This window comes from Streptomyces sp. NEAU-174 (genome assembly GCF_052665095.1).
This window is the reverse complement of sequence record NZ_JBQTCE010000026.1, coordinates 56,520-112,094: the sequence shown is the minus strand read 5'-3', so window position 1 is coordinate 112,094 and position 55,575 is coordinate 56,520. Positions and strand designations below refer to the sequence as shown.

General features: G+C 69.3%; 55 protein-coding genes and 2 pseudogenes (1 of these 57 cut by a window edge). 19 read left to right on the top strand and 38 right to left on the bottom strand.

What is annotated here, in order from left to right:
* The 6 genes from ACT2CW_RS45720 to ACT2CW_RS45695 form a co-directional block, all read right to left on the bottom strand.
* A protein-coding gene (locus ACT2CW_RS45720) for a transposase (protein ID WP_445520845.1) crosses the window boundary here: on the bottom strand, positions 1–129 show its beginning. The gene continues 951 nt to the left of window position 1, outside the view; 129 of the gene's 1,080 nt are visible here — the first part of the coding sequence; the start codon lies at positions 127–129; its stop codon lies off the left edge, out of view.
* A 517-nt stretch (positions 130–646) separates the two neighbouring features.
* On the bottom strand, positions 647–1,354 hold the full coding sequence (npdG, locus tag ACT2CW_RS45715; protein WP_445520844.1) for an NADPH-dependent F420 reductase: 708 nt from the start codon (positions 1,352–1,354) through the stop codon (positions 647–649).
* Positions 1,355–1,399: 45 nt separating this feature from the next.
* Positions 1,400–2,809, bottom strand: a complete 1,410-nt coding sequence (locus ACT2CW_RS45710) for an NAD-dependent succinate-semialdehyde dehydrogenase (RefSeq protein ID WP_445520843.1) — start codon at positions 2,807–2,809, stop codon at positions 1,400–1,402.
* 94 nt (positions 2,810–2,903) lie between these two features.
* The gene (locus ACT2CW_RS45705; protein ID WP_445520842.1) at positions 2,904–3,647 is read right to left on the bottom strand and encodes a transglutaminase-like domain-containing protein; all 744 of its coding nucleotides are present in this window, start codon (positions 3,645–3,647) and stop codon (positions 2,904–2,906) included.
* Between the two features lie 49 nt (positions 3,648–3,696).
* Positions 3,697–4,758: a TIGR03619 family F420-dependent LLM class oxidoreductase gene (locus ACT2CW_RS45700; RefSeq protein WP_445520841.1), complete on the bottom strand. Its 1,062-nt coding sequence runs from the start codon at positions 4,756–4,758 to the stop codon at positions 3,697–3,699.
* Positions 4,755–5,585 carry a GntR family transcriptional regulator gene (locus ACT2CW_RS45695; RefSeq protein ID WP_445520840.1) on the bottom strand — a complete coding sequence of 277 codons (831 nt, stop codon included), beginning with the start codon at positions 5,583–5,585 and terminating at the stop codon, positions 4,755–4,757. Before ACT2CW_RS45695 ends, ACT2CW_RS45700 begins: the two co-directional genes overlap by 4 nt.
* 161 nt (positions 5,586–5,746) lie before the next feature.
* On the opposite strand from ACT2CW_RS45695, the gene ACT2CW_RS45690 reads away from it, so the two are divergent.
* Together ACT2CW_RS45690 and ACT2CW_RS45685 are read left to right on the top strand one after the other, a co-directional pair.
* Positions 5,747–6,058 carry a putative quinol monooxygenase gene (locus tag ACT2CW_RS45690; RefSeq protein WP_445520839.1) on the top strand — a complete coding sequence of 104 codons (312 nt, stop codon included), beginning with the start codon at positions 5,747–5,749 and terminating at the stop codon, positions 6,056–6,058.
* A 65-nt stretch (positions 6,059–6,123) separates the two neighbouring features.
* Positions 6,124–7,485, top strand: coding sequence for an MFS transporter (locus ACT2CW_RS45685; RefSeq protein WP_445520838.1), 1,362 nt, complete (start codon positions 6,124–6,126; stop codon positions 7,483–7,485).
* A gap of 778 nt (positions 7,486–8,263) precedes the next feature.
* On the opposite strand, the gene ACT2CW_RS45680 is transcribed toward ACT2CW_RS45685, so the two are convergent.
* Positions 8,264–8,560 carry a hypothetical protein gene (locus ACT2CW_RS45680; protein ID WP_445520837.1) on the bottom strand — a complete coding sequence of 99 codons (297 nt, stop codon included), beginning with the start codon at positions 8,558–8,560 and terminating at the stop codon, positions 8,264–8,266.
* Between the two features lie 179 nt (positions 8,561–8,739).
* Between ACT2CW_RS45680 and ACT2CW_RS45675 the strand changes: the two genes are divergently transcribed.
* From ACT2CW_RS45675 to ACT2CW_RS45665, 3 genes are read left to right on the top strand one after another with little or no spacing between them, the layout of a single operon-like run.
* Positions 8,740–9,312 carry a hypothetical protein gene (locus ACT2CW_RS45675; protein WP_445520836.1) on the top strand — a complete coding sequence of 191 codons (573 nt, stop codon included), beginning with the start codon at positions 8,740–8,742 and terminating at the stop codon, positions 9,310–9,312.
* Positions 9,269–9,745: a hypothetical protein gene (locus ACT2CW_RS45670; RefSeq protein WP_445520835.1), complete on the top strand. Its 477-nt coding sequence runs from the start codon at positions 9,269–9,271 to the stop codon at positions 9,743–9,745. Before ACT2CW_RS45675 ends, ACT2CW_RS45670 begins: the two co-directional genes overlap by 44 nt.
* Before the next feature lie 13 nt (positions 9,746–9,758).
* Positions 9,759–10,382: a 2'-5' RNA ligase family protein gene (locus ACT2CW_RS45665; protein WP_445520834.1), complete on the top strand. Its 624-nt coding sequence runs from the start codon at positions 9,759–9,761 to the stop codon at positions 10,380–10,382.
* Positions 10,383–10,804: 422 nt separating this feature from the next.
* On the opposite strand, the gene ACT2CW_RS45660 is transcribed toward ACT2CW_RS45665, so the two are convergent.
* On the bottom strand, positions 10,805–11,113 hold the full coding sequence (locus ACT2CW_RS45660) for a hypothetical protein (RefSeq protein ID WP_445520833.1): 309 nt from the start codon (positions 11,111–11,113) through the stop codon (positions 10,805–10,807).
* A gap of 170 nt (positions 11,114–11,283) precedes the next feature.
* Between ACT2CW_RS45660 and ACT2CW_RS45655 the strand changes: the two genes are divergently transcribed.
* Complete coding sequence (locus tag ACT2CW_RS45655) at positions 11,284–11,910, top strand: hypothetical protein (RefSeq protein ID WP_445520832.1); 627 nt, start codon at positions 11,284–11,286, stop codon at positions 11,908–11,910.
* 200 nt (positions 11,911–12,110) lie between these two features.
* Here the strand turns inward: ACT2CW_RS45655 and ACT2CW_RS45650 are convergent, their stop codons facing one another.
* The 3 genes from ACT2CW_RS45650 to ACT2CW_RS45640 form a co-directional block, all read right to left on the bottom strand.
* Positions 12,111–12,443 (bottom strand): hypothetical protein, encoded by a 333-nt coding sequence (locus tag ACT2CW_RS45650; protein ID WP_445520831.1) that lies wholly within the window; start codon positions 12,441–12,443, stop codon positions 12,111–12,113.
* Positions 12,444–12,531: 88 nt separating this feature from the next.
* On the bottom strand, positions 12,532–13,014 hold the full coding sequence (locus tag ACT2CW_RS45645) for a hypothetical protein (RefSeq protein ID WP_445520854.1): 483 nt from the start codon (positions 13,012–13,014) through the stop codon (positions 12,532–12,534).
* 738 nt (positions 13,015–13,752) lie between these two features.
* A complete protein-coding gene (locus ACT2CW_RS45640) occupies positions 13,753–14,313 on the bottom strand; it encodes a cysteine hydrolase family protein (RefSeq protein WP_445520830.1) in 561 nt (186 codons plus the stop codon).
* 264 nt (positions 14,314–14,577) lie between these two features.
* On the opposite strand from ACT2CW_RS45640, the pseudogene ACT2CW_RS45635 reads away from it, so the two are divergent.
* The 3 genes and pseudogenes from ACT2CW_RS45635 to ACT2CW_RS45625 all read left to right on the top strand — a co-directional run.
* Positions 14,578–14,888: pseudogene (locus ACT2CW_RS45635) on the top strand (hypothetical protein); the annotation flags it as partial.
* Between the two features lie 21 nt (positions 14,889–14,909).
* On the top strand, positions 14,910–15,284 hold the full coding sequence (locus ACT2CW_RS45630; RefSeq protein ID WP_445520853.1) for a DUF6233 domain-containing protein: 375 nt from the start codon (positions 14,910–14,912) through the stop codon (positions 15,282–15,284).
* Between the two features lie 397 nt (positions 15,285–15,681).
* On the top strand, positions 15,682–16,335 hold the full coding sequence (locus ACT2CW_RS45625; RefSeq protein ID WP_445520829.1) for a DUF6193 family natural product biosynthesis protein: 654 nt from the start codon (positions 15,682–15,684) through the stop codon (positions 16,333–16,335).
* Between the two features lie 299 nt (positions 16,336–16,634).
* On the opposite strand, the gene ACT2CW_RS45620 is transcribed toward ACT2CW_RS45625, so the two are convergent.
* On the bottom strand, positions 16,635–16,805 hold the full coding sequence (locus tag ACT2CW_RS45620) for a hypothetical protein (RefSeq protein WP_445520828.1): 171 nt from the start codon (positions 16,803–16,805) through the stop codon (positions 16,635–16,637).
* A 53-nt stretch (positions 16,806–16,858) separates the two neighbouring features.
* Complete coding sequence (locus ACT2CW_RS45615) at positions 16,859–17,941, bottom strand: PLP-dependent cysteine synthase family protein (RefSeq protein ID WP_445520827.1); 1,083 nt, start codon at positions 17,939–17,941, stop codon at positions 16,859–16,861.
* Between the two features lie 557 nt (positions 17,942–18,498).
* Here ACT2CW_RS45615 and ACT2CW_RS45610 point away from each other — a divergent pair.
* Positions 18,499–19,749, top strand: coding sequence for an MFS transporter (locus ACT2CW_RS45610; RefSeq protein WP_445520826.1), 1,251 nt, complete (start codon positions 18,499–18,501; stop codon positions 19,747–19,749).
* A gap of 148 nt (positions 19,750–19,897) precedes the next feature.
* On the opposite strand, the gene ACT2CW_RS45605 is transcribed toward ACT2CW_RS45610, so the two are convergent.
* The gene (locus tag ACT2CW_RS45605; protein ID WP_445520825.1) at positions 19,898–20,542 is read right to left on the bottom strand and encodes an HAD family hydrolase; all 645 of its coding nucleotides are present in this window, start codon (positions 20,540–20,542) and stop codon (positions 19,898–19,900) included.
* Positions 20,543–20,885: 343 nt separating this feature from the next.
* Here ACT2CW_RS45605 and ACT2CW_RS45600 point away from each other — a divergent pair, with 343 nt between their 5' ends.
* Both ACT2CW_RS45600 and ACT2CW_RS45595 read left to right on the top strand, forming a co-directional pair.
* Positions 20,886–21,887 (top strand): MDR family NADP-dependent oxidoreductase, encoded by a 1,002-nt coding sequence (locus tag ACT2CW_RS45600; RefSeq protein WP_445520824.1) that lies wholly within the window; start codon positions 20,886–20,888, stop codon positions 21,885–21,887.
* A gap of 23 nt (positions 21,888–21,910) precedes the next feature.
* Complete coding sequence (locus ACT2CW_RS45595) at positions 21,911–22,339, top strand: MerR family transcriptional regulator (RefSeq protein WP_445520823.1); 429 nt, start codon at positions 21,911–21,913, stop codon at positions 22,337–22,339.
* Between the two features lie 159 nt (positions 22,340–22,498).
* Here the strand turns inward: ACT2CW_RS45595 and ACT2CW_RS45590 are convergent, their stop codons facing one another.
* Positions 22,499–22,672 (bottom strand): hypothetical protein, encoded by a 174-nt coding sequence (locus tag ACT2CW_RS45590; protein WP_445520822.1) that lies wholly within the window; start codon positions 22,670–22,672, stop codon positions 22,499–22,501.
* Between the two features lie 54 nt (positions 22,673–22,726).
* Between ACT2CW_RS45590 and ACT2CW_RS45585 the strand changes: the two genes are divergently transcribed.
* The gene (locus ACT2CW_RS45585) at positions 22,727–22,927 is read left to right on the top strand and encodes a hypothetical protein (protein ID WP_445520821.1); all 201 of its coding nucleotides are present in this window, start codon (positions 22,727–22,729) and stop codon (positions 22,925–22,927) included.
* A 58-nt stretch (positions 22,928–22,985) separates the two neighbouring features.
* Here ACT2CW_RS45585 and ACT2CW_RS45580 read toward each other — a convergent pair whose 3' ends face one another.
* From ACT2CW_RS45580 to ACT2CW_RS45560, 5 genes are all read right to left on the bottom strand, one after another.
* Positions 22,986–23,447 (bottom strand): nucleotidyltransferase domain-containing protein, encoded by a 462-nt coding sequence (locus tag ACT2CW_RS45580; RefSeq protein ID WP_445520820.1) that lies wholly within the window; start codon positions 23,445–23,447, stop codon positions 22,986–22,988.
* 146 nt (positions 23,448–23,593) lie between these two features.
* Positions 23,594–25,771: a hypothetical protein gene (locus ACT2CW_RS45575; protein ID WP_445520819.1), complete on the bottom strand. Its 2,178-nt coding sequence runs from the start codon at positions 25,769–25,771 to the stop codon at positions 23,594–23,596.
* A gap of 288 nt (positions 25,772–26,059) precedes the next feature.
* On the bottom strand, positions 26,060–26,356 hold the full coding sequence (locus ACT2CW_RS45570; protein ID WP_445520818.1) for a hypothetical protein: 297 nt from the start codon (positions 26,354–26,356) through the stop codon (positions 26,060–26,062).
* 246 nt (positions 26,357–26,602) lie between these two features.
* Positions 26,603–26,959, bottom strand: a complete 357-nt coding sequence (locus ACT2CW_RS45565) for a hypothetical protein (protein ID WP_445520817.1) — start codon at positions 26,957–26,959, stop codon at positions 26,603–26,605.
* A gap of 12 nt (positions 26,960–26,971) precedes the next feature.
* Complete coding sequence (locus ACT2CW_RS45560) at positions 26,972–27,436, bottom strand: SPASM domain-containing protein (protein WP_445520816.1); 465 nt, start codon at positions 27,434–27,436, stop codon at positions 26,972–26,974.
* Here ACT2CW_RS45560 and ACT2CW_RS45555 point away from each other — a divergent pair.
* Positions 27,317–28,165 carry a sugar-binding transcriptional regulator gene (locus ACT2CW_RS45555; RefSeq protein WP_445520852.1) on the top strand — a complete coding sequence of 283 codons (849 nt, stop codon included), beginning with the start codon at positions 27,317–27,319 and terminating at the stop codon, positions 28,163–28,165. The two genes, ACT2CW_RS45560 and ACT2CW_RS45555, sit on opposite strands and share 120 nt — an antisense overlap.
* Here ACT2CW_RS45555 and ACT2CW_RS45550 read toward each other — a convergent pair whose 3' ends face one another.
* The 3 genes from ACT2CW_RS45550 to ACT2CW_RS45540 are packed head-to-tail and all read right to left on the bottom strand — an operon-like array spanning position 28,166 to position 32,489.
* On the bottom strand, positions 28,166–30,463 hold the full coding sequence (locus ACT2CW_RS45550; RefSeq protein WP_445520815.1) for an MMPL family transporter: 2,298 nt from the start codon (positions 30,461–30,463) through the stop codon (positions 28,166–28,168).
* On the bottom strand, positions 30,463–31,317 hold the full coding sequence (locus ACT2CW_RS45545; protein ID WP_445520814.1) for an alpha/beta fold hydrolase: 855 nt from the start codon (positions 31,315–31,317) through the stop codon (positions 30,463–30,465). Before ACT2CW_RS45545 ends, ACT2CW_RS45550 begins: the two co-directional genes overlap by 1 nt.
* Complete coding sequence (locus ACT2CW_RS45540) at positions 31,314–32,489, bottom strand: FAD-dependent oxidoreductase (protein WP_445520813.1); 1,176 nt, start codon at positions 32,487–32,489, stop codon at positions 31,314–31,316. The genes ACT2CW_RS45545 and ACT2CW_RS45540 overlap by 4 nt, the downstream gene beginning before the upstream one ends.
* 103 nt (positions 32,490–32,592) lie before the next feature.
* On the opposite strand from ACT2CW_RS45540, the gene fabG reads away from it, so the two are divergent.
* On the top strand, positions 32,593–33,297 hold the full coding sequence (gene fabG, locus ACT2CW_RS45535; protein ID WP_445520812.1) for a 3-oxoacyl-ACP reductase FabG: 705 nt from the start codon (positions 32,593–32,595) through the stop codon (positions 33,295–33,297).
* A gap of 10 nt (positions 33,298–33,307) precedes the next feature.
* Here fabG and ACT2CW_RS45530 read toward each other — a convergent pair whose 3' ends face one another.
* From ACT2CW_RS45530 to ACT2CW_RS45505, 6 genes are all read right to left on the bottom strand, one after another.
* The gene (locus ACT2CW_RS45530) at positions 33,308–34,303 is read right to left on the bottom strand and encodes a 3-oxoacyl-ACP synthase III family protein (RefSeq protein WP_445520811.1); all 996 of its coding nucleotides are present in this window, start codon (positions 34,301–34,303) and stop codon (positions 33,308–33,310) included.
* Positions 34,304–34,441: 138 nt separating this feature from the next.
* Complete coding sequence (locus ACT2CW_RS45525; RefSeq protein ID WP_445520810.1) at positions 34,442–35,335, bottom strand: helix-turn-helix domain-containing protein; 894 nt, start codon at positions 35,333–35,335, stop codon at positions 34,442–34,444.
* A gap of 425 nt (positions 35,336–35,760) precedes the next feature.
* Positions 35,761–38,112 (bottom strand): glycosyl hydrolase family 95 catalytic domain-containing protein, encoded by a 2,352-nt coding sequence (locus ACT2CW_RS45520; RefSeq protein WP_445520809.1) that lies wholly within the window; start codon positions 38,110–38,112, stop codon positions 35,761–35,763.
* Between the two features lie 229 nt (positions 38,113–38,341).
* Positions 38,342–41,371 carry a CHAT domain-containing protein gene (locus ACT2CW_RS45515; protein ID WP_445520808.1) on the bottom strand — a complete coding sequence of 1,010 codons (3,030 nt, stop codon included), beginning with the start codon at positions 41,369–41,371 and terminating at the stop codon, positions 38,342–38,344.
* 24 nt (positions 41,372–41,395) lie between these two features.
* A complete protein-coding gene (locus tag ACT2CW_RS45510; protein WP_138913161.1) occupies positions 41,396–42,241 on the bottom strand; it encodes a hypothetical protein in 846 nt (281 codons plus the stop codon).
* The gene (locus tag ACT2CW_RS45505; protein ID WP_138913160.1) at positions 42,238–42,582 is read right to left on the bottom strand and encodes a hypothetical protein; all 345 of its coding nucleotides are present in this window, start codon (positions 42,580–42,582) and stop codon (positions 42,238–42,240) included. Before ACT2CW_RS45505 ends, ACT2CW_RS45510 begins: the two co-directional genes overlap by 4 nt.
* 216 nt (positions 42,583–42,798) lie before the next feature.
* Between ACT2CW_RS45505 and ACT2CW_RS45500 the strand changes: the two genes are divergently transcribed.
* The gene (locus tag ACT2CW_RS45500; RefSeq protein ID WP_182473162.1) at positions 42,799–43,956 is read left to right on the top strand and encodes an alkaline phosphatase PhoX; all 1,158 of its coding nucleotides are present in this window, start codon (positions 42,799–42,801) and stop codon (positions 43,954–43,956) included.
* 99 nt (positions 43,957–44,055) lie between these two features.
* Here ACT2CW_RS45500 and ACT2CW_RS45495 read toward each other — a convergent pair whose 3' ends face one another.
* Positions 44,056–45,177, bottom strand: coding sequence for an LCP family protein (locus ACT2CW_RS45495; RefSeq protein ID WP_445520807.1), 1,122 nt, complete (start codon positions 45,175–45,177; stop codon positions 44,056–44,058).
* Between the two features lie 657 nt (positions 45,178–45,834).
* Entirely contained in the window at positions 45,835–46,239 is a 405-nt protein-coding gene (locus tag ACT2CW_RS45490; protein WP_445520806.1) for a hypothetical protein, read from the bottom strand.
* 163 nt (positions 46,240–46,402) lie between these two features.
* Between ACT2CW_RS45490 and ACT2CW_RS45485 the strand changes: the two are divergent.
* Positions 46,403–46,534 (top strand): annotated as a pseudogene (locus ACT2CW_RS45485) (LysR family transcriptional regulator); the annotation flags it as partial.
* Between the two features lie 305 nt (positions 46,535–46,839).
* Here ACT2CW_RS45485 and ACT2CW_RS45480 read toward each other — a convergent pair.
* Together ACT2CW_RS45480 and ACT2CW_RS45475 are read right to left on the bottom strand one after the other, a co-directional pair.
* Entirely contained in the window at positions 46,840–48,060 is a 1,221-nt protein-coding gene (locus tag ACT2CW_RS45480; protein WP_445520805.1) for a cytochrome P450, read from the bottom strand.
* Between the two features lie 371 nt (positions 48,061–48,431).
* A complete protein-coding gene (locus ACT2CW_RS45475) occupies positions 48,432–49,262 on the bottom strand; it encodes an alpha/beta fold hydrolase (RefSeq protein WP_445520804.1) in 831 nt (276 codons plus the stop codon).
* Positions 49,263–49,446: 184 nt separating this feature from the next.
* Here ACT2CW_RS45475 and ACT2CW_RS45470 point away from each other — a divergent pair, with 184 nt between their 5' ends.
* Entirely contained in the window at positions 49,447–49,800 is a 354-nt protein-coding gene (locus ACT2CW_RS45470; protein ID WP_182473155.1) for a hypothetical protein, read from the top strand.
* Positions 49,793–50,044, top strand: coding sequence for a hypothetical protein (locus tag ACT2CW_RS45465; protein ID WP_445520803.1), 252 nt, complete (start codon positions 49,793–49,795; stop codon positions 50,042–50,044). Before ACT2CW_RS45470 ends, ACT2CW_RS45465 begins: the two co-directional genes overlap by 8 nt.
* A 49-nt stretch (positions 50,045–50,093) precedes the next feature.
* On the opposite strand, the gene ACT2CW_RS45460 is transcribed toward ACT2CW_RS45465, so the two are convergent.
* The 5 genes from ACT2CW_RS45460 to ACT2CW_RS45440 all read right to left on the bottom strand — a co-directional run bounded on the left by ACT2CW_RS45460 (position 50,094) and on the right by ACT2CW_RS45440 (position 55,509).
* On the bottom strand, positions 50,094–51,833 hold the full coding sequence (locus tag ACT2CW_RS45460; RefSeq protein WP_445520802.1) for a SpoIIE family protein phosphatase: 1,740 nt from the start codon (positions 51,831–51,833) through the stop codon (positions 50,094–50,096).
* Positions 51,830–52,384: an NADPH-dependent FMN reductase gene (ssuE, locus tag ACT2CW_RS45455; protein ID WP_445520801.1), complete on the bottom strand. Its 555-nt coding sequence runs from the start codon at positions 52,382–52,384 to the stop codon at positions 51,830–51,832. The genes ACT2CW_RS45460 and ssuE overlap by 4 nt, the downstream gene beginning before the upstream one ends.
* 28 nt (positions 52,385–52,412) lie before the next feature.
* Positions 52,413–52,874 carry an OsmC family protein gene (locus ACT2CW_RS45450; RefSeq protein WP_164427348.1) on the bottom strand — a complete coding sequence of 154 codons (462 nt, stop codon included), beginning with the start codon at positions 52,872–52,874 and terminating at the stop codon, positions 52,413–52,415.
* 87 nt (positions 52,875–52,961) lie between these two features.
* Positions 52,962–54,326 (bottom strand): LLM class flavin-dependent oxidoreductase, encoded by a 1,365-nt coding sequence (locus ACT2CW_RS45445; RefSeq protein ID WP_445520800.1) that lies wholly within the window; start codon positions 54,324–54,326, stop codon positions 52,962–52,964.
* A gap of 58 nt (positions 54,327–54,384) precedes the next feature.
* The gene (locus ACT2CW_RS45440; protein ID WP_445520799.1) at positions 54,385–55,509 is read right to left on the bottom strand and encodes an NrtA/SsuA/CpmA family ABC transporter substrate-binding protein; all 1,125 of its coding nucleotides are present in this window, start codon (positions 55,507–55,509) and stop codon (positions 54,385–54,387) included.
* Between the last annotated feature and the right edge of the window lie 66 nt (positions 55,510–55,575).

Genomic DNA, 55,575 nt, shown 5'->3' with positions numbered 1-55,575 from the left:
GACCGCGGTCCACGACGTGGCGCCCGGCTCCAGCACAGCCACGAAAGAGCAGGGCCGGCCCGGAATGCACTGCGAGGCCGTCTTCACACGCCCGTAGGGACGTGGCAGAACAGGCACTGCGCCGAGCATGGCGCATCCAGGCGAAACCACGGCGGCACATCGACCGCCAAGACCGCAGGCCCACCGCCGAACCGCGGCAACGACAGCCCGGCCGGCACCGTCCACAGCCCATCGACGTCACCGTCCACAGCCGACCGACGTCGAACCGGCCGTGGATCAAACCCCCGCACATCGCTCCGTGTCCACCTCGATACTCGGGCAACAACGCCAAGTCCACCGGCGACCTCACCACACCCTCCACACACCACACCCTCCACACACAGCACCACGCCCACCCACGCCAACAACTCCCCACACCAAACAGTCACACACTCGGAGAACCCGCCCCGGAAGCGTGACGCTTCCGCCAGCGCTTTCCCTCCGGACAGCATCAGGCAGCCGACTCACCCTCACGGCCTTCGTCATGATCACGTGCACCTTGGCCGGAGCACATGATCAGACGAAGGCCGCCCCCGCGTCTGGCGAACCCCCAGGTCAGCGGCTTTGGTCCGAGACACCGTTCGAGACGGGAGAAGAGAGAACAAGCTCATCGGGCGAGAGGCTCGGGGAGACCTGTGAGCCGGATGCCGGCGTGGGTGTTGTAACGCCTGTTGATCCCGATCAGCAGCGCGGTGATCCGCTCGCAGACACCGCTGATGTCCAGCAGGCCGCAGTCGACGGTGCGCAGCCCGGGGATACGGTCGATGAGATCCGCGGCCAGGACCTTGTCGGCCGTGTGATCGCCGCAGAGCAATACGTCCTCGTCCAGCCGGAGCTCGATGTCCTGCAAGGTGGCGGCGCTGACCGTCTGGAGAGCCGAGACCACGCTTGTGCCGTCCGGCAGCAGGGCCTGGGCCTGTTCGGCGGCAGAACCGGCCCAGGGGACGATGGGACGCAGGCCGCGGGGCCCGGCGGGCAGAAGGGGCGCGGTCGTGTCGATGACCAGTTGTCCGGGCTGGATGGCTTTGGCGATGGAGCGCATCGTCTCGACGTGTGCGCTGAAGGGCACGGCGACGACCACCGCCGCCGCGCCTTCGATCATGGTGGTGTTGTCCCCGCCGACCGCTCCGGGGAGTCTGTCGGCGCAGCCCTGCGCCGCTTGTGCACGGCGGGATCCGATGCGGACGTTGACGCCGCTGTGGGCCCACCGGGTGGCGAGCCCGAGACCGAGGGCGCCGGTGCCGCCGACGATGGCGACGGTGTTCTCGTGGTGCGTTGGTGTGGCGGGGAGCGAGTCCGGCTGAGTGACTGTCATGGGTGATCGCCTTCGGTCGGCTGGTTCGGGGGTGGAGAATGCTGGTCATTCGCTGAGGGGGTGGCTGTGTGCGTTGTGTGCGGGGCCGATCCACACGCTCTTGACGTTGGTGAACTGACGCAGTCCGAAGGCGCCCAGCTCGCGTCCGTAGCCGCTGCGTTTGATGCCGCCGAACGGCAGCCGCGGGTCGGAGGCGACGATCCCGTTGACGAACACCGCGCCGGCCTCGATGCCGGGAATCAGGCGATCGGCGCGCTCGAGGTCGGTTGTCCACAGCGCGGCGCCGAGACCGAATTCGGTGGCGTTGGCGATGTCGACGGCCTGGGCCGGGTCCGTCGCGGAGACGACGGCGGCCACCGGCCCGAACGTCTCTTCCGCTGCGACAGCCATCGTCGGGGTGACCTGGTCCAGGACGGCGGGCACATAGAAGTACCCGGGGCCGTCGGGGACCGTGCCGCCGGTGACGACGCGGGCGCCCGCTGCGGTGCTGCGCTCGACCTGGTCGACGAGGTCGGAGCGAAGACCGGACCGGGCGAGCGGGCCGATCGTTACGTCTGGGCGGAACGGGTCGCCCACGGTCAGGGCGGCGACACCGGCGGTAAACGCGTCGGTGAATTCCTCGACGACCGTTTCCTCGACGATGAACCGTTTGGCGGAGATGCAGCTCTGCCCGGTGTTGTGCATGCGTGCGCTGACCGCCGCCGCGGCGGCGGCCGGGACGTCCGCGTCGGCGAGGACGATGAAGGGGTCCGAGCCGCCGAGTTCGAGGACCTGGGGCTTGAGGTGGTGCGCGGCCATGGCAGCGACGGCAGAGCCCACTTCGGTCGATCCGGTGAGGGTCACGGCGTGGATGCGGGGATCGGCTATGAGGTCCGGCACCGCGTCGGGGCCGACGAGCAGCGTGGTGAACAGACCGGGCGGGCAGCCGGCCCGGTTCCAGATGTCGGCGATGGCCAGGGCACAACGCGGCACGTTCGAGGCGTGTTTGAGCACGGCACCGTTGCCCGCCAGCAGCGCGGGCGGCGCGAAGCGGAACACCTGCCAGAGCGGATAGTTCCAGGGCATGACCGCCAGGACCAGGCCCAGCGGGTCGAAGGCGACGTGGCTGCGGGCGGCCCCGGTTGCCACGGGCTGGTGCCTCAGTAGTTCCGGTCCCTGCCTCGCGTAGTACTCGCAAGCCCGGGCGCACTTGTCGACCTCGGCTTCCGCTTCGGCGATGGGCTTGCCCATCTCCTCGGTGATGAGTGCGGCGAGTTGGTCCCGTTCGGCGCGCAGCAGCGCGGCGGCCCGCTCGAGGTGCTCCGCCCGTGCGGTGACGGGTATCGTCCGCCACCTCCTGGCGGCCAGGGATGCCCGCTCGAGTGCCGCGTCGACAGCAGTCGGCGAGTGGGGGGTGAACTGGGCGATGACTTCCCCGGTGGCCGGGTTGACGGAAGTGATCTGGTGAACGGCCATGGTGGCCTCACTCCTTGGGGGTTGAGGTGATGGTCCGCGAAGGGCGGGCATGTCCGCCGGTGGAGTGTCTCGGGGCGCTCCTCGCGTGGCCCGATCAGGCGAGGGACGTGCGGCCGACCAGCTCCGGGTCGGGGCCGCTCCACAGCACGTCGTCGCCGGCGACCCGCTCGTGCGCGGCGGGCGAGGCAAGCGCCTGGAGGACTTCGCCGGCGACCTGCTCGTACCATCGCGCCACTTCGGCGGGATAGTCGGCGTAGCTGCCGTTCTCCCGCAGCACGGGCCCCTCGACGGTCGGGATGTCCGTGACGCCGTCGTAGGTGACGGTGTAGGGCTTGCCCAGACGGGCCGCGGTGGGCGCGTCGATGGTTGCGTCCAGCTTGATCCACCGGCCGTTGAGGAAGGCTTCGCCGAGCGAGTGCCAGGGCAGTGGCCGTCCGACCGGCCCTCCCCACAGGGTGCGGACCTCCGGTGAGAGGAATTCCATCTTCGGGGCGTGGAGCGCCTGGAACGCGATGCGGGCAGGGATGCGGGCGGCCCTGGACAGGGCGGCGAACGAACTCGCCTTGCCCATGCAGAAGGCGACACCGTGGGCGAGGACGTCGCTGGCCGCCGATTCGCCCTCGGCGAGATAGCGGAACGAGGCGAGGATGTCGTAGGGCAGGTCGCGGACGTAGTGGTAGATGCGGCCCAGTCGTTCGCTGTCGGTGGTGGCACCGTCGGTCAGCTCTCGTGCGGTGGACACCACGAGCGGGTGGTCGGAATCGATGTAGGCGGTCGGCCTCAGGTACGCCTCGTCGATGGTGGTGAGCTCGTTGTGCGCGGTGGTCTCGGAGGTCACGCAGTGGCCCTTCGTTTTAGTCGTTGGCGTCGTGGTCGCGCGGCCGGGGTCAGATGGGTTGCGTGCGGTGTGCGGGCTTGATGTGGGGCAGGATCTGCTCCCCGACGACGTCGAGACAGGTCGAGTCCGCGACGTCGGGGATGGTGAACAGGAAGTGGTCGATGCCGGCATCCTGGTAGGCGCGGATGCGCTCGACACAGGCTTCCGGCGTCCCGGTGATCACTCCGGTGTCGGGAATCGACTGGAAGCGGGTACGCAGCTCCTCCTGCTGTGCCGGGGAGTCGGTCGGTGCGAGCAGGGTGGTGATCGACAGGCGCAGGGTCGCCGGGTCGCGGCCGATCGCCTCGCACTCACGGTCCAGGAACGCGCGGCGCTCCGCGCACTTCTCGGCGGGCCACCACCGGACGTTGATGCCGTTGGCGTGCCGGGCGGCGATGCGGTGGACCCGCAGTCCCTCGCCGCCCACCCACAGGGGCGGATGCGGCTGCTGGAGCGGGGGCGGATCGCAGACCGCCCCCTCGATGCTGTAGAAGTCGCCGTGGAAGGTCGGGTGCGGGTCGGTCCACACCTGGCGCATCACCTGGAGCGACTCGCCGAGCGCGGTGACCCGGTCCCCGGTCGGGGGGAACGGGATGCCGTATGCCTGGTACTCCTGCTGGAACCAGCCCGCTCCCATGCCCAGGTCCAGCCGGCCGCCGGAGATGACATCGAAGGTGGCGGCCATCTTGGCGAGCACGGCGGGGTAGCGGTAGGAGTTGCACAGCACACTGGTGCCCAGGCGCACGGTGGTGGTGTCACGGGACAGGGCCGACAGCGCGGTCCAGCATTCGAGCAGCGGGACCGACGACGAGCGGCTGTGCCGGGCATCGCCGTCGCTCCCGGGTCCGGCGGTGATGCCCGCGTCCCGGACGTAGTCGTCGGGGCTGAGGGTCAGGAAGTGGTCGCACAGCCACACGGAGTCGAATCCCCAGGACTCGGCGGCCTGCGCGGCGCGGACCATGTCGGGATAGTTCCCCACGGCGAGGCCGCGGATGGTCAGGGCCAGGATCAGCCCGATATGCGGCTCGGGCTCGTGGGCGGGACCCGCGCCGCAGGGATCGTCGTCGTTCATGGACGTGGCCTTTCTGTCATGTCGGTCATGCCGGCCGGGGCACCGGAGACGGTGCGGGGAAGCGTTACGGTGAATCCGTAGCGTTCCGGGCGGTAGTGGAAGATCACGACTTCCAGTGGACGGCCGTCGTGGCCGTAGCTGACCCGCTCCAGGACGAGCACGGGTGCGGACTCCTCGATCTCCAGCGCCGCGGCGACGTCCGGAGAAGCCGCGGCCGCGTGGATCTGGTGCCGGGCCTGCGCGATCCGCACTCCCAGGCGCTGCTCCCACATCGTGTACGTGGTCTCGGTGGCGGGTTCGCCGGAGCGCAGCGGCCCGGCCGCCTCCAGCACCCGCGTCGGGAGGTGGATCGTGACGAGCGCGACCGGCTTCTCCCCGTCCCCGTACCGGCGCCGGATCGTCAGCACCTCGGACTCCCCGAGGACCTGCGCGACGTGGGGCGCAGCGGATTCGACCCCGAAGCCCAGGACGTCGATGTGCGGTGTGACGCCCTGTTCGAGCAGGACCTCGGTGATGGTGCGCACGCCGGAGGACAGCTCCTGGTCCACCGGTTCGGAGACGAAGGTGCCCAGTCCTTGCTTGCGTACCACCCAGCCCTGCGACTCCAGTGCACCTACGGCGGCACGGACCGTGATGCGGCTCAGACCGGTCTCAGCCATCAGCTCCCGTTCCGTGGGCAGCCGCGTTCCCGGCGGCAGCTGCTGCTTGAGGATCAGTGCCTTGATCTGCTCCGCCAGCTGCGTCGTCGCCGATGTCCGGCCCCGTTCGATCCGGAATCCGGCGGCCGACAGGTCGAAGCGGGGCTCGTTGCCCATGTCAGATGTCATAAGTCGTATTGAACCCGGCAGCAGGCCCGGACGCGTAACCACCCCTTCGGGTGTCACGGCCGGCGGGGTCACCGAACCCTTGACGCATGTCATAAGACGTTTTATAACGTCTTACATCTGGTGGGCGCAAGTAGCCCCCGCCGGCAATCAAAGGAGTCCCCGTGACAGACCACAACCACGTGACCGTGATCGCCCGCTTCACCCCGGCCCCAGACCGCGCTCCGCAGCTTCAGGCCCTGCTCGAAGGAATGATCGCCCCGACCCGCTCCGAGCCGGGATGCCGCTCCTACGACCTCTACACCACCGGGACGCAAGCCCCGGACTTCGTCCTCCTGGAGCGCTACCAGGACTTTGCGGCCCTGGAGGCGCACCGCACGACGGCCCACTACACGGCGTACCGCGCCCAGCTGTCCGACCTCCTCGCCGAACCGGTCGAGGTTTCCGTCCTCAGGCCGGTCAACGTCATCGGCTGACAACGGGCACGTCGCGACGTCGCGCGACCGCTCAGACGTCGCGCGACCGCTCAAAGGAGAGCACCATGTCCGACCTGCAAAACGACGTGTCGCCCCCCAGAACTCCCGGCCCGTCCCCCGCCGTGCGCCACATCGACAAAAGCAGCCGCCGTGCGCTGTTCGCGTCCTGGCTGGGATGGACCTTCGACGGGTTCGAGACCTACGCCCTCGTCCTCGTCGGCCCCACGGCCGTCGTGGCGGTGGGCACCGAAGCACAGCTGGCAGACCTTCCCGCCTACGTCAGCGGCCTGCTGGCGGCCACCCTCGCCGGCTGGGCGCTCGGCGGGATCCTCGCCGGCTTCGCGGCCGACCGACTCGGCCGACGCCGCACCCTCATCCTCTCCATCCTCTGGTACGCCCTCTTCACCGGTCTGACCGCACTCGCACCCGACTACTGGTGGCTGCTCGCGCTGCGCTTCATCACCGGCATGGGACTGGGAGCGGAGTGGGGCAGCGCCACCGCCCTGATCGGCGAACTCTGGCCGGACCGTTCACGAGGACGAGCCGCCGCAGTACTTCAGTCGGGCTTCGGCGTCGGCGCCGTCATCGCCGCGCTGGCCTGGTACCTGCTGGAGCCCGTGGGCGACAACGCCTGGCGCTACCTCTTCCTGACCGGCACGCTCCCGGCACTCATCGTCCTCTACGTACGGCGGGCCGTCCGCGACCCGCAGATGTGGACCTCGGTCCGCGACCGGCGGCGCAAGGCCAAAGCCGCCCAAGAAGCCGGCAACACCGTCCCAGCCGCGGACAGGGAACTCCTGCGCTCCCCCTTCACCGCCGTCTTCGCCCACGCCCACCTACGCCGCCGCGGGCTGCGGCTGCTCGTGCTGACTGTCGTGTCGGTCATCGGCCTGTACGCCGTGTCGGCCTGGATCCCCCCATACACCGCCCAACTCGCCAAGGACACCGGCGAGACGGGCACCCGATGGGGTGCCAACGCCGGCCTGGTGTTCAACGGCGCCTCCGTACCCGGCTACCTCCTGCTCGGCTACCTGGCCGACCGCTGGGGCCGAAAACCCACCATGCTCCTCTACTACGCCGCATCCGCGGCCGTCGTCCCGGTCCTCTTCTACGCCGTCCACACCCCGCAGGCAGCACTGGCCGTGGCAGCCGCGGCCGGGTTCTTCATCCTGGGCCAGTTCGCCTGGATGCCCATCTACATGCCCGAACTGTTCCCCACCCCGGGCCGCGCCACCGCGATCTCCGCGGTGTTCAACTCCGCGCGCATCGCAGGCGCGCTGGTCACCCTCGGCACCGGAATGCTCATCAGCCTGCTCGGCGGGATCACCGCCGCTGCCACCGTCGTCGGAGTGGCGATGTACATCACCGCCATCGCCACCGTCTGGTCCACCGGACCCGAGACCAAAGGACAACCCCTCCCCCGGTAAACCGCATCCAGGCCCCCACGGCCACAACCACACAACAGCAGCCGGCGGGACCACCAGCGAACACCCCCTGACCGGCCAGACCACCCGGCCCCGCGCCAAGAACGCCGGAGGGCTCCCGAAGGCTCCGCGCCCCTGATCCACAACAGCCGGCCCACCCGAGCCGTACGGTCGGCCGGCGATCGAACAGCAGACAAGCATCAACCTCCCCAGCTGAGTGCAGTCACGCCAGGTGAAACCCGACAACCGACATGAAGCCGGACCAGCAGGCGGCACGCAACGCAGACCGCCCGCATTCTGCGGCTTAGCAGCACCTGGCAGATCACCGAGGCCAACGTCCCGGAATCGCGCCGATACCCCCAATCTGCCAAGACCTTGCATATCCATCCGACGGCGTCGTCGACGAGCTCGGCCCCGAACACCCGGCGGGCCAGGGCCGGTCGCATAAAGCGGCCGAGCTGGTCGAAGCCCGTGAACTCGCCCAGCAGATAGGCGCAGGCGATCACGAACGGCCGGGCATCGGGGCCGAACTGGCCACCCCATGAGCGTCAGAACCCAGCGCCGTCAGCGTTGATCAGGTCCGCCCAGCTCTGCACCGACCAGCCCCACAAAGCCCGGCGGAGTTCGCCACAGCGCATCAGTATCAGCCCAGCCGCATCTCGCGCATACCGCTGCTGATGACGGTCTTCCGGCAGCCAGTGCAGGGCTACGAGTGCCTCCGCCAACGGCCGCATCAGCTGGGATCGGCTCGCCCGGGTTGATGAGCGTGTCCATCAGGACGTCACCGGCCGCGGTGATGACCCCGAGGGTCTACGATGCGGGCCTCGTCATGCAGGCCCGTGGTCTCCGTATCCAATATGACCGTGTCCGGATCGGCGAGGACCTCCCGCGCCCACTCCTCGAGCGCCTCGACCTCGAGCCGCCGCATTTCGATGGCACGCTCTTCGGCCTCCCGCCGCTCCCGCTCCCGTTCGGCCCGTTCCCGCTCGTCCCGCTCGGCGCAGGGCGGACACCAGCGCGGTCCGCACCACGTCCCGGCGGCCCACTCGGCGGCGACCTCCTCATCCGTCGCGGCCACCTTGTGGCAATCCCGGCCGGGCACGCCGACCGACCGTCGCCGTCCTGAACACGCTCGCCGACGTCTTCGGTTGTACTATCGACGCATTACTGGACTATGAGGACCGCCAAGCACTCCCGAACAGCGACCGGGCGATCCTCACCCGACTGGCCCCTGCCGAACCCCACGGAGCCGACCTGGTGCGCCTCGCCGCAGACGAGTCCATGACCTGGGCACGCTGGGCGGAATCCTCCAACGTCGTTGACCTCACGCTGGCCCAGCTGATGGGACAGACACGGTTCCTGGCTGCCGAATACCTCAAGCCCGACTCGAATCCCGTCGACCTGTTCAGCCGGGCCCGTCACCTGCGCATCCGCATCTTCTCGCTACTCGAAGGACATCAGCATCCCCATCAGGCCAGCGACCTGTACCTGGCCGGCGGCTACGTCTGCGGCCTGCTGGCGTGGATCTCTTCCGATCTCGGTCATACGGCCGAGGCGGAGGCGCAGGGGCTGACGGCCTGGCTCTGCGCCGAGCTGTCGCGCAACAACACCCTCAGGTCGTGGGTCCTCTCAGTGCGGTCGAAGACCGCCTTCTGGGACACGCTGGAAGGACGCCATCCAGCACGCCCGCCGTGGAGCCCTCTACACCCCGTCCGGGACGGTCGCTGTTCTGCTCGCCTGCCAGGAGGCCGACGCCTGGTCGAAACTCGGAGCCACCGACGCGGCAGTGGCCGCACTCGCCCTCGCCGATACCGCCCGGGACTCGGCTGAGGGCGGAGACGACACCGGCGGCCTTTTCGCCTGCGGACCGACGCGACAGGAAAACTACACCGCCGCGGTACCCTTGCGCCTCGGCCAAGCGGCTGCCGCACTACACGCCGCAGACCATGCGCTGGATCTCATCAGCACTCAGCCGGTCCGGGCATACGGCACCCTCGCACAGATCCATATCAGCCGCGCGGCGGCATACCTGGCCATGGACGAGCCCGAAGGCGCCCATGAGGCACTCTCACCCGTCCTTGCCCTCCCCCCGGACCGCCGCCTCGCCACGGTCACCGACCGCCTGATGGAAGTCGCAACGACTCTCGGCCAGGTGCGCGACACCGGCAGAGCAGGCGCCGGACTGCGCGCAGCAATCGAGGAGTTCCGCTTGAACTCGGCGCCGCGGCGCCTTGCCCTCTCGCCAGGACAGACCGCGGGCTGATTGGATCCTGGCTATGACGACTCTGCCCAGGAGCATGCGGAACCACTGGTGGTGGCGGCCCGGCTGGGGCGTCGGCCGGCGCTTCTACACCTGGCACCTCACATTCGAGGGTCAGCACGATGTGCATCGCCTGGCCGCCGAGTACCGAGCCGGGCTCGGGCCGCTGGGCCCCGCTCTCACTCCCATCCCCGATCGGTGGCTGCACCTGACCATGCAGGGCATCGGCTTCGTCAACGAGGTCGCGGAAAGAGACGTCAAGGCCGTTGTGGAAGCGGCGCGTGCCCGTCTTCTGGCCGTGCCTGCTTTCGACCTCCAGCTCGGGCCGGAGGTCATCGACCCCGAAGCCGTGCTCCTGCCCGCTCATCCCAGCGAGCCGGTCCAGGACGTCAGGGACGCGATCCGAGCCGCCATCGGCGATGTCCTCGGCGAGGTGCCGGAGAGTGCCGACGGATTCAGACCGCACGTGTCTGTCGCCTACTCCGCCGCCGACGGCCCGGCCGCCCCCGTCTCCAAGGCCCTCGCCGCGCTCGACGCCCGGCCCGCCCACGCCCGCATCACCACGGCAGAGCTGATCGTCATCCACCGTGACAACCTCATGTACGAGTGGGAGCCCTACGCAACAGCGCCACTCGGCTGAAGGCATCCCCGCGTTGCCCGCCGGACGAGGACCAGGTCCCCGAAGACCACACGGCTGTGAAGAGTGCGTCAGCGGTTGGCCTCCTCTGTGGACGGAGTCGCTTCTCCGGTCGTTTCACTCTTCGTGCGGAGGCGCTCGTCGTGGTTGCGGAGAGCGGGTCGGATGAGCCGGAGCGACTGCGGATTGGCATGAGTCTGAGGGGCTCAAGGCAGACGGGTGATCGTCATGGGCGTACGACCGAAACGAACGGCTGGCCAACGCGTTACAGCGGGCCGGGATCAGCAACCGGGACCTGGCCCGACGCGTCAATGTCCGTGCGGCGGCCGCCGGACTCAACATCGCGGTCGACTTCGCGCGGGTGGGGCGATGGCTCAAGGGCGAGCATCCCCGGGATCCGGTGCCCCGGATCGTCGCCGAGGTGCTCAGCCAGACGCTAGGGCCGTTGACGCTGGCACGAGTACGCCCGGAGCGATCTGCTGCTCAGCCGCCGCGACATGGCCCAACTCGCCGCCGGCCTGCCCCTCATTGCGGCCGCCGAACGACTGTGGTGGGCCGACCCGCCCGCCGACACCACGGCGGCCGGCACAGCGGCCCGGGTCGGCAAGGAGGATGTCGCCGGCATCGAGCGGCTCGTCCGCCATTTCCGCGACCTTGACGGTCGGCATGGAGGAGCGCTGTTCCGGGCGGCCATCGTGGCCCAGCTGCAAGACGTCACCGAACTGCTGGCCCACCCTCCACTCCGGCCGTCGACCGGCGGCTGCGCCAGACTGCCGTCGACCTCGCGCAGCTGGCCGGGTGGACCGCGCACGACGCGGGCTACTACGGGACGGCACAGCGGTACTGGACCCACGCCATCACGCTCGCCCGGCAAGCCGGGGACCCGGGGCGCGGCGCCGAGGTGATGTCCCGTCTGGCGCACCAGATGGTCTACCTCGGCCGCCCCGATGACGCTCTCCAACTGCTCGGCGTGGCCGTCCGCACTGCGGCCGCCGCCCACAACCTGCGGCTGACGGCCATGCTCACCGCGCAGCGCGGCCGGATGCTCGCGGCCGTCGGAGACGCCCAGGCGTCCCTGGCGACGCTCGCCCAGGCCCAGGAACACCTGGCGCGGGCCGAGGAGAGCGGGGAGAGGATCGAGGACTGGATCGCCTACTTCACCGCCGCCGAGCTCGCCGGGGCGACAGCGGTCGCCTACCGCGACCTGCACACCCTGCACGGCAAGCCGGTGGGCAAGGCCAGCCTCCATTTCGCGACCGCCATCGAGCAGCGCGGTGCCGGGTATGAGCGGGTCCGGGCCATGGACATGGTCGGCATGGCCGCCGCCCACCTGGAAGAGGACAACCTCGAAGAAGCCTGTGTCGTCGCCAGGCAGGCCCTCGACCTTGCCGAACGCCTCGATTCCACCCTGATCCGCTCTCGCGTACTGACCCTCGCCACCGCAACCGACCGGGTCAGCAGTCACCCCCAGGTGGTGGAGCTCCACCAGCGCCTCGGAGGCTGGGCCGCTCCCGGTCTGCATGCCGCTTGACCGGCTGGTGATCCTTCTTCGTTGGCGCGCGCCTCGCACTCGGAAAGGGAGGCCGATGGCCTCCCCATTTTCTTGTTGGCCTGCTGCGGAACGTCAGCTGGCGCGCGTGATGATGGCGTCTTCCCTGCCTTCGTCCAGGACGTCGAGCAACGCGTCCGCGCCTTCGCGGCCACCCCGCCCGGTCGTCGGGAGCTGATATGTCAGGCGATGCTGGTCTGGTCGACCTGCCGCAGTGCGTCGGACAGCTCACCGGGGTCAACGAATCGGGGTCGGGTGGGGTGCAGAGTGCTGAGCCACGCGGCGGAGATGGATCCGCGCTGACCTGTCGGCATGAGCAGCCATGATCCGGCTGTCAGGGAGCGGGTGCCTTGTACTGTGCACCGGTGGGCGGTGCCGGCGGGGACGTGGACGATGAACTCCTGGCGGACGTAGTCGGCCAGCACGGAATAGCCGGGGCCCACGGGAAGGCCGAGGCTGGTGAGGGCGGACAGGCCGCGTTGCAGCGGCGCGATGACGATGGCGTCCCACTCCATCCCGCAGTTGACCAGCCTCGTGCCCTACGGCGAGGAACTCCACGCGGTTTCCTCCGGCTCGACCAGCGCGGACCATCCAGGGCCGGTCTCAGCCTTCGGCGTGTTCGACACCGCTCCTCCTGAACAGGTCGGTCCCGGATCCCCCGGACCTCTCCCGTGCCCGCACGTCGGCTCCCGCCGGGTGCCCGGCGCTGCCGGACGGAGTGAGGCGGACGGTGCCCTGGACGGTGACGACGGCGGGGCCGGTGAGGTCTATGGCGCCGTCGGGGCGTACCGCGATGTGGAGGCGGCCGCCGGGCAGGTCGGCGGTGTAGTGGACAGCGATGGGCGGGTGCGGCTGGTGGGCGCGGGCGGCGGCGACGGCGACGCAGGCTCCGGTGCCGCAGGCGCGGGTCTCGCCGACGACTCGTTCGTGGACGCGCAGCTGGAGGTGGTGGGGGCCGCGGGTGGTGACGAACCGGTGTGGTCGCTGGGGACGTAGACCCTGCGGGTTCCGGCGCGGGTGGCGATGAGGAAGGCGCCGGACCGGTGCAGACCGGTGTCGACGAGGAGGCGCAGGCCGTTGCCGCACATGGCGCCCAGGTCCGTGATCGCCCACCACCGCCGCGCGCTCACTGTCCACACCGTCACACGTTCGAGCACAGCTGCCCCCACCGCGTAACGACCTGGATAGAGGAGGGTCCCGAACCCGGGAGCGGGTTCGGGACCCTCCTCACGCAGTCCCTCGTTCAGCCTGCGCAGCAGGCGACGGACGGCGACGATGTCCGCCGCGGCGGCCCGCACGCGGTCGGTGGTACCGCGGGCGGGCCGACGACCGCGCACGGGCACCAGCCCCCGGTTCAGGCGGTATGCCATGACCTCCCCGGGCTCACCCGGCTTGTGGACAACCCCAGCCGAGCGTCTCGCCAAGTGCCTGGCAGCTTCAGGTGATCGTGTAAGGCCTGAGGTAGCCCCTCCGGGCGTACCCCGCAGTCTTTCCGTCGAGATGCTCCAAGGCGCAAGAGCGGCCGTGCGCCTCCAACAGCATGACCGCGGTGCAGATTGCGAGAGTGTGGATCTGGTCCGGCAGGGCTAGATCTTCGACCGCGCGGGTAAGTCCGATCTCCTTCCTGGCAACGCGTCGAAGGGCCGTTGTCGTCGCGAACTCGACCTCTACCGGGGCCAGGGCCGCCAGCGCGTCGGCTCCGCCGAGCAGGGTCTCTATCCGGTCAGGACAACAGGTGTGACTGAGCGGCCGAGTTGGCCCGTGACGCTTGAGTTGGGGCCCGGGTGAGCGTCGTGGTCGGCCCGCAGGGCGCAACTCAAGTCGTCAGGATGTGCCCGCGAAGACGACGTCCTTGGTCTCGACCGCCCCAGCGGTCCGCCCCGGCGCCGTCTGGTAGGTCCAGTACAGATTCGTGTGCGCGATGACCTGGTCCGGCTGCGGCGCACCCCATGCCGTCTTGTCGCCCGTCGTGTGGGCGTCGCTGACCAGGGTCGCGTCGTACCCTCTGGCGAACGCACCGTGGAGCGTCGAGCGGATGCACGCGTCGGTCTCCGCGCCGACGACGACGAGCCGCCCAACACCGAGGCCCGACAGCACGGTCTCCAGAGTGGTGTCTTCGAAGGAGTCGCCGTAGCTCTTCTCGACGAGCGGCTCGGCGTCCGCTGGAGTGAGCTCCGGGACGATCCGCCAATCGTCGCTCCCCCTCGTGAGCTCCTCGTCAAAGTGCTGGACCCAGACGACCGGGACCCCCTCCTGCCGCGCCCGCTCGACGAGGCTGGCGACGTTCGCGACGACCACGTCGCGCTGGTGGGCCCCTTCGACGACACCCTTCTGCACGTCGACGACAAGGAGCGCGGTGTTTGGCCGACTCTCCAATGTGGTCATGATCCTCCTCTACTCGCGCTGGGCTCGTGTCTACGCACGGTAGCCCCGCCCACCGACAGCGGGCCGGACGTCGATCAGCGCCGCCGCCCAGATCTTGCGCAAACCACGCAGGTGAGCAAAGCGACCTCTGCCCTGCGGGCCAACCACGAAACGGGCCGCTGAAGCGCTCACGGGCCAACTCAGCCGCTCAGTCACAACAGGGCTACCGACACTCCGGGCGCGTTCACCGCGACTCAAGAATCGAACAGGCGTATCATTCTGGCCATGGCCAGAGCCTTCTTCCCCTCGGACCTGCTCGACCCGCAGGAAGAACTCCACCAGGTCGCCGGCGACCTCACGGTGCTTCTCAAGAGCCTCCCGTGGTCCGTTGAGCCGCACCCGGGGTTCAGTGATACCGACATCTGGCGCCCGCGGAAGCGCCCCCGACCGACGGCTGGTCCGAGGAGGACCAAGCGGAGGTTCAGCGGCTGCGGGACCGGCAGCGGGAGCTGACCCTCAACCTCGTCACCCATCCCTTCTGGGCAACCCTGGAGGGCCCGGACTGCGTGACTGCTCGCCTCGACCGCCGCAGCGCCGGGGGCGGCTGGTGGTACGAGGTGCGTCTGCCCGTATGGGCCGAGGTGGAGCTGCCGAACCGCATCACGGTCGAGCCCGGCTCGATCGTGATGTGCGTCCCCGCCCGCCTGATCAATGCCATCGAGGGCACCGACTACTCCGCCGTGCCGACCCGGCGGAAACCCCGGCCAGCCCGGCCGCCCCACTCCTCCCCCGCCGCCCCGGCAGGCCGGTGGAGCGTGCAGCACCTGCCCGCACCCGCCGGCGGCCCCGGGCGCCTGGTCATCCACCACGAGTCATGCTGGATACCGACCGGCGACGCAGACCTCACCCTCGGCCAGGCGCTACGCGAACTCACCCCGCCGGGCAGCGAACCATGCACCGCCTGCGATGCCCGCCATCTCCCGACGCCCTGAAGCCGACGGGGGCGGTATCGCCCGCCGGGCGCCCCAGCGCAACCCAGCAGGGCCCGGCTCCAGTACCTACATCAGGCAGATAAGTGGTCTGAGCTGGGCACTCTGCCGTTGGCGTGTCTACGCTTGTAGGATCTCTCGGCTCATGACATGAGGCAGCCTGCTGACCTGGTGCTCTGCGACCAGTCTCACGGTGTGGCATAGGAGATCCGTCTCACGAGGGTGGCCATTTCCTCAGTGCAGACGGCAGACTCCGGCGGGGACCTCGAACTCCCCGCGCCCCGCTCGACACGAACCAACTCCCGCCGATCCTGATCTCTATCCGGATCTTGAGGCTGCCGGCAGCCTGGCCGCGGCCCTGGTATTGGCTGCTGCCGGGCAGGGCCTCGATCTGGGTGCGGTGCTGAGCAACGCTTCGGACCCGCTGCGGACAGCCGGCGTCACAAGCACGATCCCCGGTCGGGAACCCTGCTGGATCTTCATCGGATCAGAGAGCCGTTGGTTCCACATCAACGGCCCGTACCAAGGGGTTCAGCTGCTCTCGGGCTCGACTTCCGATCTGGGCAAACTGGCCCGAGCTGCGGCAGGTTGGCGTAACGGGGCCAGGCTCCGCGAGATCCAGGAGGATGCTTCCTTCATCGAGGTGAGCGAGCTGGCCGAAGCACATGAACACGGCGCAGCCGAAGCAGTCACCGTGCAGTGGCGGATCCTCTTGGAGGACTTGCGCCAGGAGGCCGATCGACTCGACCTCGCCCGCCAGACACTGGCGCTCGCCGAGGCCGCGTCCGCCGAACCCAAGCTGAGGCAGTTGTATCCGTTCACCAGCCACTGGTCACTTCACTTCACGACCTGCACCGGGTTCCCGTACTCATGGGACGTGCCGTTCATCGATCCGCTGAGCGACGGCCGGTATCGCGTCTGCGGTCCTTCTCCTGGAACGGTCATCGGTGAAGCTGACACCGCAGCTGCGGCTATCGCCATGGTGATGAGCTCGCTTCCCGCGAACTGCGGGCCTGCTGTCGCAGGCACCGCAAACGATCAGCGTCAGGGCTGACTCGTGCTGCCCCCCAGCCCGGGCGATTGCCCGCAACGCCACGGTGCCAGCACACTGTTCTCGGGGAGTCCGCACTGCGGCCGGACCACCCAAACGAGTGAGGGCCCTGACCAGCTGTCCTGTCGAAGCACATCTGTCAGATAGCGAGCCGTTGACGTGCTGTGATGCCAGGTCGTTTGAGAAGGCGGAGGCCCGGGGTTCTCAAACGACCTGGCTTTCGCGGAAGTCGCGATCTCGATAGAGGCAGAACCTCCGGTAGAGGGGGCCTGGGGTCCGAGAGTGGTGTAGATCCGTGCAAATCATCGGCTCAGCTCGGCGGTCGTCGCCAGATAGAGCTCCTTGGGATCGAGGGCGGCTGTGGGCGGGGCGAGGATCAGATGCGTCAGCACCACGATCTCGGGGAACGCTGCGAGGTGACTGCGGTCCTCAGCCGAGACCTTCTTGCCCGGCGAAGTCAGTCTCCGTCTCATCCAGCCGGGATAGAGGTCTGAGGGGCATCCGCGCCCGGCCGTCACGCGGGTCGCTACCCGACCGCCCAGTCCCCGGTGCGGGCGAACAGCTCGATGTCGGCCTCGTACGGCGCGGGGTCGAGTCCCCGCGCACGCACCCACTCCGTATTGAGGTGGGTGTTCCGGTACGGATCAGCGACGTCGCCGATAATGGTGACGACGCTGCCCCGCATCCCCATTTGGTGCATCCGTGCCACGAGGTGGCACGTTCCCCAGAAGTTGGTGCCGGTCGCCGGTCCGGCTTCGATCCCGGCAGCAGTGCGAAGCCACCGCATGGCCGCAATGGACGCCGCGTCCAGTACCGGGATCATCAAGTCGATCACCGCCGGCAGGAAGCCGGGCTCGGTGCGTGGGCGACCGATGCCAGGTATCCGCGAGGGCATCCCCGTGGTGTAGTCGCCACACCCGCTCGCCCACGCGGGGAAGTAGGCGGAGTTCTCCGGGTCCACCACGGCCAGCCGCGTCGAATGACCGTGTCGCCGCAGGTGGCGTCCGATCGCTGCCGAAGTCGCCCCGGTTCCGGCACCAGTGACGATCCACTCCGGGATCGGGTGCGATTCCCCGCTCATCTGCTCGAAGATCTCGTCGGCGATCGTCGGCTCACCACACCCGGCCACCGCCCGGTCCGCGTCGCTGAAGTGGTCCAGGAAGTGGCCGCCGAGCTGCTCGGCCAACGCCCGCGCCTCCTCCTGCACCGCGGCGGGCGGCTGCTCGCCCACCTGCCACCGTCCGCCCTCCCCTTCGATCCTGGCCAGGACGTCCGCAGAGGTCTTCGCCGGTACGACAGCGGTGAACACCAGGCCCAGCAGCCTCGCGAAGTGGGCTCCGGCGACAGCAACCGCTCCGCTCGTAGCCGCGATCACCGGTGTGTCCGACCTGATAGCACCGCTGGCGATCGCCTCACAGAACATGGCCCGCACCAGGCGATACTTCATGCTGCCTGTGGGATGCGCGGACTCGTCCTTGACGTAGATCTCGACGTCCCGGATCGCGAGTCGCGGAAGCGGACGCAGGGGCGTCGGTGTCAGATGCAGGCCGTCTGTCCGTACCCGCCGGATCGCGTCCGCAGCCCACGAGTTCGGGTGTCCCGTAGTCATGATCGGACCCTACTGGAGCCGCGACACCGGGCAGGTCGCCATGCTCAACGGTCATGGTCGACAACGAACCTGCCGCTGCGCCTGCTACCGCGCTTCGGCTCGGCCATACTCCTTGATCGACTGGATTGGATGACACGGCGGCCGGCTTCGGTGAGAACGGTCACGCAGTGAGAATCCGACAGCACGAACGAGAACGAGTGAGAATCCGGCAGCTTCAATGCGACAGGACACCAGCCAGTCTCAGATTCGTGTCCGATCGGCTACCGACAGGACATCGGCCATGAGATCCCGTTTGGAGCGGAGCTGCCAGTTTCGGGCTCGTGACTTCTCTGAACTACTGACCACTGAGGATTTCGTTAGTTTTGTGGTGGTTGAGTATGGATCGTAAGTCCCGTGTGGGTGAGGAAGGACCAGCGGCTAAGAAACGCCCGCTGCCGCCCGTCGAGGTACCTGTACAGTCTTCAGCCACCTGAAGTAGGTTGACGATCAGAATCGGGCTCGTCGACGCGCTGGTGGCTGGGTAGCGCGTCTCCTCGACATGCCCGATGGAGACATCAGTGTCGTATCGCTCCCTGCTGCGTGTCGCAGGCGTCGGCTTCTTTCCCTTGGGATTCCTCGCCCGCCTGCCGTACGCAACCTCCGCCCTCTCCACACTCATCCTGCTCCAGGCATCGACCCGGAGCTATGCATTCGCCGGACTCGCCAGTGCCGCCCAGAGCATCGCCATCGCCGTCGGCGGCCCCACAGTCGGGGTCTTAGCCGACCGCTACGGGCACCGGCCTGTCGGGACCGCTGCCGCGCTCGCCAACTTCGGTGCCTGGGCAATCCTGCTGGCCACGTGCCACGGCACTCGGGAGAGCATGTTCGCCGCGGCCACTCTGGTGGGCCTGACCCAGCCTCAAGTCGGCCCTCTCGTACGCGTGCACTGGTCACGTCTGGTGCGCTCGCACGACGAGCACCACCTGTTGTCCGCGGCTCTGTCCTACGAGGCATCCGCAGATGAGATGAGCTTCGTCGCTGGACCCGCGCTTGTCGGGTTACTGGCGTCAGTGAGCCCCCTCGCGCCAGCCGTGACGACTATGTTCCTGATCGCAGGAAGCACTATCCCTTTCGCCCTGCTCTACACCCACCGCCCGACACCGTGGCCCCTTTCAGGGGTGCGCCTGAAGTCGCAGCTACCGCGTCGCCCCTTGGCCGTCATGTTCCTGGCGATGGTCGCGATGGGGGCGATCTTCGGTGCGGTCCAGACAGCTGTCACCGTGTATGCCGACACGATCGACAAGCCCGGTGCCTCAGGGCTCCTGTACGCCGAATTCGGTATCGGCAGTGCCTTGGCGGGTGCCGCCTGCGCCTGGATCCCGCAGCGTTTCTCCCTGCGCGCTCGTTACGTCTCATTCGCTGCGGGACTCTTCGTCGGCATAGGTGTTCTCTTCGTCGGCGCCCAACTGGTGTCTGTTCCCCTGGCTATCGCGCCGGCAAGCCTCACCATCGCGCCCTACATGATCAGCCTGTACACCTTGACCGAACGACTCGCCCCCGTTGAACGGGCAGCGGTCGCCATGACCATCTTGTGCGCTGGCGGTCCCCTAGGGACAGCCGCCGGACAGGCCGTATCCGGTGGCCTCGCGGAGGCACACGGCCTCGAAGGTGCTCTCGTGGTAGCTCTCGTCGTCGCGGCCGGCGCGCTCCTGCTCGCGCTCTCGGCATTCCTGGCCGACCGGAATCGCAGCATCTGGATCATCGATCCCGTGCCCACCGAGAACCAGGTGCCTGGAGTTCCTGCCGAAGATGTACAGAACGCCCTCTGAGACGCACAGGGACAGAGGGCGTAGCCCGTCGGCCATACAGAAGTCGAGTGCGATGTTGGCATAGGCCGCCTGAGCCCGAATCGCCACCGCAATCACGATGGGGAAGCTCCTGTAACGCGCATCAGCGCTGGTGTCACCGACGCCGAAATCACCGCGGCCTGCGGGATTTCGGCCTCACCGACAGCAGCTTCAGGACGTCCTGCGGTGCCGCCAAGGTGGTGTCGGCGAGCTCGTCGGGGTCGTACATGTGGCCCCACGCGGCGGCGGCGCCGTGGCACCGTGCCTTCGCGGCGGCACGCAGGTCCAGGGGTGAGTCTCCGACATACACCACGCGCTGCGGCTCGGTCCGCAGCTGTTCGGTGGCAAGCAGCAGACCGTCGGCGGCGGGCTTGGGGTTGAGGATGTGGTCGCCGCCGATGAGGAGATCGACCCTGAGGCCCGCGGTTTTCAGCAGCACGGCTGCCGCCCGGCTGCTGGCCCCGGTAAACACTGCTACCGCTCGTCCGTTCCTGCGTAACGCCTGTAATGTCGGCATTACTCCGGGATAGGGGGCGACCCGCACCTCGTCCAACTCCCGGTAGTACGCTTCCGTCTCCAGCCGGGACAGCTTCCGGCCAACCAGATACTCGAGGATCACCTCTGGCGTCCCACGCCAGTACGCGGCGACGACTTCGTGGAGGTCCACCTCGGGCCCGCCCAGAGCGCGCACGGCCCGGACGAACGCCGCCGGAACCACCTGACTGGAGTCCAGCAGGGTCCCGTCCATGTCCCAGACCACTTCTTCCAAATCCATCCGCTCATCCTTCACTACAAGAAATAGGTTGAGGACTCTCCCCGCGGAACGGACGGCGGTCACCGAGGTTGGCCTCTCTCCGAAGCCTCCAGTCTGCCGCCCCTGGTGATTTTGGGCCCTTAGGTTCGGAAACAAGCACTGACCTTGAGTTTTAACCTCTGAGGTTCGAACGCGGAGCGGCAGTTCCTCCACGCCCTGGACACACCACCGTTGAGTGTTGCTTTCGCCGGTGCACAGGGGTTTTGGGACACGGACCGACAGAAGAGCTGCTTGGCCGGTGAACGGAAACCTCTCGGCGCTGAGCCTTGCCCCTGCCCCATGGGGCAGGGCTTAGCGTCCGACCATGAATGCGACTCACCGCCTCGTACGCCTGGTCCGCCGCCCCGATGGATTGCCGACTCCGGACGATTTCACCCTGGTACAAGCGCCCGTACCCCGTCCTGAGGCCGGCCAGGTGCTTGTCCGCAACACCCATTTTCTCGTCTTCCCGGGCTTGCGCACCCTTATTGGGGGCGAAACACACGATGTCCCGCTGCCGCCCCTGCACCCTGGCGATATCCTGTTCGGCCCCGCGATCGGCGAGGTGGTCGACGGGCCGCTGGAGAAAGGGCGGCTGGTACTGCACCTTCAGGGGTGGCGGGAGTACGCGACGCCTGCCGCCACCGGGTGTCGGCTGCTGGACGGCACCCTGCCCGACCCGGTGGGCCATCTCGCCCAGGGCTCCGCGGCGTACGGCGCGCTGACCCGGCTGGCCGAGGTTCAGGAGGGAGACACCGTGTTCGTGACCGGCGCCGCTGGAGCCGTGGGCACCATGGCGGGCCAGATCGCCCGGCTACTGGGCGCCACCCGGGTGATCGGCAGCACCGGCTCACCGGAGAAGGCTCAGAGACTGGAGCGGGAGTTCGGCTATGACGCCACAGTGCTGCGCGGAGCGGGTTCCGTCGGCAGCCAACTCGCCCATGCGACGCCGGACGGCATCGACGTCGTGCTGGACACCGTGGGCGGCGAATTACTGACGGCCGCCGTCCACGCAGCGAACCGTGGCGCCCGGATTGCCCTGGTAGGCGCGTTGGACGGCCAGCTGTCCCCGGACCGAGCGGGTGGGAGTGCACCTGCCGTGCTCGACACCTACCGTCTGCTGACCAGGGGCATCACGATCGCCGGCTACAACGGCATGGACCACCCGGACGTCGAGGCCGAGTGGGAGACCCGCTTCGGGGACTGGCTGCGGGCCGGAGACATCCGCTTCCCGTACACCCCGGTCCGCGGAATGCAGCGCACCCCGGGCGCGTTGCCCGAACTGATCGCCGGCCGCTCCTTCGGGGCGTCCATCGTGGAGTTGTAGGACAGGACGGGACGGGAGCGGACATGCGGATCGGCGAGGCAGCGGCTGCCGCTGGAACCACCCCGCGCGCTCTGCGCCTGTACGAGGCACGCGGCCTGCTTCCGCCTCCGCCACGCACCTCGTCCGGCCAACGCGAATACGGCTTCGCCGAGGTGACCCGCGTCCGCGTCATCCGCAGCCTCCTGGGGCTGGGCCTCACCCTGGAGGACATCCGCCGCCGCGCCCATCGACTGGACCTCCTCGTCCAGGAACAGCCGTCGCCCTCCTGCGCCGGCCGCCCCGGCGAGTTCAGTGACGTCGTAGCCGATCGCCTTGCGGCCCTGGACGCAGAGATCACACGCCTCACACACCTGCGGCAGGGTCTCGCCGCAGCCGCCGAAGGGTCACCAGGTGCCGCATGCTCGCCGGCCTCCCACAGCGACAGCATGCCTACACCTACGCCTGAGCGCTGATCTCTCTCCCCAAGTCGGGTGCCACGTGGTCCAGCCTGCCGCCGTGCACGACCCCCGACGTGGCCGCCCTTCGAGAACAATGCCGCCACGCGTTCTGGAGGTTAAAACTCAAGCTGACGCAAGACGGAGAGTGCAAGCCGGGTCATGCCGTTGCGGTTCCTACCGCTGGGTTGGCATGCCGAGCATCACCGGCCCGCGATTGGCGGTCGTGTCGATCTGGCTGACCTTGGACTGGGCGCCAGCGAGGCTGACCTGTAGTCCTTCGATTTCGCCGAGCCATCCTTCGTGTTCGGCCTCGGCGATGCGGGCGAGGAGGTTGTCGCGGATCTCCACCAGGCGGCCGCGCTGTGCTGGGTCTGGCCGCAGCAGTGAGCAGCGTACGCAGGCGTGTTCATGGACGCAGGCGGTTCCGTAGGCGCGGGCGCAGGTGCCGACAGAGAGTTTGCGGCGTTCGAAGTGGCCGAGGAAGTCTTCCCACTCGGTGTCGGTGGGGGTGCGGTATTCCTCGGCGGGCCGCAGGGTGTGGCGGCGGGTGATGAAGGCGCGGTGGGCCTCGATGGTCTCGGTGGGGTAGATGGCTACTGGTGACGTCGGATATTGGAACTGTCCGAATGCCCCTTGAGTCAGCCGTCCGGTGTCGAGGTCGTCACGATTGGCAGGCCCGGATTAGGGAGGCAAGGACGGCGTCCGGGTCGTGTAGGGGGCGGGCGCCGTCGGTGACGACTCGGCGTGTTCCGGGATCGACCGGGTCCGTCTGTGCCCAGTCGGGGGATCCGATGTTGATCTCGACTTCCAAGCCCGATGTTGTGGCAAAGCGTCGTTCGCTGATCAGGCCCCATGACTGGGTTCTGATCAGTTTGCCGAGAGCGAGCTCATCGGCCCATGCGTTGCGGGAGTACTGGGACTCATCTGTTGTGAGGAGAACGAGATCGATGTCGGAGTCGGGCCGTGCGGCATTGCGAGCGCACGATCCGACTAGGAGGAGACCGACGACATCGTCGTGATCTGCGGCCCACTGTGTGACACGGTCGATGATCTCTTCTGCTTCGGCAAGTCGTTCCGGTGAGATCCCGGATGGCTTACTCGCGGGCTGGTCGTCACGGTGCATCGTGTTGCCTTCCGAGTGAGTAGAGGCGGCTGACTTCGGCTGCGTAGTTGCCCCAGTCCCCAGCGGAGAGCCGCTGCCAAGCGACGGCGGTCGGTGTGGATGTCCAGGGTGCGGGCGAGGACGCGGCGGGGAGCGCTGTTCGGTGGTTAGGCGTCGCGGCCGGGACGGCGGGCCAGGTCGGTGGCGTAGGTGGTGCGGTTAGCGGCGGCTTCGGCGGACCAGCGTTCGGCTGAGTTGATGTTCAGGCCGAGGAGACGTGCGAGGACGACGGGCGGAAGTTCGGCGGTGAGTTCGATCAGGGTCGTGTTGCGGGCGGGTCGGGCGCGAATGCCGAGCTTGTTGAGGGAGATGGTCAGGCGGGATGCGGAGATCGGTTCTCCGGCGCTGAGTCCGGGGACCAGCCAGGGGTGGTCGGGTCTGCGGCCCAGAGTGCCGTGGCCGTGACGGCGGTCGGCGAGGTCCAGGACGAGCTGGGCCAGGGGGTCGGGCAGGGCGGTCGGCACAGGGCCGAGGGCGAGGTAGACGGTGTCGTCGGTGCGGGTGATCTGGTCCAGGCGGAGCCGGGCGGTACGGCTGACAGGCTGGGCGTAGAGCAGTAGGAGCAGACCCGCGACGCGGGTGGCGGCGGTCAGGTCCGCATCGTGCAGGAGGCGGCGCACCAGGGCCCAGCGGCGGTCGTGGCCGATCACGGGCATGGGGCCGTCTCCGTTGGTGCGGGAGATGCTCTGGGCGCGGCGGTGGGTGACGGCCCAGGAGACGAAGGTGCTGGCGACGTAGCGCAGGTAGTGGGTGCCGGTGAGCCAGGTGTCGATGTCGTGCTGGGTTGCGTCGGCGAGGCTGGTGCCGCGATCTCGCAGCCACCGGATCAGGGAGGTGGCGGCCTGGATGTCGCGGCGGGCTGACAGGGCCTGGTAGTAGGTGGTGGGCGTGGTGGAGGGAAGGCGCCGCAGGCGTTTGAAGTGGTGCCAGGTCGCGAACGAGTGGACCGCTTGCCGGTCCGCTGCCGTCTCCAGGCGGGCTAGTTCTCGCGGCAGCCACCGTTCCAGCGTGGCGAGTTGTTCGTCGCGTGGGGGCAGAACGCCGTCAGCCACGAGGGCTGCTCGCAGGTAGGCGACCGTGGCTGCGGGGCGCAGGCCGTCCAGGAGTTGGTGGGTGACCGGTTCGCCGGAGGTGGCCAGGGCCTTCAGGGCGGCCGGAGGGCCGGGGTGCGTTTGCAGCCAGCGCAGCGTGGGGGTGGGCTCGCCTCGCATCAGGCACGCGGCGACCGGGCCGAGGCGGGAGGGGACCGTGCCGTCGGGGTCGGCCAGGAGGTGGTCGAGAAGGTCGGCGAGCGCGCACGAGGGGCATAGGCCCCGGTGGTGCAGCCGCGTCACGTCCGCACAGCGTTGACATGGGCGGCGGGAGTCGGGGTGGGTGGCGAAGCAGGCCCGGCACAGCACGGCCCCGTCCGCGGTGCGATGGCCGACCCGGCGGCGGTGGCCGCACTGCGAACAGGGCTGGTGACGGCGTGCGCGGGCGCAGTTGGCGCACAGCGGCTGCCCGTCGGGCCCGCGTGTCTCCACCGGGCGCTCGCGCCCGCAGGCTGAACACACGACTGTCTCGCGCAGCCGGTTGTTGCACGGCTCGCACCGCGGGTGGTCGGTCGTGGCGTACAGGCAGGGGCGGGTGCGGTCGCACGCCGAGCACACCGCCACCGGGAGGCGGTAGCAGTGGCCGCACAATCCGCCCTGCTGGACGCGCCGGACGATCCACGCGAGGCGGCCGCAGCCGGAGCAGGCTTCGTGATTGGCCGGGTCCGCCCGGAGACACGGGTGGCATACCGCCGTCCCGCCCATGTCCCGGCTGCCGACGGGACGCTCCTTCCCGCAGCGCCCACACGGCTCCCGTCGCTTCCGGCTCAGGCACGAGCGGCACACACGCACGTCGTTCAGCGGTGCGTAGACGCCCTCTCGGCCGCACCCGGGGCACGTCGGCCGGACGACGGCTCGCGCGCCGCGGGCGGGAAGGGCGTCGATGAACCGGACCATCTGGGCCGAGCCCTGGGCGCCACCCCCGGTGAGCAGGCCCGGGTCCGCGCGCAGATCGCGGGCGAGCTCGCCCCGCTTGCGCACGGTGCGGCAGACCGCAACGACCGCCTCGGCGAGCAGTACCTCGTGGCGGGTGGTGCAGCCGTCTGCGTCCTCATCCACCCAGTGCTTCGTCCGTCCGTAGCCGGTGCGATCCTCGCCCCCCACGGGGAGCGCCTGGATGGCTGCCCGCAGGGTGGTGACGACCGTGTCGGTGGCAGCGAGGGTGAGGATGGTGGGCCTGACGCGCGTCCGCATGGTGTGCGACATGCGATAGACGCATCGAAGATCACTCGACAGAGCGGGGTGCTACGGTCCTCGGCCGTGCTCCAGCACGCCTTTCCTGGTGCGGTGCGCGCCCCGCTGCCGTGCGGCGGCAGCGGGATCACTCGGTACCTCCGTGCTGTGACGGTTGTAGGCCAGCAGCAGCACCAGAACGCCCAACCTCCCGTGCCGGTCCCGGCCCCGGACGTGATTGATCCGGGCGCCAGCGATCCTTGGCGAAGTGCGAAGTGCGAAGTGCGGAGGCCGAGGGCGGGGCAGGGGTCAGGCCCGTACGAGCAGGCCGACCGCAGCGACCAAGTCGTCGTGCGCGGCCCGGGCGAGGTCGCCGCGCCGGTCACGGTCGGCCCGGTCGGAGGCCTCGTGCAGGGCGAAGGTGACATCGACGACGCGGACCGCGAGCTGAAGAACCCGCGGGTCGTCGGTCAGCAGCTGGAGTTCGGTCAGGGCCTCGCCGACGACGGTGCGCGCTTCGAGCGCGGCCTGCTTGGTGGCCGACTGCTCCGCCTCGGACGCGTCGGCCTCCCGCAGCACCGAGCGCACGTTCTGAAGACGGCGCATCGCGGCGAGCCGGGTGAGGAAGCGGACGAAGACCTGCCGTAGTTCCGCCCGCTGCTGCGCCTGCCGTGCATGTCGGTCACGGCGTGCGGCGGACCGCTCCTGCGACGGAACCCGAGCACGGTCGCCAGCAGTGCGATCAGGGCGGCGACGTAGGACGAAACCAGCGGCAAGCGGGCTTATCGTGCACGGTCTTCACCCGCGCGTTGATCATGCGGGCCCGATCTTCGGGCTGGGAGGGGATCCCAGTCATACAAGATGAGAGCCCCCACCGCCGCCTCCGCCGCAGGAACCAGAAAGGCCGCACTCGCATTTACATTCGCGCAATTCTGGGCCGCCGTTTCCGCCGTCTACAGGCACCTCGGTGCGCAGCGTAAGGAACGGATTTTTCTCTGGAAGATGCACTTGCTCGGGGAGCAAGTCCTGTAGATCGTCAATGATGAGCGATTCTTCCGGGGCGAACTCGCCTGCGTTTGGGCGCACAGTCTGAGTGAACCCGGGGATCCCTTTTTCCTGCACGACGCGCTCGGCAGCGGTGATGTATTCACCGTCAGGGTCAATGGGAACCAGATGAAATTCCCGCTTGCTCGTCGGTGGTTGGGACATGTGCTACTCCCGTCAGACACTGGTAGGCATTGTGGTCTTACTGAAATTGTCGCCCGCGCCGCCGACATCCGGCATCCCCAAGAAGATTGTCTCATTGCTTCCAGTCGGGACTTGCTCCGATTCCACCTCAACACCACACGAGCGGAAGAGCTCGTCAGTGATAGTGGTCCTGAGGTAGCCGCAATAGAGGTCAACCCCTCGGTGGTCGCCGATGGAGTGTAGTGTGTTGGCCTTGCAGCCGCCTCCACACAAAAAACGGACCTCGCACGATCGGCAGACATCGTTGTTAGCTTCGACGTCCATCGTCTCCACATAGGCACGGTTTCGCTCACTGAAGAAGATTTCGTCAAATGGTTGATTAAAGATATTGCCGAGCCTGATTCCGGTGCCAAGGCCGAGGGGGGCTCGGAGGCGGGCGCCGCGGAGAAGCAGTCGGGTGGCGGGCAGGCCGACGCCGAAGGCGGTGGCAGGGCGCATGCGGGTGTCGAGCGCTGCCGCACCGAAAACCTGGAGGCCGCTTTCGCCACGGGCCAGGACGCGCTCCCGGTGCCGGAGGACGGCGGGACGACCGCCACCATCGTCCTGATGAACAAGGGCTCCTACTCCTGCAAGCTCGGCGGTTTCAACGTCATGCGGGCCAAGACCTCGTCCGTGGCCCGGGAAGTCGTCCAGCTCGTCGGTGGCTCCGGCAGCGCCGAAGTGCAACTGCACGCCACCCGGCTCACCAGCCGGCTGGCCGAACTCACCGGCGCCCGGCCGGTGTTCGCTCCGTCCGCCGCGCCGGTGGGCAGTCGGGAGCTGCGCGATCTGCTGTCCCAGGAGCCCTTCATGACCGAGACGATGAAGGCCTGGAGCCGTCTCACCCAGGTGCTCGTCGGCATCGGCACCCTCCAGCCCTCGCCCCTGCTGCGCCGGTCGGGCAACGCCATCACCACCGAGGACCAGTGGCGGCTCGGGGAACTGGGCGCGGTCGGAGATGTCTGCACCCGCTACTTCGACATCTCCGGGAAGCCGTTCGACGCCCCGTTCAACGACCGCCTCATCGGAATCGAGCCGGACCGGCTGCGCGCGGTGGAGCGACGGATCGGCGTCGCGGGCGGTGTGAACAAGGTGTCGGCCATCCGGGGCGCGGTGCGTGGCGGTTGGGTCAACGTGCTGATCACCGATGTGGAGGTGGCCCGGGAGCTGCTGGCCGAACAACGTTGATCAATGCCGACGGGGGTCCGCTTCGCCACCGGAGAGGCCGCCGGCGTCGTGCGTCCGGTCTCCGTGCGACAACCGGCCGGCGAAGCGGCGCAGTGGCGCGGGGCTCCACCAGTTGGCCCGGCCGAGGAGGCGCATCAGGGCGGGTACGAGGAGCGCGCGGACGAGCGTGGCGTCCAGGACGACGGCGAGGGCCAGCCCCACCCCCAGCGTCTTGAGGCTGGAGACACCGGAGGTGGCCAGGGCGATGAGCACCGCCGCGAAGAGCGCGGCGGCGGCGGTGATCAGCCGTCCGGTCCGTTGCAGTCCGCGCGCGACGGCGAGGCCGTTGTCACCGGTGACCGCGTACTCCTCGGCGATCCGGGACAGCAGGAAGACCTCGTAGTCCATGGAGAGCCCGAAGGCCACGAAGAAGATCAGGATCGGCATGCCGACGTCGATGTATCCGCTGGGGTTGAAGTCGCCCACCAGCCACCGCAGATGTCCCTCCTGGAACACGTAGACGAGGGAGCCGAAGGTCGCGGTGAGCGACAGCAGATTGAGCACGATGGCCTTGATGGGGATGAGCAAGCCGCCGGTGAACAGGAACAGCAGGGCGAAGGTGGTGACCCCGATGACGGCCAGCGCCCAGGGCATCCGGGCCAGGAGTTCGTCCTCGGTGTCCACCAGTTCCGCGGCCGCCCCTCCCACCAGGGGAGCGACCGGCGCGGGCAGCGCGCGCAGCCGCTGGACCAGGCGGGTGCCCGGCCGGGTGTACGGTCCCGCGGTGGTGGCGACCTCCAGCCAGGTGCCGGCCCGCGCCCGGTAGGGGGCGTCCGCACCACGGCCGGCCGGGTCCACCAGCCGCCCGTGGGCGTATGTGCCGCCGACCGTGGTGACGCTGCGCACGGCGGGGAGGGCCGACACCCGGCGCGCGTAGTCGGCCAGGGCCTTCCGGGGTGCGGAGGCGCTCGGGTCGAACCCCTTCAGCACCACGGTCACCGGCGGGGAGCCGGCGGCCGCGAATTCGGTGCGCTGCCGCTCACCCGCCGCATGGACCGCGTGCCCGGCCGGCAGCGCGCGGTCGTCGTCCAGGCCGAACCTGGCGTGCAGGAAGGGGGCGGCGAGCAGCGTCAGCAGCGCCACGACGGCCAGTGCGACCGGCACCGGCTTGCGCATGACCGCCCGCGCCAAGCGGTACCAGAAACCGCCCTCGTGCGCGGTCAGCGGACGGGTGCGATGCCACCGGCGCAGCGGATCCAGCCTGGTCACCCGGGAGCCGAGCAGTGCCAGTACGGCGGGCAGCACGGTCGTGGCGACCACTGCCGCCAGAAGCGTGACCAGGATTCCGGCGTACGCCAGCGAACGCATGGACGGGAAGACCAGCGGGGCGGCGAAGGCGAAGGCGACGGTGAGCGCGGAGAACCACACCGTACGGCCGGCGGTCGCCACCGCCGTGGCCACGGCGGCGGGCACACTGTCGCCGTGCGCCAGCTGCTCCCGGAACCGGGTGGTGATGAACAGGCTGTAGTCGATCGCGAGGCCGAGGCCGACCGCGGTCACCAGATTCAGCGAGAACACCGACACATCGACGACGGCCGCGAGCCCGCTGAGCGCCGACAGCGCGCCCAGGATCGTCAGCACCCCGACCCCCAGCGGCAGCAGCGCGGCCACCACGCTCCCGAAGGCCAGGATCAGCAGCACCAGGGCGCCGGGCAGGGCGATAAGTTCGGCCCGCACCAGATCGTGCTGCATCTGCTCCTTCAGCGCCGCCTGGACCGCCGCCTCACCGGTGACGGACAACCGCAGCGGCCCCCACCGGGCGTCCGACACCAGGGGCAGGATCTCCCCCGCGCGGGCGGCCCGGTCCTCGTCTCCGCCGCGCAGCCGCACCAGCAGCAGCCCGGTCCTGCCGTCCTTCGACCGCAGTCTGCGGGGATGCCCGGAGTCCCAGTACGAGCGCACCTGTGTCACGCCGGGCCGGTGCCGGAGCGCCGTGGTCAGGGACCGCACCGCGGTACGTGTCCCGGCGGCGTCGACGCCCCCCTCGGCCCGTGCGAGCACGACCATGTGCGGATCGCCGGCGCGGAACTCCTCGTCCAGCATCCGGTCGACCGTAGCCGCCTCGGTGTGCGCCACGAACTGGCTGGACGTCATACGGCTCTCGGCGCCCAGGGCGACGGGGACCGCCAGCACGGTCAGCAGGGCCCCGGCCAGCAGCATCCGCCACCGTCTGCGGGCGAGCCACGCTCCGGCCCGGCCGCGGCCGACCGCCTCGTCGGCGGGCTTCCGCGTGTCGCGTGCGCGTACTCCGGTGTCCATCAGCGAGCCGTCCCGACCGAGGTGTAGAAGCGGTCCAGCGCCTCGTTGACCGGCCCCGGGGCGCCGTACCCCAGGATGTGCTCACCACCGGGCACCAGGACCGGCTCGCACCGGGGGCCCAGAGCCTTCGCCATGGCGCGCATCCTGCGGAGCGGCACCAGCCGGTCCCGGTCGCCCATGATCATGAGCGACCGCATGGGCAACTCGCCGTGGACCGGGCGGTGTTCGAGCATCAGCGGGAGCACGCTGTGCCTGACGTAGCGCGGGAGCGCGTCGATCCGCCGGACCTCTTCGTGGAGCCATGCCCGCGGCAGCCGCGGCCCGCTGAGATAGTGGCTCAGCAGGAGGCGCAGCGCGAAGGCGGGAACGGCCCGTTCGATCGGCCACCGGTAGAGGCCTTGGGCCAGGAGCGTCACCGGCCCCGGGAAAGCGTAGACATCGGGCAGCCCCATGAAGGTCACCGACTCGAAACGGTCCGGGTGGCGGCTGGCCGCCAAATAGGCTGTGGCGCCCGCGTCGCTCCAGGACAGAATGTGTACGGAAGGCCGCTCCAGCGTGTCGGCCACGGCCGTCAGCTCCCGGGCGCGGTCCGCCAGGCTCACCCGCGCCGAGCGGCTGACCCGGGGATCGTAGAGGACGAGCTGGTATCGCTCGCTCAGCGCCCGGATCTGCGGCGCGTAGACGAAGCCCAGCTCCGGCACGGTGGCCGCGCACACCACCGCCGGGCCGGAGCCGAACCTGGCCATCCGGATCGTGCTCCCGTCGGCCAGGGGCACGCTGGTCATGGCCTGTTCCACCAGGGCCCGGTCCCGGCGCACTTCGTCGCGCAGCCGACGCACCGCCTGGGACGTCATGACGGGTCACCGCCCGGTCGGGCCGGTGACGGCGCGTTGATGAACTGCCGGAAGACCAGGTGCTTGACCGGGGTCGCCCGGTCCAGCGCCCGCACCCCGGCCCGGCGCAGTCCGGTGGCGACCGGATGGCTGAGGCCGGCCAGGACTCCCCCGGCGTGCGCGTGGCGGAAGACCCGCCGCGCGTGTGCTCGCCGCTCCCGCGCGTATTCCGCGGCCGCCCGGTCGGTGCTCTCCAGGTCCCAGCCGGCGGCGAGACGGCGGGTGAGGGCCTCGGCGTCCTGGAAGGCGAGGTTCATGCCCTGGCCGCCGGTGGGGTGCACGGTGTGGGCCGCGTCGCCGAGCAGGACGGCCCCGGGCGCGGCGAACCGTTCGGCCAGCACCCCCCGCAGACGGTAGGCGTGGCCGTCGATCAGGCTCAGGGTCTCCTGCCCGAGCGGGCGCAGGATCCGGGTCGCGCGCTCCGCGAAGTTCTCCCGGCAGGGCCGCTGGGCCGCCTCGGCGGTGCGGAACTGGATCCCGATGCGCAGTTCGTCGTGCGGCAGGGTGACCAGGACGAGCACCCCGCGCCGGTCCACGACGTAGTAGCCGCACCCTTCGTAGGCGGGGAGGGCCTTGACCCGGGCGTTGTAGAAGGAGGTGCCGTAGTCCCGCACCGTGGCCCGGCCGAAGCGGGCGTCCCGCAGCCTGGAGCGGGTGCCGGTGGCGATCACGGTGAGCGGTGCGCCGTACTCGCCGCGCGCCGTGCGCACACCGGTGACCCGCCCACCGGCCGTGCACAGCTCCATGACCGGCTCACCGCGCCGCAGGTCCACCAGACCGCAGGCCTGTGCGGCGTCCCGAAGGCCGCGGACGATCTCGGGATGTCTGAGCGCCGTCAGCCGCCGGCCGTCGCCCGCCAGGGACGGCACATCGACGCCGAGCAGCCGCCGCCCGTCCCCGTCGATGATTTTGAACTGGCTGAAGTACGTCGGAGAACGCGCCTCCAGGTATTCCCAGGCGCCCCATGCCCTCAGCAGCGACGAGGAGCCGAGGTGAATGATGTCCCCCCGGTCGATATCGTTCGTCGACCCCGGCCGTTCGAATACGATCGACGGTCGACCGCGCTTCGCCAAAGACAGGGCGACGGCCATTCCGGCGGCCCCGCCCCCTGCGATCAGAATCGGGTCCCGCATTTCTTCCTTCCCTTCCGAGCTATCGGGATGTGACCCGGTCTCTCACATCGGGGCGATTCTCCTGCTATTCTCCGTTTCAGGTCGGCCACATCTGGGGGTCTCGATGAATCGTGCTGTCTTGGTGACCGGAGGGAACCGGGGAATTGGATTCGCCATCGCCAGCCTCTTTCACGATCGCGGCGACCGAGTAGCGGTCACGTATCGGTCGTCACCGCCTTCCGGCGACTTTCCGGGAATTAGTTGCGATGTGACGGATGAAGACCAGGTGGATCGGGCACTGGCCGAATTCGAAGAACTCTACGGCCCGGTAGAGATTCTGGTGGCCAATGCGGGAGTCACCCATGACAAACTCATCCTGCGGATGACCGACGAGGAATTCGAAAGCGTCCTGGCCACGAATCTGACGGGGGTTTTCCGGCTCGCCAGGGCGGTCAGCGGGAAAATGGCGAGGTCCCGGTGGGGCCGCATGGTCTTCATCTCATCCGTCGTCGGTACCTTCGGCGCGCCGGGACAGGCCAACTACGCCGCTTCGAAGGCCGGTCTGACCGGGCTGGCCCGGTCACTGGCCTGGGAACTCGGCCCCAGGGGTATCACCGTCAACGTCGTCGCCCCGGGGCTGATCGACACCGATATGACGGCCGGGATCAGCGATGAGCGGCGGGATCTGCTCGTGGGGATCACCCCGCTGGGACGCATGGGGACTCCCCAGGACGTGGCGCATGCGGTGGCCTTCCTGGCATCGGAGGAGGCCCGCTTCGTCACCGGCGCGATTCTCCCCGTCAGCGGCGGCCTGGCCATGGGACATTGACGCATTCCCATCACACCTCGACGGCCGCGGCACCGCAGGAGAAGCCGAGCCCGAACGCGAGCAGCAGCACGCGCGTGCCCGGCGCCAGCCTGCCCTCGTCCCTCGCGAGAGAGAGGTTGACCAGAAGGCTCGCCGGTCCCATGTTGCCCAGTCGGCGCACGGGGAGCGGCATGATGTCGAGGTTCAGGCCGAGCCTCTTGGAGCCCATCTGGAGCATCTTGGCGTTCGGCTGGTGGATGACGATCAGTTCGACGTCCTCGTTCTTCCAGTCGGCCTGTCCGAGCACGGTGTCGATCACGTGGGGAAGGACGCGCAGGGCTTGGCGGTAGAGGGACTGCCCCTTCATCTCGTAGAATCCGGCCGCGATGTCGACGCCGATGTCGGTTTTGCATAAGTGCCGGATGTCGACCTCGCCCATCTGCCAGTGCTCGGTGTGCGATTCCCAGTGGATTCCGCGGACCACCATCTCCTGGATGTCCGTCGTGTCCTTGGAGATGATCACGGCACCCGCCCCGGCTCCGAAGAGACCGGCGGTGTCGGGGTCCTTGGGATTGATGTAGGTGAGAAAGTCGACGGCCGCGGAGATGATGACCCGCTCGCAACTCCCGGACGACAGCATGAGCGTCGCCAGCTCCAGCGCCGCGATCGGCTCGGCGCACACTCCGTCGAGTCCCAGTACCCGCACTCCGCTCAGATCCATCTGGCCGGCGAGCACGACACCGGCCGGCGGTGTCAGATGGGTGAATCCGTTCTGTATGTGGATGAGTACGGTCTCGTTCCCCAGCCGGTCGGGGTCTAGGGACGCGTCCTCGCAGGCGCGGGTCACCGCCGCCGCCCCCAGGGAAACGACATCCTCGTCGGCGCTGCATATGCGGCGCTCCTCGATTCCGGTCCGTTCGACGAACCAGTCGTTCGGCATACCCAGGGACTTGGCCAGGTCCCGGTTGCTGATCACCGTCGAGCCGAGCGCGTGCCCAAGCCCGGACAGGCCCAAGCTGATCTCCATGACTTCCCCCAATTCGGGCGCATGCCGATGTCTTCCTGTCCGCTGCCCCTGCGGGCCGGACATACCAGGTGGGTCTTCCCAGCCGTCACTGAAGCTTCCCGGACCGCCCGGAACCCGTCTTGTACAAATCCGAACGCTTCACTTGAGCAAGGCGCTGGTGACCTGTCGCGGGACCCGGTCCGCGGCCGACTGCTCCGGTCTGACGGAGCCCCGCAGAACCAGGAATCCGCCGACCGTCTGGCCCGTCATGGCCTTGATCTCCCGGCACATATGCGACTGGTCGTGATACCCGCTGACGGCCGCCGCGTGCCCCGCGGGCGCACCGTTGTCCAGCAGTCGCAGCACCCGTTGCAGGCGCAACACGCGCGCCATGGTCTTCGGCGACAGACCGACCTGCTGACGGAAGCGGCCTTCCAGATGCCGCAGACTCACGCCGGCCTCCGCCGCCAGCCCCGCCGTGGACACCATGCCGTGGCTGTCGCGCAGCACCCGCCAGGCCCATTCGACCTGCGGCACCCATCGGCGTCCCGCCGCCATGCGCTGAAGGAGGTCGCGGTCGAGCACCCGGAACCGGCCCGACCACGTCGGCTCCCACGCGATGCGCTCGAGCAACGACATCGCGCCCCTGCCGAACAGATCGCCCAGTTCCACGTTCCGATCCGTCAACTCACCGAGCGGGACCCCGAAGACGCCGTATGCCGCCCGCGGTGTCATCAGCACCTCGATCCCGTACAGACGACCGCTGTGACTGGCGGTCCACGCACGGCTGCGCATCCCCGTGACCACCGGGCTCGTGCACAGATGCGCCACGTCGGGACGCGCGGTGCTGGAGATGCGGAGATCCCCGCCCAGCCCCAGCAGCACCGACACCGCGCCGTCCGGCACCTCCAGCCGGGTGCGCCCGCTCGTCATCTCCACCCGATAGCCCCGGTAGCACAGCACCTGCCCTCTGAGGCGTTGGTGCGGCGCGGCCCAGACCACCTCGTACGTTCCGGTATCCCCTTGCCAGCGAATGGCCTGATGTGTCGCCATGGTCGAACTTCCGATCCTGGACGGCCGCCTCGGCCGGAGACCGAGCACATGGCTCAGAAAATATCCGGATCAGTGTCGTTTACATCGCATTGCCGCCCCTGATCGCCGGGGCGAGTTCGGCCAGAGTTCCCGGCTCCGAGTGGGAGGAGGTTGTGCAGCATGAGAGCGCGGTGCGCGTGGGCCGTGAAGAACTCCGGATCACGCCCGGGCGCCCGGCGCACTCGGCGGACATCCTGGAAGGGGCGTGCCAGGAGTGACGTCCGGGGCCGCCGTCCGGGGCCGGGGACGGCTGGCCGGAATGCCGTCATGGCTCGGCCCGGGGCGTGAGGCGCCGCCCCGGGCCGCTCGGCGGGGAGCGCCGGCCCGGCCGAGCAGCCCCCACAGCTGCTCCGGCCCGGTCCGGCGGTCCCCATACCGGCGTCGGCTCAGTCCGGCAGTCCCCACGGCTTCGCGTCGCCGACGGCCGGTACGTCGCGCGGCCGTAGCTCCGGGTGGCTGCCGCTCGGGGCGACGACGGCCGTCTCGTCCCGGCCGAGCGGGATCTCGATACGGCCGGGTCCCGTCTCCCGGTACCGCAGCCGGCGGCCGTGCTCGTCCCGTACGTCGATGGCGCCGGCGATGCCGTGCTGGAGCACCAGCGGCGCACCCGCCTCGCTGTGCACCCGCACCCACCGGGTCCTGCCACCGGCGCGGTCCGCGTCGACGAGGAACGCGCCCTGAGCGCGCAGGGCCTGGAAGGAGACGTCGGGCCAGCGCCGTGAGACGGAGGGGAAGACCCGCACGACGCCGCCATGACTCTGCATCCCCATGTCGAGGATCGACTGGGCCGTGGCCAGCGGGCTCTCGATGCCCAGGTTGGTGTCCTCCGCGTACATGGTGTTCGCGGTCATGTAGCAGTCCATGTAGGACTCGTCGAAGAGGTTCCCGGTGAAGGTGGTGAGGAAGTCGAGGGCGTCCTCGGGCCGTCCCATCCGCGACGCCATGGAGGAGGCCGCCGCGTAGCTGTATCCCGCCCAGAGGTCGCGGTCCTCGGTCCAGTGGTCGAACGTGGTCCGCATGATGTCCCGGTCGGCCGGCCGGTCCCAGGTCAGCTCATGCAGCGGGTACAGCCACAGCATGTGCGAGAAGTGCCGGTGGGAGTCGGCGAGTGGTACGTCGGCGCCGATCAGGACGCCGTCCGCGCCGCGCGGGTAGTCGACCAGCCGCCGCAGGATCTCCCGCCAGCGCCCGGCGCGCGGGTTGTCGGTGCGGAGGATGCGCAGGCAGTCCAGCAGCGTGGCGCAGCCCCAGCGGAGCAGGGAAAGGTCGTAGGTGCAGTCCACCGCGTCCGCGTACTCCGGGGACCGGGTGAGCGGCAGATGCAGCTTGCCGTCACCGCCCTCGTACAGGAAGTGGTCGTAGTAGTTCACCGCCTTGACCAGGATCGGGTAGAGGACGTCGCGCACGATGCGGATGTCCATGGTGTGGCGGTAGCTGAGCCAGACGTTGTGCATGGCCCAGATGAGATTGCCGTTGTTGTCGGTCTTGGTGGAGGTACCGGGGACGCCGACGGTGTGCGCGCCGGGGCGCAGCGTCCAGTCGGAGGGGTGGGACAGGGCGTAGATCTCTTCGTTCGGGATCTCGGGCGGGAGGGACAGCGGCAGGTTCTTCTCGAAGCTCTTGAAGGTGGAGGTGACGGAGTCGAGTTCGAGGTGGTTGGAGCCCTGGATCAGCCAGGTGGCGATCTGGACGTTGAGGTTCCACCACACCGCGGTCCAGCTGCCGCCCGTCTCCGGGTACCAGGGTCCCCACTCGGACATCGAGGGCCCGTCGGCGCGGGTGGCGCAGGCGGCCTTGTAGAGCTGGATCCAGTAGAAGTCCTGAATCCGCTTGTCGGGCACGGAGAGCAGGCTGCGCTCGTAGAAGCGGTTCCACCAGCCGCGGTGCTCGCGCACCAGGTCGTCCGGATCCTCGGCCAGGGTACGCGCCACCTCGGCCACGGCGAGTTCGGTGGTGCGCGAGAGGTCGCCGGGGTGGCGGTAGACGATATGCGCGGCGAGCAGCCTGCCGGTGCCGACTCGGCGTTCGCGCCAGGCGGTGGTCCACCCGCCACCGGCGATCAACGGCTGTTCGACGTAATGGGTGTCGCCCGTGGAGCCGGTGCGGGGGTCGGGGTTGCCGGTGTAGTCGGCGGGCTTGCCCTTCGTCCGGGGCGAGGTGGCGGACATCCATGTGAACGACCAGGCCGCGCTCTCCTCCCCCGCGCTGGGGTGGGTGGAGATCAGCAGCGCGGTACGGGCGTTGTGCACCAGCATCGAGAAGCGGACGCTGCCCCGGGTGGTGGTGACGGTGCCGCGCAGCTCGGCGTCCCACAGGTCGAGGGTCCAGTCGATCCCTGTCACCTCGCCTGCCAACGTGAGGTCGAAATGCCCTATGGGCAGCCGTGAGTAGCCGTACGTGGCGGCCCACTGGGGCCGCTGGTCCTGTACCTGATTGTGGCTGACCATCACCTTCACGGAGTTGGCCGTGGCGCCCCGGTAGACGCTCACCCCGAGCAGACCGTTGGCCAGGAAGGGACCGTCCTTCCAGTCGCCGGGCATCCGCCGCCAGCGCGGCGCCGCGGCCCTGGCCAGCCGTTCGGCCAGGCTCCCCGACCCGCCGGGCTCCCGGGGCGCGGCCCAGGCGGTACCGGAACCCGTCAGCGGCCCTCCGGCACCGAGCGCGACCGCCGAGCCGGCTACGGCCGCCGAGCCGATCACTCCTCTTCGAGAGATCCCGTTCCCTGTTGTCGGGGTCACGTATGTGCCTCCCATATCCGGTGGTGAACTACCCGGCATGGTGCAGGCCGATGAGGTCCAGGGGAAGACCTCCGACGTATCAGAATTCAGAAGAGCCCATATCCGCAGGTGAGTTGAGGCCGCTCAGCGACATCGAGGCGATGGAGGACGCCAACCAACCGATGTATGGCCGCGACTCACCCCGGTGAGCCGGCGAAGCGGGGCAGGGCAGACTGCACCCGGTTCGGTGTCAGGGGCCTACATGAAGGTGGGAGGCCCAGAGGTCGGGCCTGTCGGGGTGGGCGCGACGGAGTTCCGCGGTGGCCGTGTGCAGGGCTTGGGCGGCGTGGTCGGGACCATGGGCCGCGATGACGGTGTAGAAGTGGTCGGCGATGTCGGCCGCCGCCAGGTCGGCGATGCGCCAGTGGGTGCCGATGACATGGCGGAAGCCCGCCAAGTGGAAGGCGCCGGTGATGTGCATGGCTTCGTCGGCGCCGAGGAAGAGGACATCGCTGGTGGCGCAGGCTGACAGGTAGGCGAGGTCGGCGTCCAGGCCGAACGGCAGATCTCTCGGGGTGAGTGGCTGGTCATGGAGGAGCAGCCGGCTGCGGGTGGGTTCACGGGTGTCGGCCTGCGCATGGCAGGCGAAATGGATGATCCGGGTGCTGGGCAGGGCCGTCAGGACGGCGTCGCGGGTGGCTTGCTCGTTGTGCAGGACCGTGGCCGGGAGCAGCCGGGAGAGGCTGTTCACCTCGGATGCGGCACCCAGCAGTGAAGCCTGGCCGGGAGTTCTGCTCATGGCCACCACGAGGGCCTTGCCCGGGGAGGCGGGGCGTCGGCGCTCGGCGGGCAGGGACCGGACGGTGGGCAGATACGAGGACACCACTCTGTCCATGACACCGTCGTGGCCGTCGCCCGCAGCGTGCAGGGGGAAGAGCGACATCACCCCCACCGGGCACCACCAGAGGCGGGCCCCCTGCCACCCCGCGGCCTTCAGCGCCTCCAGCACGGGGCGGGCGACCGTGTGCCAGAGCCAGGTGAGGACGTCGAGGACGTCCTCACAGGCGCCCGAGGCGAGGGCCATCTCCAGAGCTTTGTGCCGGGCCCTGGCCTTGTGGAGCCTGAGGCCGGGCAGGGCGACGGGGCGGACACCCGACGGAGTGACGAGCAGCGCCAGACCGCCGGTCTCGATCGCACTGACCGTGACGATCGGGCCACGGGTGGCGTTGCGGCACAGGTGGCGGGCGGTGGTGGCCCGAGTGCCGCGCCATCCCGGCGTCGGCATGGTGTCGGCGAGGATGCCGCGCGCCCTTTCCAGGAGTTCCAAGGCCCGATCAGGGCGGTTGGCCGCGACGGCGGCGTCGGCTGCCTTCGCGCCCAGGCCGGCGTGGACGGACAGCATGAACTCACGGTCCTCGTGGTGGGGGCTGCTCAGGCCGACCTCGGACAGCAGCTCGACGGCTGCCTCGAAGGCCGACAGCCTCTCCTCGGGATTCACCGTGGAAAGCGACGCCAGCTCAGCCTGCTCCAGACTGATCCGCATCCGGTATCTGGCCGAGAGAGCGGGGAGGGCGCGCGCCTCGGCGAGCGCCGCCCTGGCGCGGTCGAGATCGGTGGTGTCGCCGGTGCCGCCGAAGCGCAGCCGGCGGGCGCCGCTGAGATCGAGCAGGATGCCCGCCCGCTGTTGGGCGGGGGCGAGCTCCAAGGCGCGTTCGCCCGCGGCGATGGACTCGTCGAGGTCGGTGATGTCCCGCGTCAGGTCGTACCGGTACCCGAGGGCGGCGGCGAGCAGCGCAACCGGCAGGTAGCGGTCGGGTGCGTCGTTGACGGCTTCCCGGAACCGGTCGATCGCCTCGGGCAGGGCATCTCGCTCACCGCGCAGGGCGAAGCGCGTCATGTGGACTCTGCCGAGCCCGCACAGGAACTTCTGGCGGCGACGCGTGTCGGTCGCGGCCACGAGGTCAAGCGCGGCGCGGCCGTTGTCGACCGCGCTGTCCAGGTCCCCGAGCGAGCCCGTCCGCCGGTACCAGTGCAGCTGGGCCTGGCTGAGTGAGTAGAGGGCCTCCGCCCGGGAGAAGTTGTCATCTTCGGGGAGTTTGCGCAGTACGCGTTTCCTCAGGGCGAGGACTGTGAAGAGGTGCTCGCTGTCCTCCGTGCGCTCGTACTGGGCGAATGCGATGTCGGACTGGAGAGCGGTGATCTGGAGCTCACGGGTCAGGCACAGGGTGGCCTCGAGGATCGCTGCCGCGGCCCGGTCGAGGTCGTCGCCGGAGTGTGTCGTGTGGTAGCGCGCGAAGTACAGCGAGGCGATCTGCCACTTGATGAGCGGGTAGTCCTGGTGGTTCCGCTGGACCAGCTCCTCGGCCTGCTCGGCCCGGGCGATCGCCTCGGTCACGATGCCGGGGTCCCGGGCGGTGGCAGACCAGAGGCTGAGGGCGCGCGACAGCACCAGCAGCCGGGTCGGCAGCTGCGGGCCGGGGAACTCGACCGAATCCTGAAGGAAGCCAATGGCGCGGCGCAGGTCCGCGGTGTCGGGATCGCGCAGGAACCGCTGATAGAGCTTCTCGCCGAAGGAGAAGAGGAGGGAGCATCCGATGGCGTCGCGCGCCGAAGAATGTGCGTATGCGGCCAGTTCCTCCGCGCACCGGAGCGCCGCCTCGTGATCCTCCGCGTTCCCCGTCGCCTCGTAGCGTTCTTCCAGCGCCAGGAGGAGCTCATGACAGGTGGCGAGGCGGTCCCGGTGGCCCTGCGGGACAAGGCCCGCGCGTGCCGCGGCGACGGCCTGGTCGAGGTGGGCGGTGTCGCCGCGCCGGGCGGCCAGCAGCCGCAGCGACCTCCGCAGGGCCCGCTCCCGCTCCTCGCGCTGCGGATGGCCGTCCTCGGTCGCCATGACGATGCGTTGCCAGGCGAACGCCGCACGCTCGGCACGTGCGGGATCGGGTGAGCTGCGGGCGTCCTCGCGCAGCCGTTCCGCCTCGCAGACGCCGTAGTCGGCGAGGAACGGGAGCATGTCGGGCGGCAGGGCCATGTCCTCGTACAGCAGACAGGGCATGAGCGTCCGGATGGCCATGAGCATGTCGGTTCGGTCGTGCGCCGCGAGATAGCGGTAGAAGAGGAAGACACCCAGCACCTGGGACGACTCGGTGTCCGCGTCGTCCCAGCTCTGCCAGACAGCCGAGAGGGGCCGTGCCATCTCGTCCGCGAGGGTGAGCCCGGTGTCGCCGGTCTCGGTCACCCGATTCACGCAGGCGATGAGTTCCCGTAACGCGTGAGTGTCCATCAGTTCGTCTCCGGTGACGTCTGGTCACCCGCTCACAGCGCGCTGACGGCGGGTGAGGTCCACGAACGCGTGGGCTCCGAGAAAGAACGCCGGCACCAGCGCTATCACGACGAGCGGCTGAGGTATACGGAAGAACAGGGCGATCACACCCAGACTCAGGCTCAGCGCCGAGGTGACCGAGGCCGTGGTGACCGATCGGCGCAGGATGAGCGGCAGGAGGCACAGCAGAAGGCAGGCGGCGCCCCCGATACGCACCGGCCAGCCGTACCAGATGCCGGGCGCGGACACCGATACCAGGATGGCGAGCAGGACGGCCATGCCGAGCCAGGCGTCGCGGCGGATCGCGCGATCGAGAAAGGTGGCCCTGACCAGCCAGGCGAGTTCCCCCACGATGCCGGCCGCACAGACGGCGAGGACCGCCCAGCGGCCGCCGGTCGGCTGCCCTCGGGGCACACAGATGACGAACAGCCCGGTGAGCAGCGCGACGATTCCCGCGTGGTAGAAGCCGCGTGCCAGGTTCGCCCAGCGCTGGGCCTGCCGCAGATGGCTCTCCTGCATACCGGTCAGGAACCGGCTCGGAGCCCCGTCGGTCTCCTCGCCGGGGAACCACTCCAGAAGGTCGCCCGGGGTGCACATGTAGCGTCGGGTCCATGCCGTCGCCTGAATGGTCGCGATCTGGAGCAGACCGGACAGGACGAACAGAGCCAGGGAGGCGTCCGGCCAACGGCTGACGGCCGCGGGGCCCGGGGCCGACTGGAGCGCCACCACCGCGAGCGTGAAGCTTCCTCCGGCGAGCAGCGGGGCGGCGAACCCGCCGACCGCCTGGATGCTGTCCAGGTAGCCCATCGGAACGGGTGGCCGCCAGCTCATGTGCCGGCCGCTCTCGGGCACTCCGCGGTGTGATCGCCGTCGACCCCGCCGCAGGAGCAGGAGTAGCCGCGCCCGGCGACGCCCCGGACCTCGGAGACCGCGCGCTCGAAGGTGATCCGGGGCGACGGCAGCGCCAGCGCGTCCGCCACCGCAGAGCCGACGGCGATCAGGTCGGCCGTCTCCGGCACCACGATCAGCATCCGGAGGTCGCCCGGCTCGGCCGGCATCACCTCGACGAGGTCCGCGCCGAACCGCGCGAGAGCGGTACCGACCAGCCCCGTGTCGGGTGGTTCGGTCTGCTGCCACGTCCCGCGTAACCGCACTATCAATTCTTCCCGCACCGGGCCATCATGCCCGTGCCATGGCCCGGGGATTCACGAAAACCGCGGACAGAGCCACGTTCGGCCGGGAGGTCCGCCGGACACTCCATGCCCGCGTCATGTGTTGTCCAAGCCCTGTCAATTCCACCTACTGGCCGTCTGGCTAGGGTCCATGGCCGTGGGACCCCGCCGTCGGCCGGCGGCGGGGATATGGTCACGGCACTCCTTGGAGCCAGAGTGAAACGTCGCACCCTCCTGCGTGCCGCCGTCATCGGCGGCTCCTCGGCAGCTCTCGGCGGAACCCTGTGGCGCGGCGCCGCGTACGCCGCGCCCGCACAGCCGGGCGCCGGCCCGTACGGGGCGCTCGGTTCGCCGGACGCCAATGGCGTACGGCTTCCCGCCGGGTTCACCAGCCGGGTGATCGCCCGTTCCCGGCAGACGGTCGCCGGCACCTCGTACACCTGGCACGACGCCCCGGACGGCGGGGCCTGTTACGCCGACGGCAGCGGCTGGATCTACGTCTCCAACTCGGAGATCAACCCGTCGGGTGGGGCGAGCGCGGTGGCGTTCTCCTCGGCCGGGGCGGTCACGGGCGCGTACCGCGTCCTCTCCGGTACCCGGCAGAACTGCGCCGGAGGCAAGACCCCGTGGAACACCTGGCTGTCCTGTGAGGAGGTCGACCGGGGCTATGTGTACGAGACCGATCCGTGGGGCGTGAAGGCCGCGGTGCGGCGCGACGCGATGGGCCGCTTCAAGCACGAGGCGGCGGCGGCCGATCCCGTCCGCCGGACCGTCTATATGACCGAGGACGTCACGGACGGGTGCTTCTACCGTTTCACGCCGACGACATGGGGTGATCTGTCCTCCGGGAGGCTGGAGGTCATGGTCGCCGGTTCCGGCACCAGTGGCCCCGTCACCTGGGCGGCCGTGCCGGACCCGACCGGCGCCACCGCCACCCGTAACCAGGTGGCCGGGGCCAAGCGGTTCAACGGTGGCGAAGGGTGCTACTACGCGAACGACACCTGCTGGTTCACCACCAAGGGCGACAACCGGGTGTGGAGTTACGACGCTGCCGCCCGGACGATCGAACTGGCCTATGACGATTCGCTGGTGACCGGTGGGACGGCGCCGCTGACCGGTGTGGACAACGTGACCGGCGCGTCCTCCGGCGATCTGTACGTGGCCGAGGACGGCGGGAACATGGAGATCTGCGTGATCACCCCGGACGATGTGGTGGCCCCGTTCCTGCGCGTCGACGGCCAGTCGGGCTCGGAGATCACCGGCCCGGCGTTCTCACCGGACGGCAGGCGGCTGTACTTCTCCAGCCAGCGCGGCACCAGCGGCAGCTCGTCGGGCGGCATCACCTACGAGGTGACGGGGCCGTTCCGCGGCTGACGGCCCGCGGTGCACCGGAGCCGGGGCCGCCGCCGGTCAAGGGCCCGGCGGCGGCTCCGGCCCACTCCGCTCATCGAGCGGCCGCTGCCCCATCGCCCATCACTGTGCGTCGGTCACGGTGACCGGGTCGTCGTTCCTGAGCTCTTGCACAAGCTGTTTGACCTTGGCCTTGTCCCACTGGAGGTTGCCGCCGACGCTGCCGGAGATCGGCATGTTGATCGACTTGCCGTCGCTGCCGGTGACGTCCTGCATGGCGAAGAACATCTTGGCCAGGTAGTAGGGGTTCATGTCCTTGTCGACGATGAGGGTGTCGAGTCCGGCGCCCATGGTGGGGTAGAGCTTGAAGGGGTTCAGGAGCGTGCCGGGCGTCGCGGTCTGGTCCGCCAGCGCGGAGAGGAACTTCTGCTGGTTCTTGGTGCGCTCCAGGTCGCTGGTGGCGAACGCGTGCCGGGTGCGGACGAACGCGAGTGCCTGCCGGCCGTTCAGCGTCTGCTCGCCCGCCTCGAAGTCGGCGCCGGACCACTTGTCCTTGAAGCCCTTGTCGAGGTTCATGTCGACGCCGCCGATGGAGTCCACGATGTTGGCGAAGCCGGAGAACCCGACCTCCGCGTAGTGGTCGATGTGCAGGCCGGTGTTGTACTCGACGGTGCGGACCAGCAGCTGTGGGCCGTCGATGGAGTACGTGGCGTTCAGCTTGTTGTCGCCCAGCGGGCCCTTGAGACGTCCGGACTGGGAGCCGCGGAACTTCGGGATGGTCACGTTCGAGTCGCGCGGAAGCGATATGAGTGTCGGGCCGGACGCGCCGTCGTGCAGGATCATCATCGAGTCCGTGCGCTTGCCGTCGGCGGAGCCCGTGTGCAGGTCCTTCTTCTGCTGGTCGGACATGCCCTCGCGGCTGTCGGATCCCACGATCAGATAGTTGGTGCCCTCCCCCGTGCCGGGGCGGTCGACCACCTTGCCTAGGTCGACTTCCTTGCGCAGCTGGGAGTCGGCCCAGAAGTACGTCGCCACCGAGACGACCAGCAGAACCAGGACCACGGCGACCAGGACGCGTACGACCGTCCTGCCACGGCGGCGGTGCGGTCTGCCGCGGTGCCCGCCACCGTGCCCCTCGTACGGGAAGTCATCCGGTGGGTACGGGCCGTCGGCGCCCGGCGCGGCGTTTCCCCATCCACCAGGGTGCGCGTAGTCGGCGTTTCTACTGTCTGTCCTTGGGTGCATGCCCGACAGTGTGCATTCCTCACCCGACTGAAACGCAAATGGCGGAGGGCATGCGCCTCGGAGTGTTTCCAATTCGATACACAATTACGGCGGGCAGCGAAAAGCGCACAGCCGATATTTCCCATCAGCTGTGACTGCGAATGTGAAGGCCTTGCGACCACTCTGCATTTCGGACATTATCTGAGTGTGCTCTCGGTGGACCTCCGGCTCTCATGTGCTGATGTTCCGGGATTTGCCGCGTGCGGCTGGGGCATGGTTCCACACACCACTCCACGGCGGCGCTGATGGCTCCATTACCTACAGCGCCGGGGGCGCGGATCGTGTTACTCGACCACGCTCGGACGGGGTGCGCCGGGCGAAAATGGCCCAGGAGTAACACGCGTTTACGGTACGGCGCTGTAAGTACTGCCGATTGGTCATCGGCGCGCGCCCTCCCTGGTCGATCTCCGGTCCCCCCCGGGTTCAGGGACAGCAGGGCGCGTGGCGCGGGCGGGTACTCGCTATCCGCCCGCGCCCCCCTCCAGCCCCTTGCCTGCCCCAGGCGCCGACGTCGTCCGCGCGGGGCATCGCCGCTGGTAGCCGCATGGTCCGCCCGAACACGACGGCGGCCGGCACCCCTCGGCACGAGGAGGGGTACCGGCCGCCGAGCCTGCCGCGTCAGAGCCGTCGCACCCAGGCCGCCGCACCGTGCCCGATCGCCAGGTAAATCACCGCGGGCAGTGCGTAGTTGAAGAAGACCCGCACCGATTCCGTGTCCATCGTGAAGATGTCCTGCGACCAGCCGGCGAGCCAGTCCGCTACACCGTGCACGAAGTCGACGAAGACATTCGCCTGATTCGCGTCGAGCATGTACAGCAGGATCCACAACGCCAGAAAACCCGCGGCAATGTCTGCGACGGTGTGAATGACCAGCGCTGTCCTGTCTGCGCCCAGACCCCCTCGATTGGCCGCCCGGCGCTGATTGGCGGGGGCGGGATAGCCGACCGGGTCGGCATGGTATGGACGATTTCCATCGCTGTTGTACTGACTGTTATCCGCTATGCGGTCATGGGGGTAACTCATGGGGCTCCCCCTTGCCGGGACAGCCCAACCGAAACCTTCTTCACACTCGTTTCACACCGGTGTTCCCGGGGTGTTATGAATTCTGCAGAGAACCGGTCCCGGCCGCGGCAATTTGATGTGGCGTCAGTTCTCTTGCAGCGGTGTGGATGGCATGGTCGGGTGTGTGGAGCTACGTCACCTTTCCGGATTCGTCGTCGTCGCCGAGGAACCGCACTTCGGGCGGGCAGCCGAGCGGCTGCACATCGCCCAGTCGCCGCTCAGCGAGCAGATCCGGCTGCTGGAACTGGACCTCGGCTTCGTGGCGCTGTGTGCCGGTGCTGCCGATCGCGCTGGGCTGGCGCTCGGGCAACCAGTCCGCCGCGCTGGCGGCGGTGCTGCGCGTCGCCGACCGGGTTCTGCCCACCCCGGCGGACTTCCACGGATAGCGGTGATCGCCCGTCGATTGTGATGGATGACGTCTCACCGATGGGCGTAAGCCTCGGCACACATCCGAGATGCGTACCCTCGCCCTCGGCCAGGCACTGACCGGGCACACGGCCTTCCGCTGGCCCGGACGGCTCCGGGAGCCGCCGTCCCGGAGCTCCCATCCCCGGCCCGCGGCTAGGCCCGCTGGGTGAACCGCACCCGCAGCGAGCCCGGGCCCCGGGTGAACACCCCTGTCTCGGTGGGGGCCTCACCGTCGGCGAAGGCCATCGTCGGGAAGGCGTCCAGCAGGTGGTTGACGCCCACCTCCACCTCGGTCTTCGCCAGCAGCGCCCCCACGCAGAAGTGCCGCCCGAGCGCGAAGGCCAGATGGTCCGCGGCGGCCGAGAAGGCGCTGCCGGTCGTCAGGTCCTCGCGGAAGATGTTGAACGTGTCGGGATCGGCGTAACGGCCCTCGTCACGGTTGGCCGCCCCGATCAGACAGGTGACGGTGGCACCCGACGGAATCGTGCCACCGCTCACCTCCACGTCCTCGCGCGGCTGACGGAAGATCATGTGCACCGGAGGCGTGAAGCGCAGCGTCTCGGCGAAGGCCGCCGGGATGAGCGTACGGTCCTCGCGCACGGCCGCCAGTTGCTCCGGATGGGCCAGCAGATTGCGGAAGAGACCGGCGATGGCCTTGTCCGTCGTCTCACCGCCCGCCGCGAGCAGCAGGCTGACGAACGCCTTGATGTCCTCGTCGCTCATCCGCGTGCCGTCGATCTCGGCGGTGCACAGGACGGAGAGCAGGTCGTCGCCCGGGTGACTGCGCCGGTCCCGAATGATCGGGATCATGTAGGCGGCGAGTTCGTCCCGGGTGCGCAGCCCCGCCGCCGCGACCTCGGGGTCCTGGCTCAGATTGCCCAGGAAGTCGATCATCGAGGTGTACCAGACGTGGAACCGGCCGTGGTCCGCCCGGTCCAGCCCGAGCATGTCGACGATCACGTTGATCGGAAAGCGGGTCGCGTACTGTCCCACCAGATCGGCTTCGGACGCGTCCCGGAAGGCGTCGATGAGGTCCCGGGAGTTGCGCTCGATGACGGGCAGGAACTTCTCCCGTAAGTCCTTCCCGCGGAAGGCGGGCGCCACCAGCGCGCGACGCACGGAGTGCTCACGCCCGTCCATCTGGAGAATGGTCCGGCCGTGCACCGGCTCGATCTGCCAGTCGTAGTTGTGGCTGGTGAACACCGGGTCCTTGAAGGCCCGGGCGACATCCTCATAGCGGGAGATGATGTAGCCGTCGGTCGTGTGGTGGTGGATCAGCGGAAAGTCCTCGCGCATGGTCCGGTAGGCGGGGTAGGGGTCCGCCGCGAACTCCGGGGAGAGGATGTCGGGCGCCGTGGAGGGGGTGGTCGTCATGACGGAGCGCTTCCTGGGCGAGCGGCGGCGGTCACCGGCCGTACGCACCCTGGCATATGGCCCGAGGCAGCACGACAGGTCACGACGACGGCCCCGCCCATGCCACATGATGGGACGTCAGGTCGTGGCCAAGGCTAGACGCAGCGGAACCGGCGGGTCCAGGTCCGCTCCCGGCCGCCCCCGGGCGCCACGCTGAAGTCACCGCCGCCCGGGAGAAGGCGTCGATCGAGATTCGCTCAAGGCCGGTACCTTCAGCGCTTCGAGGCCGACGTAGGCGTGATGGGCTTGGTGGCGGTCGCGGCCGTCAGCGCGGCCAGGTTGTGGTTCATCACGAGCCCTCCGTGTTCTCGGCCGGCTGTTCCACGAAGCGGTCACGCTCGCTCGGCGTGGTCCCATAGCTCCCGCAGTGCGGCATTGGTTTGTTCGGGCTGCTGCGTGTGTGGGTAGTAGCCGGGGACGATCAGGTGGTCGGCCCCGATCGCCGCCGCGACATGGTCGGCGCAGGCGATCAGCGGCTCGCCGGCGTACTTTCGGTACTGCTCGGGCGCCCCGTCCCAGTCACCGGAGATCATCAGCTTGGGGAAGGGCGCCTCGGCCAGCGGTCCGAGTGGGATGTCCGCGTCCCAGCAGGGGCGTTCGGCCATCGAGGCGGCCGCGGCGCGCAGCCGCGCCGGCGTCGGCTCCGGTGTCGCCATGCCGACCGATGCGGTAGCCGCGCTCAGGAACTCCTGGGGCGTGAGGTCGGCGGGCAGCGCGGCGGTGGCCGCGCGGGCCCGCGCCAGCGCCTCGGCGACGACCGGGTGACGTTCGGCGGGCCGCAGCGCGCCGGGCTGGATCAGGGTGAGCGAGTGGACCAGGTCGGGACGGCGTACGGCGGCGGCCATCGCGCTGACGCCGCCGTACGCGTGTCCGACCAGATGGGCCCCGGTACCGAGGAGCCCGACGATGTCCTCGGCATCGATCGACCAGTCGCTGCGCGCGATGTCCGGGCTGCGCCCGTAACCTCTGCGGTCCATCACCAGCAGCCGGTGCCGGTCGGCCAGCGGGCGCTGCGCCGCGAAGCCGTATCGCTCGTCGTCACCCCAGGTGAGAATCCCGTGGACCAGGACGACGGATGGGAGGCCCGCTCCACCGTCCTCCCACACGGTGACGTGTACTGGTCCGGCTGCCTCCGAGTGCTGGTGGGCGGATGTGTCGGTCATCGGTCCCCTCCCGGTCTCGTCGCCGCGCCTCGTCACCGCGTGGCCCCGCCGACAGTCTGCCCTGCCGTCCACGGCGCGTCGGCACCGGGCAGCGGGGCACGGGGGTCTCCCGCGCGGCGGCCGGCGATATGGATGAGCGATAGGCTGACGCGGGAGCTGCACGGGGCGAGGGAAGGGGCTGACCATGACAGTGCCACGTACAGAGAACGACGGTCCGCTGATCCCCATGCCTGCCCTCACCCTTCCCGCGTTGCGCCAGGCCGTGGCCGCAGTGGCACCTTCCCGCTTGCCGGAGTTCTTCGAAGACATGCAGAAGGCGTTCATCCGGGCGGGCGAGGAGGACAGTGTCGTGCCGATCCGGATGTTCTACCGCCAGTGGGGGGTGACCGTGGAGATCGAACGGCATCCCCGGACAGCCGACCGGCTGCACGCGGCCGAGGCCGCCATGGACAGCGAGGACGCGGACGTGCGGGCCCGCGCCATCCGCGAGGCGGGGGAGATCGTACGGGCTGCGCACCGAGAGGTCGCTGGTGGCTGACTGGCACTGGGAATCCGACCCGGACGATCTTCTTAATGAGCTGCCACCCGAGGCACGCGCCGAGGCCGAGCAGCTGGCGCAGGAGATCGCCGTGCGGGAGTCCATGGTTTTCCTCGAAGGCGCCTCGTACACCGGTTCCAGCCCCGGGCTGCGCACCGAGGCCCGGGGCCATCTCATGCTCACCTATCTCACCGACGTGCGCGGCGAGCGCATCGTGGTGCTCCAGGCCACCTGGTTCGGCTGACAGTCACCGCCGACCGGTGCCTCGCCCAAGCGGGGCCGCTGGGGGTCGTTCACTCTTCCCATTGGTCCAGGAGGGCGCCGGTCAGCGCGGTGGTGGGGGCCGCGCCGTCGTCGTGGAGGGACTGTTCGGTCCAGATGATTTTGCCGCGGGCCGTGTAGCGGGTCCCCCAGCGCTGGGCGAACTGGGCGACCAGGAACAGGGCTCGCCCGCCCTCGTCGGTCGTGGCCGCCCGGCGCAGGTGCGGCGAGGTGCTGGAGCCGTCCGCGACCTCGCAGATGAGGGTGCGGTCGTGCAGCAGGCGCAGCCGGGCGGGTTGTGTGCCGTACCGGATGGCGTTGGCGACCAGTTCGCTGGTGATCAGTTCGGTGGTGATCAGTTCGCTGGTGATCGGTTCGCTGGTGAAGCCCAGTTCAAATGCCGCCTGGCAGGTCTGTTCCGGGGTTCGGTGGGTTTGGGCAAGGACGTCTCGCAGAAGCTCCAGGCCTGTGTCGAGGTCCCGATGGCGGTCCTCGATCAATCCGTCGGTGAACAGGGCCAGTCGGCTGCCCTCCGGCAGGTGCAGGGTGGCGGTTTCGACCGGGAGACCGCCACCGAGGCCCAGGGGCGGTGAGACCGGGGTGTCGGGGAACGAGACGGCGCCGTTGGGGTGGACCAGGGCCGGGCCCAGGTGGCCGGCACGGGCGATGGTGCACGTTCCGGAGACCGCGTCGTAGATCGCGTACAGACAGGTGGCTCCAGTGACCTCATGCTCGGCCTCTTCTTCGCTTTCGTCGGCGTCCATGTGGGTCACCAGCTCATCCAGATAGCCCAGAAGTTCGTCGGCCGACAGATCCAGGGCAGACGAGTTGTGGATCGCGGTGCGCAACCGTCCCATGGTCGCCGCCGCATGCAGACCGTGGCCGACCACCAGCATCCTTCGGGCCCGGTCGGGATCCTGCTCCCGCCACTCTCCGGTCCCCAGCAGGTCCGCATCGACCAGCGCCCGCCCCGTCTCCAGCGCCCGGGCCTGTGGTGTTCCCGGCCGGAACGTGATCAACTCACCCTCCGGATACAGGGGCAACCCGTCGCGATGACCGCTGATCGCCGTGTGCCGCATCTGCCCCCACGGCTCCCGGGCCGGTTCTTCCCCCTGTACCACCGCGTCCAGAAGATCCACGGCGACGACGTCGGCGAACCGTGGCACCGCCACCTCTGTCAGTTCCTGTGCGGTGCGGACGACGTCCAGTGTGGTCCCGATCTTCCCATCCGTGACCGGGTCTGCCGATGCCGGCAGCCGCACCGTCTTGCTGTCCAGACCTATGTCGTCCACATACCGGCGCTCCGCGTCGGTCGGCAGATCGAACAGTCGCCGTGCATCGTCGTTGACCAGCAGCAGCCGCCCGTCGGCTCCGATGATGAGCACGCCCGCCCGGACCGCGTGCAGCACCGCATCATGGTGCTCGTACATCCGTGTCATTTCCGTCGGCCCCAGCCCGTGCGTCTGCCGCCGCAGCCGCCGGGAGACCAGCATCGTGCCGACCGTCGACGCTGCGAGCGCGCCCGCGCCGGAGCCGAAGTCGACATCCGCCCGCTGCCGGGCCGCCTCCGCGCGTGGCTGTAGCACCGCCGTCGGATTCCGGCTGTCCAGCGCCGCGACGACGCCCGTGGGAGCGGTCGGCGTCATCGCTGTGGTACCTCCGAGGTCGGGTAAGAAGGTCCCCGCGGATACCGGTCCCCGGGCCACCCTGGTCGTCGCAGTCGAGCATGGTCGCGGCACCATAACGCAGGCCATGACCTGCGCGGGCGTCATGCCGTAGAGGCAAGGATGTTCGCGGGGCCGGGCAGCGCGGTTGAGAAAGTGTCGGTGACCCGGTCCAGTGCGTCGGCCGCCGCCGGATCGATATCGGCGCGCTCGTCACCGACGGCGATGTCCCTGTCCAGAGTGAACCGCCCCTGCACGATGTGCGCGGCCCCCATGGAGCTCAGGACGGGGCGCAACGCATAGTCGATGGCCAGGACGTGGGCGGTGCTGCCGCCGGTGGCGAGGGGCAACACGGTCTTGCCGGCGAGTGCGTACTGCGGGAGGAGATCGAGTAGGGCCTTCAGCAGACCGCTGTAAGCGGCCTTGTAGACGGGAGTGCCGATCACCACCCCGTCCGCATGCTCGAACCGGGCCGCCGCCTCGACGATCGCCGGGTGGTGGAAGTCGGCGCCGAGAAGCGCGTCGGCCGGCAGCGTCCGGACGTTCAAGGTGGCCACGTCGTGGCCGTGGCGCGTGAGTCGACTCGTCACGTGGCGAAGCAGATGAGCCGTGCGTGAGACGGCGGACGGGCTTCCCGAGACGGACAGAATGGCAGCCATGAAGGACTCTCCAGGTTGACGCGCGAGGTCACACCGCCGGCGCTCGTCCCGTGGGAACGGAGGAGGCGGGGGCGGGCGCTTCGGTGCGGACGGCGATCTGGACGTTTCCGCCCCGCCGCAGCGTGTTGTAGATGGGACAGCTGTCGGTGAAGAGCCCGGTCAAGGCCTCCGCCTCCTCCTGGGTGACTCCGCTCAGCCGCAGTTCGAGGCGGATGCGGGCATACCGGGTGGGGTCCTCGGGATCGCGTTCGTAGCTGACCTGAGCCTGCCCGCCGGTCAAACCCGATGCCCGTTCCCGTGCGTGGAGTTGGATGTTGCTCAGGGAGCAGGACGCGAGCGATGCCAGCAACAGCTCCCCCGCCTGGACCGCCTCCCCCGGCCCGGTTCGCGCGTCGGAGACGAAGTGGTTGCCCCGTGCGGTCACCAGGAACCGGCCCAGGGTGTCCGTGGTGCGGCCGCTGATGCTTGTGGTCTGGCCTGCGGTCGTCATCGTCCGTGGTCTTCCCTTTGGTCGTCCGGTCGTCGAAGAGAGGCTGGGCGGGCGCGACTCGGGGATCGCGCCCACACCGGTCGCGGGTCATACGCCGTGCCGGCGGCTGCGCCACGCTCCGGCCGCTGGGCGCTCCAGGCCCAGGTTGTCGCGCAGCGTCCGGCCTTCGTACTCGGTCCGGAACACGCCCCGACGCTGGAGTTCCGGCACCACCTGACGGACGAAGTCCTCGAAGGCGCCCGGCGTGTGGACGGCACCCAGGGTGAAACCGTCGCAGGCGCCTTCGGTGAACCATCGCTCCATGCCGTCGGCGACCTCGGCTGCGGTTCCGACGAACGTGCCCTCGACGCGGCCGCCATAGCGCTTGCCCAGTTCCCGCAGCGTCAGGCCCTCGCGCCGGGTCATCTCCACGACCTCCTTGTAGTGGCCCTGGACACCGGGAACATCCACATCGGGCAGCGGCTCGTCGAGCGGGAGACCCGAGAGGTCGACGTCCAAGTGGTAGGACAGAGTCGACAGCCCCGCCAGCGGCGGTACCAGGTCGGCCAGTTCATCCGCGGACCGCTGTGCCGCCTCGGTGCTGGGGCCGATGACGGGGGTCGCCATCGGCAGGATCTTGACGTCCTCGGGGCGACGGCCATGGCGCTCGGCGCGGCCCTTGATGTCCTGGTAGAACTCACGGGCCGACTCGAGCGAGGCGTGGCTACAGAAGATGACGTCCGACCAGCGGGCCGCGAAGTCACGCCCCTTGGGCGAGGCGCCGGCCTGGATGATCACCGGATAGCCCTGCGGCGGACGCGCCACGTTGAGCGGGCCCCGGACACTGAACCACTCCCCCTCATGGTCGATGTGGCGCACGCGCTCGGGTTCGGCGAACAGCGGGGTGTCCGGGTCGAGGACGAGAGCGTCGTCCTCCCAGCTGTCCCAGAGCTTGCAGGCCACTTCGAGGAACTCATCGGCCCGCTCGTAGCGCTTGTCCCGGTCGATGTGCCGGTCGTTGCCGAAGTTGCGCGCTTCGGAGTCCTGGAAGGAGGTGACCACGTTCCAAGCAGCCCGGCCGTCACTGAGGTGATCGGTCGTGGCGAACGAACGTGCCACCGGGAAGGGTTCCAGATAACTGGTGGACACGGTGGCGGCCAGGCCGATGTGGTCGGTGACGGCCGCGATCGACGCCAGGATGGGGGTGGGGTCGAGGCGCAGGGACCCGAGCGATCCGTACCGGAGCTGGCTGTCCATGCTGTTGCCGAGGCGGTCCGGTACGGACAGGATGTCCGCGAAGAACATCAGGTCGAACTTGCCCTCTTCGAGCACCCTGCCGATGTGTTGGTAATGGGACGCGGACAGCCAGTTCCGGTCGGCACCCGGGTGGCGCCAGCCGCCCGGCCGACCGGGACCCGCGGTCACGAAGGCGGCCAGATGCATGTGGTTCGTGTGGTTCCGGGAGCTGTTCATCGGGGTCTTTCTGCCTGAGAGTTACGCGGCCGTGGACTGTCCGAGATCGGTGCCGAGGTCACTTCCCCAGTTCGGCGGCGACCGTCTTCCTGATGGAATCGAAGCGGCTGTCCCGCAGGAATCCGGCCACATCGATCTTGGACGGGTAGACGCCCAGGGCGTGGAAGTTGTCGGCGAGATCCTGGGTGCTCTCGATCGCCTTGCCGTCGACCGCCGCGAGGGCATCGGCGTTCGAGTCGGACAGGAGCTTCTTGCGGGTCAGCTCCAGGTAGACGGCGCGCTCCACATCCGTCGAGCCGAAGCCGCCGATGCGGTCGAAGAACTCGACGCTCTGCTCGGGCGACCGGTTGATGCTCCGCTGCGCGTCACGGACGGCGCGCACGGTCTTCGCCACCGCTTCGGGATAGTCCTTCACAAACGACTCACTGGCCACGTAGAAGCTGTAGTCGTACGTCTTGACCCCGGGCAGGCTGCGCGCCTTGTGCCGGGTCCTGGCCAGGCCGATCGCGGGCTGCCAGCTGATCCAGGCGTCGACCTTGCCGTTGGCGAACGCGGACTCGGCATCGGCGGCGGGCAGGTTGACGTAGTCGATGTCGTCCAGCCGCAATCCGGCGGTCTCCAGGTACTTGATGAGGCTGTAGGTGCCGGTCGTGCCCTTCTGGTCGGCGATCCGCTTGCCCTTGAGGTCCGCGGCGCCGTGGATGGCCGAGCCGCGCGGCACGAGGATCTCCACCTCGGTGCCGGGCAGCGGGTAGGCGGCGAGCGGCACGATCGGGACGTCACCGCCGACCGCGTAGGCGACGGCGGTGGCGGTGGCGAAGGAGAAGTCGACGCTTCCGGCCTTGAAGGCCTCCATGACGGGCAGGGAGGCGGTGAACCCGGACGGCCAGGAGACGGTCGTGCCGCCGAGAGTCCTGCCGAGGTTCACGCCGTTCATCTTGTAGCGGAGGGTCGCGGGTATGCCGGTCTTGCCGCTTCCGATGACCGCGAAGCGGAGCTTTTGGGGCACTCCGTCCGCGAGCGGCTTGGTCTCCGGTCCGGCTGTCTTGTCCGCACCGCAGGCCGCGAGGGCGGGGGTGAGGGCGGCGAGGCCTCCAAGGGCGAGGAGTCCACGGCGGGAGAGCCCGTCGGCAGGAGTCGTGGGGATGGCAGAGCGGGAGGTGATACGGCGGAGTCTGGGCATGGTGAGGTCCTTGGCATTCCGCGGGGTGGCGGATGAGGGGGTACGAGGGTGGGCCGGGGACGGTCG

Coding starts and splice junctions, on each gene's coding strand:
- ACT2CW_RS45605 (WP_445520825.1), bottom strand. CDS start 20,542: ATGGATTTGGAAGAAGTGGTCTGGGACATGGACGGGACCCTGCTGGAC.
- ACT2CW_RS45540 (WP_445520813.1), bottom strand. CDS start 32,489: ATGCGGGACCCGATTCTGATCGCAGGGGGCGGGGCCGCCGGAATGGCC.
- ACT2CW_RS45560 (WP_445520816.1), bottom strand. CDS start 27,436: ATGCGCCCTGCCACCGCCTTCGGCGTCGGCCTGCCCGCCACCCGACTG.
- ACT2CW_RS45655 (WP_445520832.1), top strand. CDS start 11,284: ATGTCCCGTCTGGCGCACCAGATGGTCTACCTCGGCCGCCCCGATGAC.
- ACT2CW_RS45440 (WP_445520799.1), bottom strand. CDS start 55,509: ATGCCCAGACTCCGCCGTATCACCTCCCGCTCTGCCATCCCCACGACT.
- ACT2CW_RS45470 (WP_182473155.1), top strand. CDS start 49,447: ATGACAGTGCCACGTACAGAGAACGACGGTCCGCTGATCCCCATGCCT.
- ACT2CW_RS45640 (WP_445520830.1), bottom strand. CDS start 14,313: ATGACCACATTGGAGAGTCGGCCAAACACCGCGCTCCTTGTCGTCGAC.
- ACT2CW_RS45550 (WP_445520815.1), bottom strand. CDS start 30,463: ATGGACACCGGAGTACGCGCACGCGACACGCGGAAGCCCGCCGACGAG.
- ACT2CW_RS45515 (WP_445520808.1), bottom strand. CDS start 41,371: ATGGACACTCACGCGTTACGGGAACTCATCGCCTGCGTGAATCGGGTG.
- ACT2CW_RS45545 (WP_445520814.1), bottom strand. CDS start 31,317: ATGACGTCCCAGGCGGTGCGTCGGCTGCGCGACGAAGTGCGCCGGGAC.
- ACT2CW_RS45665 (WP_445520834.1), top strand. CDS start 9,759: ATGACGACTCTGCCCAGGAGCATGCGGAACCACTGGTGGTGGCGGCCC.
- ACT2CW_RS45445 (WP_445520800.1), bottom strand. CDS start 54,326: ATGAACAGCTCCCGGAACCACACGAACCACATGCATCTGGCCGCCTTC.
- ACT2CW_RS45650 (WP_445520831.1), bottom strand. CDS start 12,443: ATGGAGTGGGACGCCATCGTCATCGCGCCGCTGCAACGCGGCCTGTCC.
- ACT2CW_RS45580 (WP_445520820.1), bottom strand. CDS start 23,447: ATGCACCGTGACGACCAGCCCGCGAGTAAGCCATCCGGGATCTCACCG.
- ACT2CW_RS45490 (WP_445520806.1), bottom strand. CDS start 46,239: ATGAGTTACCCCCATGACCGCATAGCGGATAACAGTCAGTACAACAGC.
- ACT2CW_RS45510 (WP_138913161.1), bottom strand. CDS start 42,241: ATGAGCTGGCGGCCACCCGTTCCGATGGGCTACCTGGACAGCATCCAG.
- ACT2CW_RS45710 (WP_445520843.1), bottom strand. CDS start 2,809: ATGGCCGTTCACCAGATCACTTCCGTCAACCCGGCCACCGGGGAAGTC.
- ssuE (WP_445520801.1), bottom strand. CDS start 52,384: ATGGCTGCCATTCTGTCCGTCTCGGGAAGCCCGTCCGCCGTCTCACGC.
- ACT2CW_RS45685 (WP_445520838.1), top strand. CDS start 6,124: ATGTCCGACCTGCAAAACGACGTGTCGCCCCCCAGAACTCCCGGCCCG.
- ACT2CW_RS45700 (WP_445520841.1), bottom strand. CDS start 4,758: ATGAACGACGACGATCCCTGCGGCGCGGGTCCCGCCCACGAGCCCGAG.
- ACT2CW_RS45600 (WP_445520824.1), top strand. CDS start 20,886: ATGAATGCGACTCACCGCCTCGTACGCCTGGTCCGCCGCCCCGATGGA.
- ACT2CW_RS45615 (WP_445520827.1), bottom strand. CDS start 17,941: ATGACTACGGGACACCCGAACTCGTGGGCTGCGGACGCGATCCGGCGG.
- ACT2CW_RS45570 (WP_445520818.1), bottom strand. CDS start 26,356: ATGCGCCGTCTTCAGAACGTGCGCTCGGTGCTGCGGGAGGCCGACGCG.
- ACT2CW_RS45565 (WP_445520817.1), bottom strand. CDS start 26,959: ATGTCCCAACCACCGACGAGCAAGCGGGAATTTCATCTGGTTCCCATT.
- npdG (WP_445520844.1), bottom strand. CDS start 1,354: ATGACAGTCACTCAGCCGGACTCGCTCCCCGCCACACCAACGCACCAC.
- fabG (WP_445520812.1), top strand. CDS start 32,593: ATGAATCGTGCTGTCTTGGTGACCGGAGGGAACCGGGGAATTGGATTC.
- ACT2CW_RS45695 (WP_445520840.1), bottom strand. CDS start 5,585: ATGACATCTGACATGGGCAACGAGCCCCGCTTCGACCTGTCGGCCGCC.
- ACT2CW_RS45620 (WP_445520828.1), bottom strand. CDS start 16,805: ATGAGACGGAGACTGACTTCGCCGGGCAAGAAGGTCTCGGCTGAGGAC.
- ACT2CW_RS45595 (WP_445520823.1), top strand. CDS start 21,911: ATGCGGATCGGCGAGGCAGCGGCTGCCGCTGGAACCACCCCGCGCGCT.
- ACT2CW_RS45495 (WP_445520807.1), bottom strand. CDS start 45,177: ATGCACCCAAGGACAGACAGTAGAAACGCCGACTACGCGCACCCTGGT.
- ACT2CW_RS45575 (WP_445520819.1), bottom strand. CDS start 25,771: ATGCGGACGCGCGTCAGGCCCACCATCCTCACCCTCGCTGCCACCGAC.
- ACT2CW_RS45525 (WP_445520810.1), bottom strand. CDS start 35,335: ATGGCGACACATCAGGCCATTCGCTGGCAAGGGGATACCGGAACGTAC.
- ACT2CW_RS45530 (WP_445520811.1), bottom strand. CDS start 34,303: ATGGAGATCAGCTTGGGCCTGTCCGGGCTTGGGCACGCGCTCGGCTCG.
- ACT2CW_RS45460 (WP_445520802.1), bottom strand. CDS start 51,833: ATGACGCCCGCGCAGGTCATGGCCTGCGTTATGGTGCCGCGACCATGC.
- ACT2CW_RS45480 (WP_445520805.1), bottom strand. CDS start 48,060: ATGACGACCACCCCCTCCACGGCGCCCGACATCCTCTCCCCGGAGTTC.
- ACT2CW_RS45450 (WP_164427348.1), bottom strand. CDS start 52,874: ATGACGACCGCAGGCCAGACCACAAGCATCAGCGGCCGCACCACGGAC.
- ACT2CW_RS45475 (WP_445520804.1), bottom strand. CDS start 49,262: ATGACCGACACATCCGCCCACCAGCACTCGGAGGCAGCCGGACCAGTA.